Consider the following 56,238-nt stretch of genomic DNA (forward strand, 5'->3'; position numbering starts at 1 on the left):
GCGTCGGCAGTTTTGAGGAGATCACCATGTTGAGGAAACTTTCGCTCGCCGCTGTTGCCGCGGTTGCGCTTGGTGCCGCGCTGGCACCGACCTCCGCCTCTGCGCACTGGCATGGTGGCGGCTGGGGCTGGCACGGCGGCGGCGGCGGCTGGCATCACGGTTACGGCTGGGGTGGCCCGCGCTTCTATGCCCCCGTCTCCTACGGCTATGGCGGCTGCTATGTGCGCCGGCTGGTCCCGACCCCCTGGGGACCCCGCTGGCGGATGATCAACCGCTGCTACTGAGCCCGACAGCACCTTTCCAAAGGTACCTGAGCCCCCCAAGGTACCTTCCAAGCGAAGCCCCGGCGTCCCCCAGCGCCGGGGCTTTGTATTCGGAGGGGGACATTGCGCGGCTTCACACAATTTTTGCTAGAATGCCGCGCAATCGCCGCGAGTGGCGAAACCATTTGGGGGCCAAGGACTTGGTACCGTGTTGCTTCTTTGAGAACACGGAACCCTGCGATGGCTGGCCCTTTTGCCAATGACAGCGAGCAAATCGACCGGCGCACCAGCCGCTCGATCTCCGATGCCGTGGCCGAACGGCTCCAGCAGAGCCTGCGGCCCGAAGCCAGGCTTCCGACGCACCTCGAGCAACTCCTCAATGAGCTGAAGCAGCGCGAGCGCGATTCGCACTGAGTTGACACGCACCGGCTTGCAGACACGGAAAAACGGGTTGCGTTTGATCGCGGGTGCGGTGACAAGGCCGCATGCTCTCCATCACCGACCTCTCCATCCGCCTCGCCGGACGCCTTCTGATTGACCAGAGTTCCGTGCAGATCACGCCCGGATCGCGCGTCGGCATGGTCGGTCGCAACGGCACCGGCAAATCGACCCTGTTCAAGGTGATCCGCGGCGAGCTCGCCGCCGAGCACGGCACGGTGACCCTGCCGCCTCGCTGGCGCGTCGGCAGCCTCGCGCAGGAAGCGCCGAACGGCCCCGAGAGCCTGATCTCAGTCGTGCTCAAGGCCGACCTCGAACGCGACGCGCTGCTCACCGAGGCCGAGAGCGCGGCCGATCCGCACCGGATCGCCGAGATCCAGACCCGGCTGGTCGACATCGACGCGCATTCGGCACCGAGCCGTGCCGCCGCCATCCTGTCCGGCCTCGGCTTCTCCGCCAACGACCAGCTCCGCCCCTGCGCCGAATTCTCCGGCGGCTGGCGCATGCGCGTTGCGCTCGCCGCAACGCTGTTCGCGGCGCCCGACCTGTTGCTGCTCGACGAGCCCACCAACTATCTCGACCTCGAGGGGACGCTGTGGCTCGAGGATCACCTCGCCCATTATCCGCGCACGGTGATCGTGATCAGCCACGACCGTGATCTCCTTGAAAGCTCGGTCGACCAGATCCTGCATCTGGAGCGCGGCAAGCTCACGCTTTACAAAGGCACCTACTCCTCGTTCGAAGAGCAACGCGCCATGCGCGAGATGCTCGATGCCAAAGCGGTCAAGCGCCAGGAAGCCGAACGCGCGCGCCTGCAAGCCTTTGTCGACCGCTTCAAGGCCAAAGCCTCGAAAGCCCGCCAGGCGCAGTCCCGTGTGAAAATGCTGGAACGGCTGAAGCCGATCACGGCGCTGGTCACCCAGGACGTGCGCGAGATCAGCTTTCCCGCGCCCGAGAAGATCCTGTCGCCGCCGATCATCGCCGCCGACAACGTCGTGGTCGGCTACGATCCGAACACGCCCGTGCTGAACCGCGTCACCTTGCGCGTCGACAATGACGACCGCATCGCGCTGCTCGGCTCCAATGGCAATGGCAAGTCGACGTTGGTCAAACTGCTTGCGGGCCGCCTCGCGCCGTTCTCGGGCAAGGTGACCCGCGCCGACAAGCTCTCGATTGCCTATTTCGCCCAGCACCAGCTCGACGAATTGAACGAGGATGCCTCGACCTACGACCACGTCCGCAAGCTGATGGGCGAGGCGCCCGAAGCGAAAGTACGCGCCCGCGCCGGCGCCATCGGATTCTCCGGCAAGGCGGCCGACACCAAGGTCGGAAAATTGTCGGGCGGCGAGAAGGCGCGGCTCCTGCTGGGACTTGCGACCTTCTTCGGCCCCAACATGATCATCCTGGACGAGCCGACCAACCATCTCGACATCGACAGCCGCGCAGCGCTTGCGGAAGCGATCAACGAATTCCCCGGCGCGGTCATCATGGTCTCGCACGACCGCTATCTGATCGAGTCCTGCGCCGATCAACTCTGGATCGTCGCCGACCGCACCGTGACCAATTACGACGGCGACCTCGACGAATATCGCCGCCTGGTGCTGTCCGCGCGCAATGGCGAGCCCGCGCCGCGCGAACGCAGCGCCGCGAGCGAGAAGCCGCAGCGTCCGAGATCGGACAATCGCGGCTCGCTGAAGAAACGCATCGCGGAAGCCGAAACCGAGATCGCCCGCGTCAGCGAGATCATCAGCAAGATCGACACCGCGCTCGCCCTGCCCGACATCTTCAGCCGCGACCCCAAGCAGGCCGCCCAACTGTCGAAAGCACGCGCCAATGCGGCCGACGCGCTGGCACGTGCCGAGGAGCAGTGGCTCGAGGCGAGCACGCAGTTCGACGAGGCGGCGGGCTGACGCCTCCGCGACCGGGCCGACATCAAAATCGCAAAAACAACCCCATGCACAGTACCGGTATTTTGCTACCTGGTGATTAGCCGTTCAATAACCTGTTCTTTGCCGCACCGACTGAGCCGGCGCGTCTCGCGAAGCTTCGTCAGCATCATGTGGGAACTAGCGCTCCCGCATGATCTCGTGCCGGTAACGCTGCAGCGGCGATAGCAGGTAGCTCAGGATGGTGCGCGAACCGGTCCTGATTTCGACGGTCACCGCCATTCCCGGGGACAGGTTGACGAGGCGGTCGTCCACCTGCATCTGGGTGCGATCGAGCGAGATACGGGCGCTGTAACTCAACTCCTGCCCGCTGGGCTCGCTGCTGTCGCGTTGCGTCGCGAGCGCACGGTCGCTCCCGCGCTCCTGCGGCCGGTCGCGGATGATGGCGTCCTGCGAGACGCTCACGACCCGGCCTGCGAGAAGCCCGTAGCGGGTGAAATTGAAAGTGTCGATCTTGATGGCGGCGCCCTGCCCGGCCTCGACAAATCCGATATCGCGGTTGGAGATCATCGCCTCGATCTCGAGCCGCGTATCGGTCGGCACGATCACCAGCAGCGACTGCGCGGGCGTGACCACGCCGCCCACAGTGTGGACCGCGAGCTGCTGCACGACGCCGTCGACTGGCGACGTCAGTTGCTGAAGCCTCGTCCTCTGCTGCGCCTTGATCAGATCGCGTGCGACGCCATTGGCCTTCTGTTCGCTCTTGGCAAGCTCGTCGGAGAGACTTTTCCTGTACTCGGCCAAGGCCTGGATGCGAGTCTCCCGGATCGCGGCGACGGCCGCCTCGGCCTCCTTCAAGCGGCTGCTCTGGACGCGAAGCTCCTCCTGCTGCTCGATCTGGAGCTGGAGGGTCTCATAGTAGGTCAGCTTCGAGCCGATCTCCTTCTCCATCAGCGTCTTGCGAATCTCGACACGCTGCTGGGTGACCGGCAGCAACGCATCAAGCTTGTGAATCGTCGCCGCAATCGTCTGATGTTCGGCCTCCTTCTGCGCTTCCTGACGCGCCAGCGCCGCGAGCTTGGCCCTGTTCTCGCTGACCTGATTGGCGAGGAGCTGTCGCTGCGTCGCGACCAGCATGGGATCGGCGTCCTCTGGTACGACGAGATCGGCGGACACCTCTTCGCCGCCTGCCAATGCGGCGCGGAGGCGCGCGACGTTGAGCCGCTCGGCCATGAGATCGTCGTGCAGACGATCGCGCTCCGCGGCGTTCACGGTCGGATCGAGCTCGATCAGCAGGTCGCCCGATTTGACCGATTGGCCGTCCTGCACGTGAATGGCGCGCACCACGCCGGTCTCGAACGGCTGGACCACCTTGCTTCGCCCGCTCGACACGACCTTGCCGGTTGCGGAGGCCACGATGTCGATCGTGCCCCAGGCCGACCAGGCCATCGCCGCGCAGACAAGCAGCATCAGGACCATGGCGATGGCGCGGCCGATCGGCGATGGCGGTGTTTCCGTGATTTCCAGCGCCGCCGGCAGGAAGGCGACTTCCTCGGCGCCCCGCCCCTTTCCATTCCGGAACGGGATCACGGTCTGCTCCGGCCGAGCGGCCGGCACAGCGCTAGCCGACCTCATAAATGCCTCCCTGGAGACGATGCAGGGCGGCATAGCGCCCGCCGGTCTTGATCAGCGCATCATGCGTGCCGTCCTCGACCAGACGGCCGCGTTCCAGGGTGAAGATGCGATCGGCGCCGCGGACGGTGGACAGACGGTGCGCGATGATCAGGACCGTGCGGCCTTTCGCGATCTCCTTCATGTTGTCATGGATGATCCGCTCGCTTTCATAGTCGAGCGCGCTGGTGGCTTCGTCGAAGATCAGGATCCGGGGATTGCCCACCAGCGCGCGGGCGATCGCGATGCGCTGGCGCTGCCCGCCCGAGAGCGTTGAGCCGCGCTCGCCGACCACCGTATCGTAGCCCTCGGGGAGCTCCAGAATGAAATCATGCGCGCCCGCCAGCTTCGCCGCGTCGATAATGCGGTCCATCGGCAGGCTCGGATCGGCCAGCGCGATGTTGTCGCGCACCGACCGGTTGAACAGCATGTTGTCCTGGAGCACGATTCCGATCTGCCGACGGAGCCCGGCCGGGTCGGTCGTCATCAGATCCATTCCGTCGACCAGCACGCGGCCGCCTTGCGGAACGTAGAGCCGCTGCACCAGCTTGGCGAAGGTGCTTTTGCCCGAGCCGGACGATCCGACGATGCCGACGGTTTGTCCGGCTGGAATCTCGAATGAGACATCGTGCAGGATCTCCGGCCCATCGAGGCGGTAGCGGAAGGAGACGTGCTCGAAGCGGATGTTGCCCCGGATCGGCGGCAGCCCCGCGCGGGCGGCGGAGTAAGCCGGCTCCGCCGCGCTGTTGAGGATGTCGCCGAGCCGCGCGATCGACAGCCGCGCCTGATGAAAATCCTGCCAGACTTGCGCGAGCCGCAGCACCGGGGCCGACACCCGCCCCGCGAAGATGTTGAAGGCCACGAGCTCGCCGACGGTCAGTGCGTCACCGATCACCAGCCTGGCGCCGACATAGAGAATGCCGGCAGTGACGACCTTGCTGACGAGCTGCACGAGCTGGCTTGCCGTGTTGCCGAGACTGGTGACACCGAAGCTCGCCGAGACGTAGCCGGCGAGCTGCTCTTCCCAGCGGCGCTGCATCTGCGGCTCGACCGCCATCGCCTTCAGCGTTTCGATGCCGCTAACGCTCTCGACCAGGAAGGCCTGGTTCTCGGCGCCGCGGCGGAATTTCTCGTCCAGCCTGCGGCGAAACAGCGGCGTCGCCACGGCCGAGATCGCGATGTAGAACGGGAACGACGCCAGCACGATGAAGCTCATCTGCGCCGAATAGGCGAACATCACCGCGAGGAACACCGAGGTGAAGACCATGTCGATGAGAAGCGTCAACGACGAGCTGGTGATGAAATTGCGGATGTTCTCGAGCTCACGGACCCGCGCCACGGAATCGCCGACGCGCCTGGCCTGAAACCAGGCCATCGGCAGCGCCAGCAGATGGTGAAACAGACGTGCCCCGAGCTCCACGTCGATGCGGTTGGTCGTGTGCGCAAACAGGTAATTGCGCAGGATCCCGAGCACGGTGTCGAACAGGGAGACGACGACGAGGCCGATGACGAGAACGTCGAGCGTAGACAGCGAGCGGTGTACCAGCACCTTGTCAATCACGACCTGGAAGAACAGCGGCGAGACCAGCGCAAAAAGCTGGAGGAAGAACGAAGCCGCCAGCACCTCGCCCAGCAGCCGCCGGTATTTGCCGATCGCGCCGATGAACCAGGTGATATCGAAATGCCGTCCGAGGTCTGACAGCCCGGCGCGCCGGACCATCAGGATCAAGCCGCCGTCCCAGATCGCGCACAGCTCGTCGCGATCCATCAGCACCGGGCGCTGCGCCTCCGGAGACTGCACCAGCACCTTGTCGGCGGAGGCCTTTGCGATGACCATGAAGCCGCCGTCCCGCAGCATTGCGATCGCAGGCAGCGGAGTGTCCGACAGACGGCTCCACTGTGTGCGATAGGTTCTGGCTTTAAGTCCGAGAGACCTGGCGCAGCGGACGATATCCGCTGCGCCGAAGCTTGCCGCGCCCAGCCGGTGCCTGAGCTGCGCGCGATCGGCCGCAACACCTTGCAGATGCAGCAGCGTCAGCAACGCATCGAGCCCCGTATCGGAGGAGACCGCGTTGGTCATCATGAGCGTTCTCCGGGCCGATGCCGCCGGCTTCAGGCGTGCTGGGGCGGTGCGAGCACCTGGCTCTGCGTCGCGTGCGGATCGGGCAGCGGCATCTCGCCGTTCCCCTCACCTGCCGGGACGAAGCTGGCCGCCATGGCCTGGTTGAGCAGCATCGCGGCCGCAAACGCTCCGCCCTGGATGACGACGTTGTTGCCGGTGCCGCCGTCCAGGATGTCGAGGCCGCCGCCGCCGATCAGCACGTCATCACCGGCACCACCCGCCAGCGAGTCGTTGCCCGGGCTGCCGATCAGCACATCGTCGCCGTTGCCGCCATTGGCAACGAGCTGGATGCCGCTGTGCAAGCCGGAAGCCGTGATGACGTCGTCGCCATCGAGACCGTTGATAACGATCCTGTCGCCCGCGCCGGCATCGGTGATGTTGATGTCCTGGCCAAGCCCCGACACCGTGATGATGCCGTCGTGCTCGGTCACCGTGATGACGTCGTTGCCACCGGTTGCGTTGATGGTCACGGTATCCGCGGCGCCGTCATTGGCGCCGAGATCGAGGTCGACCTGGCTGACGCCGGTGCCGGAGAGGTCACCGACGGTAATGTTGTCGGCACCGCCGAGAGCATTGAAGTCGACATGTTCGACCCCGTTCAGGTCCATCGCAATGGCGGCGACATCTCGCGTGAACAGCACCCGACCGCCATTGGCCGAGATATTGATGTTCTCGCTGATATTGGCGCCGTTGAATGCCAGCGTGTCGGTGCCCTTCCCGCCTTCGACGGTGTCGCTGCCGTCGCCGGGATTCCACACGAAGGTGTCGTCGCCCGCACCCAGATTGGCGAAATCGTTGCCGCGTCCCCCGTTCACCACGTCATTGCCGGCACTGCCGATGATGGTGTCGTTGCCGTCGCCGCCATTGATGTTGAGGCTGAACGACTGTCCCGCCTTGATGGAAGACGCATCGATGACGTCATTGCCTTGTCCGCCGTTGATGCCGAGCACATCACCGGCGTCCGCGTGTGCAATCGTCACCTGCGCAGCGAGGCCGTTGACCACGATCGATCCGCCGGCGGTCACGACCGATATGTTGTCGTCACCGTTCGTGCCGTTCACGGTCACGCGGTCCGCCGCGCCGTCGCCGCTCTGGCTGCCGGGGCCGGCGCTGAGGTCGATGGCAACCTGCGCGATTCCAGTCCCGGTCAGATCGTTGACCGTGATGTTGTCGGCGCCGCCTGCTGCCGCGATCTGCACGTGCTCGACGCCAGCGAGGTCCATGACGATAGCACCGACGTCACGGGTGAGAAGCGCACGGGTTCCGTTCGCCGAGACCGACATGTTCTCGGCCACGTTGGCGCCGTTAAACACCAGCGTATCGGTTCCCGCGCCGCCTTCGACGACGTCGCTGCCGTCACCGGGATTCCACGTGAAGATGTCGTCGCCTGCGCCAAGAAGCGCGACGTCATTGCCGCGGCCGCCGATGACCTTGTCGTTGCCGTCGCCGCCCATCAGGGTGTCGGCGCCCTGGCTGCCGGTGATGGTGTCGTTGCCCGCGCCGCCGTCGATGGTCAGCCCGATCGCCGCGCCGAGCGTGGATGCATCGATGACGTCGTTGCCGCCGAGCGCCTGAACGACCAGCCGATCGTTGCCGGCCTCTGCATTTGCGATCGTCACGAGCTCCGGCAGCCCCGTGACCGTGACCGTTGTGCCCGTGGCTGTGACCTCGATGTGCTGATTGCCGTTGCTGCCGTTGACGGTCACCGTGTCAGCTGCGCCGTCGCCTTGCGTCCCTCCCGGAACGGCTCCGAGATCAACCAGCACCTGCTTGACGCCGGTCCCGGTGAGGTCGCCGACGGTGATGTTGTCGGCCCCGCCCCGCGCATCGAATTCGATCTGCTCGACGCTGTTGAGATCCATCGTGATGTTGGCGACATCGCGGGTGAAGCGCACCCGGCCGCCATTGGCCGAGATGTCGATGGTCTCGTTGATGTTGGCGCCATTGAAAAGCAGCTTGTCGCTGCCCGATCCGCCTTCGACCGTGTCGCTGCCGTCACCGGGATTCCAGATGAAAGTGTCGTCGCCACTCCCGAGCTGGGCGACGTCGTTGCCGCGTCCGCCATTGACGATGTCGTCCCCGCTGCCGCCGATGATGAGGTCGTTGCCATCGCCGCCGGTAATCCTGTCGTTGCCGGCGCCGCCATCGAGCGTCAGCGAGATCAGGCTGCCGAGCCCGTTGCCCGCGGTGATGACATCGTCGCCGCCCCCACCGTGCAGGACGAGATTTTCCGTCGTGCCGATGTCGAGCGAGAACGGCACCGCGCCCGTCCCGTCGAGCCGCACGCGGGTGCCGTTCGCCGTGATCGTGAACGTCTCGGCGGCGTTGCTTCCGTTGACCTGAGCCGTATCGTTGCCCTCACCACCCTCGAACAGGTTGGTGCCGCCGCCCGGATTCCAGACCATGACATCGTCGCCGGCCTCGCCGAACAGCTGATTGTCGCCGCTGCCGCCGTCCAGGACGTCGTTACCCGCTCCGCCGAACAGCAGATCGTTGCCGCCGCCGCCCTTGATCAAATCGTTGCCGGCCTGACCAAACAGGAGATCGGCTCCCGAGCCGCCCGTGATCCTGTCATTGCCGTCGCCGCCGAAGATGTGCACCGCCGGCATCGGGCCGTGGCATTCGTCGACGGTGATCGTGTCGTCACCGCCTTGACCGAAGATGTCGATCGCAGTGGTGTTGTCGACGGTGGGTTCGCCACCAACCGTTTTCACGTGCCCGTTATTGACCAGGATGCGGCCGGACTTGTCGCGACTTATCACAAGGCCGTTATTCGCGCTGTCGCCGAAAATGGTGAGCTGCCCCGTAACCGGGGAAAACACAGAGGTAATGGACATCCAAATGATCCTTCCGACCTAGCCCCTCCCTTCGATGCGTAGCAGCCGCGCACATGACATTCTTGAACCGTTGCTTGAGACGCGCGTGATTATTCTGGAGATTTCCTCCAGTTTTGCTTCGGGGCAGTTTTCGAAAGCGAATGCGAAGGCTCTCTCATCACGAATCGCGTGATCACGGATCACGCGTAACGCCCCCGTGACTTTCAACGCGCGCGGAAAAACGCGGCTCGAGGCAATGAAGACGCTTTGGGCGAAGGTCGGCATCCGCGATGTCGAAACTCGCGAACAAGATCGCCGGCGAGCGAGAACGGAGAGGTCACGATTCACGCCCGCCCATCGCAATCAATGGATGCAAAATCGCTTGACGATAGGGGCAAGCATGCGCGGCCGATCGCAGCGACAGCTGCAACCAGCATCAGGGCAAAAGGCCAAACCCGTTACGCCGCCGACTTCTTCTTCGGCTTCGGCTTGGTCGCCTTCGGCATGACCGGCGCCTCCGGCGTGCCCTCGATCGAGGACAGGCGGCCGGCCGTGAAGGTGTAGATGCCGGCGCGCGGACCGGTCGTCCAGGTCACGACCGCAACGCGCCTGCCGGCGGCATCACCGGAGAGGTTGACGCTCGAGGGCGCGCCGATGCCGCGCACCACATCGCATTCGGTGTGGCCGAGCGCGACGGTGCCGCCCATGGGAGCCGGCGCGGTCGTCGACGCATTCGCATCAGCCGGCCCGGGCGGCGGCGCCATGCCGGCACAAGCCCCGTCGGCGCTGACCAGATCCTCGGCCCCAACCGGCTTGTCGGGGGTTAGCGGCGGCGACTCGATCGAGATGCTTTTGATGAACAGGCGGCTGGGCGTGTTGAACCACTGGGCATCCCTGGACAACAGATCGGTCCCGCCCGAACAGCCCGCGACCAGCGGGGCTATGGCCGCCAACGCAACTATGAGCGAGCTGGGAAGCTTTTGATGTCGCACGATAAACTAATTTCCCCGAGTGAAGGATCGGCCCTAAGCAATTGTACCAACACCACTTTGCGGCACGAAGGTGACAAAAGCCATCATCCCCCGAAAAGTGCAAATTATCATTAATTGCGAGCGACCGCTAATTCCGCTTCTGCCATCGGCCCCGCTCGTCGGCCTGCCAATAGGTGACATCAAATCCCCGCGCCTTGCAATCCGTCCAGGCGCTGCGGGCGAACGCAAGTGCGTCCGGATCGTCCCCGTCGAACAGCAGCACCATGCGCTCATAGCCCTGCGCGTCCTGCGGCAGCGCGGCGTTGTCGACGAGGAAGCGGACATTGGCACCGTTCGGATTGTCATCCTCGACCGCCAGCACGATCGGCTGTTCGGCGGCGTCGCTCACCCGCCAGGTCGCGTGCGGCAGGAAGGAATCGTCGCGATAGGTCCACAAATGGGCGTCGAGCGCATCGGCGCGCTCCGGCGAAGTCGACTGCACCACGACGCGCCAGCCGCGCTCGAGCGATTTCTCGAGAAGGGGCGGCAACACGTTCTCCACCGTCATGTTTTGCAGATGGTAGAAAAGGACTTCAGTCATCTCGGGTCATTTGCGCTCGTAATGGTCGGCGACCAGACGGTCGAGCAAGCGAACGCCATAGCCACTTCCCCAGCTGTGGTTGATGTCGGTCTTCGGCGCGCCCATGGCGGTCCCGGCGATATCGAGATGCGCCCAAGGCGTGCCGTCCACGAAGCGCTGGAGGAACTGCGCCGCGGTGATCGAGCCGCCATGGCGTCCGCCGGTGTTCTTCATGTCGGCGAACTGGGAGTCGATCAGCTTGTCGTATTCGGGGCCAAGCGGCAGGCGCCAGACCTTCTCGCCGCTCTCGATGCCGGCCGCCAGCAGCCGCTCGGCAAGCTCGTCATTGTTGGAGAACATGCCGGCATGCTCGGTGCCGAGCGCGACCACGATGGCGCCGGTCAACGTCGCCAGATCCACCATGAATTTCGGCTTGGTTTTCTTGGCGACGTACCAGAGCACATCGGCAAGCACCAGGCGGCCTTCCGCGTCGGTGTTGATGATCTCGATGGTCTGTCCCGACATCGAGGTGACGATGTCGCCCGGGCGCTGCGCGTTGCCGTCCGGCATGTTCTCGACGAGGCCGATGGCGCCGACGACGTTGACCTTGGCCTTGCGTGCGGCGAGCGCATGCATCAGGCCGACGACGCAGGCAGCGCCTCCCATGTCGCCCTTCATGTCCTCCATGCTGCCGGCCGGCTTGATCGAGATGCCGCCGGTGTCGAAGCAGACGCCCTTGCCGACGAAGGCAACCGGCGCCTCACCTTTCTTGCCGCCGTCCCAACGCATGATCACGGTGCGGCTCGGCCGCGCCGAGCCCTGGCCGACGCCGAGCAGCGCGCCCATGCCGAGCTTGTCCATCGCCTTGACGTCGAGCACCTCGATCTTGACGCCGAGCTTGCGGAGCAGGCCTGCGCGGCGCGCGAACTCCTCGGGAAAAAGCACGTTCGGCGGCTCGTTGACGAGGTCGCGCGCAATGATCACGCCGTCCACGATCGCAGCCGCCGATGCAAACGCCTTCTTCGCGACGACCACGTCGCCGACCGCAAACGAGACGTCGGCGCGCGTGCCGCCCTCCTCGCCGTCCTTCTTCTTGGTCTTGTAGCGGTCGAATTTGTAGGTGCGCAGCCGCAGGCCCGAGGCGATCGCGACCGCCTGCTCGCTCGTCATGGCGCCATTGGGCAGTTCCGCCATGATGGTCATGGCCGCCACCCCGGCCGGAAGCTTGCTCGCCGCCACGCCGCCGAATTTGAGAAAGTCGTTCGCCTTCAGGCCGGCCGCCTTGCCGGCGCCGATCACGATCAGGCGGGTGGCCTTCACGCCCTCCGGCGCAAGGATGTCGAGCGCAGCGCCGCTTTTGCCCTTGAAGGCGGCGGCGGTGGCCGCCCGCTTCACGAGTTCGGTGGCCCCGCCGAGGGCCTTGGCGGTCGCCGGGCCGAGCTTCAAGCTGTCGTCGCAGAACACGACCATGATGCCACGGACGGCGGCAGATAATGGAACGAAGCCGACCTTGATGGCATCGGACATGAGTAACTCCTCAAAAACGTTGCGCTTTTACCGATCGGCAGTCCCGGCCACGGGCCGGAGCTGAACGGCGATTCACTGGGCGTAACGCACTATGGGCCACTGGCCCGGTCGATGCCAAGCACCCCCCGTGGCCGAGGGGCCACAACGAGGGAAATATTAACCATATATTGAGGGTGCCACGGGGCAGCCATTTTGTTGACGGATCAAAGGGATGGTACTGAGAGAGTAAGCCGGCGGATGAGATGGTTGACCGACCTTGGGGATCCCCTTGCGGGGATTGGTTGGACAGCCGGAATTCCGGCCGGCATTGGGGACTTGGTGGGATTCGTGCGGTAGCGCATGGGGTCAATCGATAGGTATATCTTCCGCACGACGCTCGCGTCGTTTGCGCTGGTCCTGGTCAGCCTCACGGGCGTGATCTGGATTACGCAAGCGTTGCGCGGCATCGACTTGATGACGAGCCAGGGTCAGACCATCCTGACCTTCCTCGGCATCACCAGCCTCGTCGTGCCCGCGCTGGTCCTGATCATTTCGCCGATCGCGCTGATGATCGCGATCTCGCATACGCTGAACAAGCTTGCGACCGATTCCGAGATCATCGTGATGAATGCCGCCGGCTTCTCGCCGTTCCGGCTGTTCTATCCGTTCTTCTACGCCACCTGCGTGGTGGCGCTGCTGGTCGCCTTCATCGCGGCCTATCTCGCTCCCGATGGCATGCGGCGGATCAAGCAGTGGGACGCCGAGATCACCGCCGACGTGCTTACCAACATCCTGCAGCCCGGCCGCTTCGCCCAGCTCGACAAGAACCTGACGATCAGGATTCGCGAACGCCAGCCCGGCGGCATCCTCGCCGGCATCTTCATCGACGACCGCCGCGATCCGAACGAGCGGGTCTCGATCGTCGCCGAGCACGGCGAAGTCATGAAGAACGAGAACGGATCGTTCCTGGTGCTGGAGACCGGCAATCTCCAGCGCTTCGAGGCCGGCAAGCGCGATCCCGCGCTGGTGGCGTTCGGCCGCTACGGCTTCGACATGTCCAAGTTCTCGGGCCAGGGCCGCGACGTCACCCTCGGCATCCGCGAGCGTTATCTCTGGGAGCTGCTCTCGCCGTCCGAGGACGATCCCGTCTACAAGCAGATTCCCGGCCAGTTCCGCTCGGCATTGCATGACAGCCTGCTGGCGCCGATCTATCCCTTCGCCTTTGCCGTGCTGACCTTCGCGTTTCTGGGTGCGCCTCGCACCACCCGCCAGAGCCGCAATTTCTCGATGGGCTCATCGATCTTCGCCGTGTTCGGCCTGCGCATGGCCGGCTTTGCCTGCTCGGTGATGGCGGTGAAATCGCCCGGCGCGGTGCTGGTCCAATATGCGATGGTCATTGGTGCCATCGGCATCGGGATGGCGATCATCATCGGCGGCCTTGTGGTCGAACCGCCGCCGCGCCTCATGGAGGCCATCAACAGGTCGAACGCGCGCATCGCGCGGCTGTTCCGACGGCCGGCCGTCGCATGAGCATGCTCACCAACACACTCGGGCGCTATTTCGCCGGCCGTTTCGTGGTCGCGGCGCTCGGCGTGTTCGCCAGCATTTTTCTGTTGCTGGTGCTGGTCGATTACATCGAGATGGTGCGCAAGACTTCGGGCCTCGCATCCGCCTCCGCGGTCATGGTGGCCGAGACCTCGCTGTTCCGCGTGCCGCAGCTGCTGGAGAAGCTGACGCCGTTCTGCATGCTGATCGGCGCCATGACCTGCTATCTCGCCCTCTCCCGCCGGCTCGAGCTCGTGGTCGCGCGCGCTGCCGGCGTCTCCGCATGGCAATTCATCTCGCCGGCGCTCGGCAGCGCGCTCCTGATCGGAGTGATCGCCACCGTCGCCTACAATCCGATGTCGGCCAATCTGCGCGAGCTCTCCAAGCGCATGGAAGCCGAGCTGTTCGGCTCGGCGCCCGGCGGCGGTATTCAGGACGCCTCCGGCTTCTGGCTCAATCAGGTCACCAATGACGGCCAGACCATCATCAACGCGGCGCGCAGCGAGCAGCAGGGTATCCGGCTCACGGGACTCACGCTGTTCCGGTTTGACACAGAGCAGCACTTCAAGGAGCGCATCGAGGCGCGAGAGGCGACACTCGAGGCCGGCCGTTGGCTGTTCAAGGGCGTCCGCCGCTTCTCGCTGGATTCGCCGCCGGTCGATCAGGCCAGCCTGGAGATTCCGACGACGCTGACCGAGGCGCAGGTCCGCAACAGCTTTTCCACACCCGAGACTGTGTCCTTTTGGCAACTACCGAGCTACATCCGCTCTTCCGAAAGCTCGGGCTTCGCGACAGCCGGATACCGACTCCAGTATCAGAAGCTTCTGGCACAGCCGTTTTTGCTTGCGGCCATGGTGATGCTCGCGGCTTCCGTGTCGTTGCGCTTCTTCCGGATGGGCGGCGTGCAGAAGATGGTTTTGAGTGGCGTGGGCGCAGGCTTTCTGCTCTACGTTCTGTCGAAAGTGACTGAAGATTTGAGCAAGGCTGAGTTGATGCATCCGATCGCTGCGGCGTGGTTGCCCGTGGTGGTGGGCGGCCTCACCGGCTTTTTGGCCTTGCTGTATCAGGAGGACGGATAGTGACGGCCGTCCACCGAGGATCCGTGTCTCGTTTGACGCGGCGCACATTGGTGCGCGCGAACGGGTGTGGCTTGTCCATTCGCAGGTTCCTGCTTGCTGTCGCCGCCATGGCATCGCTCGGTGGCCTGATGGACGTTGCCGCCGTGGCGCCGGCCTCCGCCCAGAGCTTCACCTACAATCCGCTGCCGCCGCGTGCGAAGCCGCCGAAGGCCGTCAACGACAACCAGATGCTGGTTCAGGCGACCGAGGTCGACTACGACTACAACAATTCGCGCGTCTCCGCGGTCGGTAACGTCCAGCTGTTCTACAACGGCACCAGCGTCGAGGCCGACAAGGTCATCTACGACCAGAAGACCAAGCGGCTCCATGCCGAAGGCAACATCCGGATGACGGATGCCGACGGCAAGATCACCTATGCCGAGATCCTGGACCTTTCCGACGACTACCGTGACGGCTTCGTCGATTCGCTGCGCGTTGACACGGCCGACCAGACCCGCATGGCGGCGAGCCGCTCCGATCGCTCCAGCGGCAACTACACGGTGTTCGAGAACGGCGTCTACACGGCCTGCGCGCCGTGCAAGGACGACCCGAAGAAGCCGCCGCTATGGCAGGTCAAGGGTGCGCGCATCATCCACGACCAGCAGGAGAAGATGCTGTATTTCGAGACGGCGCAGCTCGAATTCTTCGGCGTGCCGATCGCCTATATGCCCTATTTCTCGACGCCCGACCCGACCGTGAAGCGCAAGACCGGCTTCCTGATGCCGGGCTTCACGTCGAATACGCCGTTCGGCTACGGCGTCGAGGTTCCGTTCTACTGGGCGATCGCACCCGACATGGACGCGACCTTCAGCCCGCGCATCACGTCCAAGCAGGGCGTGCTGTTCCAGGCCGAATTCCGCCAGCGCCTGATGGACGGCGCCTATCAGATCCGCGTCTACGGCATCGACCAGCTCGACCGCAGCGCGCTCGCCGGCCAGCCCGGCGACAAGCAGTTCCGCGGCGCCGTCGACACCAAGGGTCAGTTCGCGCTGAACGACAAATGGGTCTGGGGTTGGGACGGTGTCCTGATGTCCGACTACTATTTCTTCTCGGACTATCGGTTGTCGCAATATCGCGATCCGCTGGGCTCGTTCCTGTATCTGCCGACGGATGCACTCTCGCAGCTTTACCTGACCGGTGTCGGCAATCGTAGCTTCTTCGACGCGCGCACGATGTACTGGCTGAGTTACTCGGGCAATCAGAGCCAGGTGCCGGTCGTCTACCCCGTGATCGACTACTCGAACGTGCTGAACTATCCGGTCTTCGGCGGCGAGTTCAGCTACAAGACCAATTTCGTGAACCTGTCGCGTGACACCGCGGTGTTCGATCCGATTACGACGCTCGCCAACACCAATGGCCTGTGCACGACGGTGTCGGCCGATCCGCTCGCGCGCACGCCGTCGCAGTGCCTGCTGCGCGGCTTCCCCGGCACCTACACCCGCCTGACGGCCGAAGCGCAGTGGCGCAAGTCCTTCACCGATCCATTCGGTGAAATCTGGACCCCGTTCGCCATTCTCCGCGCCGACGCGATCAACTCCTCGGTCTCCAACCAGCCGGGCGTGTCGAACTATCTTCCTGTCGGCGACACCCAGGCGTTCCGCCTGATGCCGACCGTGGGCCTCGAATACCGCTACCCCTTCATCAACGTTCAGCCTTGGGGCTCGACCACCATCGAGCCGATCGCGCAGATCATCATCCGGCCGAACGAGACCTATGCCGGCAAGCTCCCCAACGAGGACGCGCAGAGCATGGTGTTCGACGCCTCGAATCTGTTCAGCGTCGACAAGTTCTCCGGTTACGACCGTGTCGAGGGCGGCGGCCGCGCCAATGTCGGCGTGCAGTCCACCACGCAATTCGACAGGGGCGGCGCCATCAAGACGCTGTTCGGCCAGTCCTACCAGCTGTTCGGCATGAACTCCTTTGCGGTCCAGGACTCCATCAATACTGGCGTGGATTCCGGTCTGCAGAGGCCGCGCTCCGACTATGTGGCGAGCGCCGCCTATTCGCCCAACAGCACCTATACGTTCAGCGTTCGCTCGCGCATGGACGAGCAGACCTGGAACATCCAGCGCTTCGAGGCGGAAGGCCGCGCCAACTTCAACCGCTGGTCCGTCAGCATGCTGTACGGCAATTACGCGGCCCAGCCGGAACTCGGCTATCTGACCCGCCGCGAGGGCATCCTGACGTCGGGCTCGATCAAGGTCGCGGCCAACTGGGTGGTCACGGGCTCGGCGCGCTGGGACCTGGAGGCCAACAAGATCAATCAGTATGTGCTCGGCGCCGGCTACGTCGACGATTGCTTTGTGCTCGGCTTGAACTATGTAACTGCGTATAGCTATTCCGCAGGCGCGGCGCCGCCCGTGCTGAACCACGCGATCATGTTCCAGATCGGCCTGCGCACGCTGGCGAACACAGCGACGACCAGCAGTTCCGGCGGCGGTCTCCAGTGAACGGTTTGAAGGTGCCGGCCGCGTGTTCCCGATCGCAGGTTCACCGCGGCTGACATGCGAGCGACAAATATGACGATCTCATTGCCTGTCTTCCGCCTCTTCCTCGTCCTCGCCGCCCTGCTCCTGGCCGGCGCGCCGTCGCGCGCGCAGAACATCGTCGTGATGGTCAACGGCGATCCCATCACCGACTTCGACGTCGAGCAGCGCTCCAAGCTCGACCAGCTGACGACGCAGAAGACACCGGCCCGTCAGGAGGTCATCAACGAGCTGATCGACGACCGGGTGAAGATGAAGGAAGGCAAGAAATACGGGGTCGACCCCGGTGTCTCCGACATCAACCAGTCCTACGAGGGCATGGCGCAGCGCATGCGCATCTCGCCGGACCAGCTCACCAAGTCGCTCGAGGTCAAGGGCGTCCGCCCCGAAACCCTGAAGAACCGCATGAAGGCCGAGATGGTCTGGACCAGCCTCGTGCGCGGCCGCTTCAAGGAGAAGTTGTTGGTCGGCGAGAAGGACGTCGCGCAGGCCGTGCAGGCCCAGACCGGCGACAAGCTGCAGATCGAGGGGACCGAATACAAGATGCAGCCGATCGTGCTGCTCGTGCCGCGCGGCTCGTCGCCGGCGTTCCTGGAGACGCGGCATAAGGAAGCCGAGCAATATCGCTCGCGCGTCGGAAGCTGCGAAGAAGCCAATTCGTTGTTCCGCTCCACGCCGAACGCCACGATCCGCGACACCGTCACCAAGACCACGGCGGAATTGCCCGAGGCGCTGCGCAAGGTGCTCGACGACACGCCGATCGGCCACCTGACCGCTCCCGAGACGACCAAGGCGGGCATCGAGATGGTGGTGCTGTGCTCGCGCAAGCCGACCATGATCGACACGCCGAAGAAGCGCGAGGTCCGCGAGAAGATGTATCAGGAGAAGTACGAGAAGACCCAGAAGGCCTATCTCGAGGAGCTCCGCAAAGCGGCGATGATCGAGTATCGCAACCGCTGATGGCCCAGCAGCCCGCCAAGCCCCTCGCCCTGACGCTGGGAGAGCCTGCCGGCATCGGCCCCGACATCACCATCGCAGCCTGGCTCAAGCGCAGCGAACTGGACCTGCCTGCCTTTTATCTGCTCGGCGACGAGGCGCTGATCGCCCGCCGCGCCAAGGCGCTCGGCGCCAATATCAGGATTGCTTCGGTAAGCGCGGGCGAGGCCAAGGCCGCCTTCCCCGAGGCGCTGCCCGTGGTTGCGACCGGCGAGCCCGCGAGCGCCGAGCCCGGCAAGCCGGACGCATCGAGCGCGCCCGCCGCCCTCGCCTCGATCCGCCAGGCGGTCACGGATGTCCGCGAGGGCCGCGCCGGTGCCGTCGTCACCAATCCGATCGCCAAGAGCGTGCTCTATCGCGCCGGCTTCCGCCATCCCGGCCATACCGAATTCCTCGCCGAGCTCGCCGCGGAAGACGGCCGCGTGCCGCAGCCGGTGATGATGCTGTGGTCGCCGCGGCTCGCCGTGGTGCCCGTGACCATCCACGTCTCCTTGCGCGATGCACTGGCCCAGCTCACCAGCGAGCTGATCGTCTCGACCGTGCGCATCGTCGCGACCGAACTCAAATCCCGCTTCGGCATCGCGAATCCGCGCATCGCGATTTCCGGCCTCAATCCGCACGCGGGCGAGGACGGCTCGCTCGGCCACGAGGAGCAGACCGTGATCGCGCCGGCGATCAAGACGTTGCGCAGCGACGGGATCGAGGCGAAGGGACCGCTCCCCGCCGACACCATGTTCCACGAAGCCGCGCGAAACAGCTATGACTGCGCCGTCTGCATGTACCACGACCAGGCGCTGATCCCGATCAAGACGGTGGCCTTCGACGACGCGGTCAACGTCACGCTCGGCCTGCCCTTCATCCGCACCTCGCCCGATCACGGCACCGCCTTCGACATCGCCGGCACCGGCAAGGCCAATCCGGCAAGCCTGATCGCTGCGTTGAGGCTCGCGAGCCGGATGGCGGCTGCGAAAACCCGATGAGCGCGATCGACGACCTCCCGCCGCTTCGCGAGGTCATTCGCCAGCACGCCTTGTCGGCGCGCAAATCGCTCGGCCAGAACTTCCTCCTCGACCTCAATCTCACCGCGCGCATCGCGCGTGCGGCGGCTCCGCTCGAGGATTCCACCATCATCGAGATCGGCCCCGGCCCGGGCGGGTTGACGCGCGCCTTGCTCGCGCTCGGCGCCAGACGCGTCATCGCCATCGAGCACGACGAGCGGGCGATCCCTGCCTTGCAGGAAATTTCAGCGCGCTATCCCGGCCGTCTCGATATCGTGCATGGCGACGCCATGAGCTTCGACCCGCGCCCGCTGCTATCCGGCGAAAGAGCAAAAATCGTCGCGAACCTGCCCTACAACATCGCGACCCACCTCCTCGTCGGCTGGCTCACCACCGAGCCCTGGCCGCCCTGGTACGACATGATGGTCCTGATGTTCCAGCGCGAGGTCGGCGAGCGTATCGTGGCGCGCGAGGACGAGGAGGCCTTCGGCCGGCTCGGCGTGCTCGCCAACTGGCGCTGCGAGACCAAGATCCTGTTCGACATCGCGCCGTCCGCCTTCGTGCCGCCGCCGAAGGTCACGTCTTCCGTCGTGCGACTGATCCCGCGCGAAAACCCTCTCGCCTGCGATCGCAAGCTGCTCGAACAGGTCGCCGCCGCCGCGTTCGGCCAGCGCCGCAAGATGCTGCGACAAAGTCTGAAGTCGCTCGGCGCCGATCCCGCGCGGCTCGCCGCAGCTGCCGGCGTCGATGCGACGCGGCGCGCCGAGACCGTTCCGATTTCCGGCTTTGTTGCCATGGCCCGTGAATTGGCCAATATACGCAGCGAAACAGAGAGATAATTTCGGAGGAAGAAATATGGCGTTGATGCGTCGGCAGTCCCTCGTCAAGTTCGATGCGCCGCTCTGCGAGACCATCGTCGACACGCCGAAGCCGCAAGGACGCGAGGTGCTGGTGCGCATCGAGCGCTGCGGCCTCTGCCACTCCGATCTGCACATCCAGGACGGCTACGCCGATCTCGGCGGCGGCAAGAAGCTCGACACCACGCGCGGCATGACGCTGCCCTTCACGCTCGGCCACGAGATCGCAGGCGTGGTCGACGAAGTCGGCCCCGAAGTGTTCGCCGGTCTCGTCGGTAGCAAGAAGGCGGTGTTTCCGTGGATCGGTTGCGGCCAGTGTCGCGACTGCGCCAATGGCGACGAGAACCTCTGCGCCAGGCAGCGCTTTCTTGGCGTCTCCATCGACGGCGGCTTCGCCACCCACGTGCTGGTGCCTGACGCGAAATATCTGCTCGACTACGATCCCCTGCGCGTCAACCAGGCCGCGACGCTGATGTGCTCCGGCGTCACCGCCTATGGCGCGCTCAAGCGCCTGGTCGACCGACCGCGCCAGCGCAATCTCCTGCTGATCGGCCTCGGCGGTGTCGGCATGATGGGCCTTTCCTTCGCGGCGGCCATGTTCAAGCAGCCGATCACGGTCGCCGACCTCAGCGGTGCCGCGCGGGAAACCGCGCTGAAGAACGGCGCGGCGGCGGCCTACAATCCGGCCGAGCCCGACGTGATCAAGCGCATCCTCAAGGAAACCGATGGCGGCTTCGACGAGATCGTCGATTTCGCGGGCAACGAGAAGTCCATGGCTTTCGCGGTCGCCGTCGCCGCGCGCGGCGGCAAGATCGTGGTCTCCGGCCTGATGGGCGGCCAGTTCACGTTGCCGATGGTGCAATGGGTCTACAAGCGCATGACCATCGAGGGCTTCATGGTCGGCACGCTCACCGAGGCTCACGAGCTGATGGCGCTCGCCCGCGCCGGCAAGATCAAGCCGACGCCGATGCGCGAGGAGCCGATGGGCGACGTGCAGACCTGGATCGACGAGCTTCGCGCCGGCAAGGTCGTCGGCCGCATCGTGCTCAAGAATTAGCATGCGCGAGAAGCGCGAGGCGGCGGGGTCATCTCGCCGCCGGCTTCAATCATCGCGATTCACTCGAAATTGACGCAAGCCGGTGTTCCAAATTGGGGAACCTGATCTCTGCGGATTATGGTCCTCGCCAGCTCTCTTTTGGAATTCTGGCAAGACCATGCAGACCATCCGCCGCTTCCTTGCCGACGAGTCCGGCGCCACCGCGATCGACTGCGGCCTGATCGCCGCAGGCATCGCACTGGCGATCATCGCCGTCGTCAACAATCTCGGCGCAGAAGTTCACCTCGATCAGCAGCTCACTGAAGTAACGCGGGCACGCGCGCTAATTCACGGCATTCGTCTGTCCCGCGGAACGGCAATGGCCGCGCCGCGTTGGCAGCCATGTCCATTCGCTGCACCGTCGAGAACGCATTCTTCATCGCCTGGAGCTTCCTGGAGCAGAGCGGACAGCTCGGCTCTCCGGACGAGACGGCGAACGTCCTGCTCGACGCCATTGAGGCCCAGCTCAGGACCGGTGAACGCCGGCAACTGATGCTCGCCAACAGGGCGATCGATGCCTATCGCGCCCACGCGGAAAAAAGCCGGCCCGCGCACGATTGCGAAGCACGCTTCGGGTGACGAACGTCGGGTGATGAACATCCTGGCCGCCCTCGGGCCCGCCGGCCCGGCGGCGTTTGAGATATAGGCCGGCGGTCCGTCGGGCAGAGCGCACGGGCTGCGGCGCTCCGCGACGAGCACGCTACGCTGATCCGCGCTCCTGCTGTGTGCACTCCTGCACAGAGCTCGTAAAGTTGAAGGCAGCTGGGTTCGGCTGCGCCATTTGCCTCGCGTGCCATGCGCCGCGCCAGAATTTTCCGGAATTCCGTAAGCCGGAGGCCATCTTTTCAACGCTTGAAAAACGCCTTGTGTGCACTTTGGAACCGTCGGCTCCGTCACGGAAACGTAGGGTTCTGGCCGGCGCCGATTCCCGGCCAGAGCAAGACATGTGACCGGTCGGCCCCAGAACGATCTTCTCCAGCGGCTCAGCCGCACGGATTTCGAACTGTTCGCACCGCACCTCCAGCCGGTCGAACTCGAGGCGAACCACATCCTGTATCACGCCGGCGACGAGGTCGCGGCGGTCCATTTTCCCTGCCGCTCCACGCTCGTGTCGTTCGCCGTGCCAGTCGAGGACGATCGCGAGGTTGAAAGCCTGCTGGTCGGGCGCGAGGGCGCGGTGGGCATTGCCGCCGGCCGCAGCGCCTCGCTGGCCTATTCGCGCATCGTCGTGAAGCTGGGCGGGACCCTGATGCGGTTGCCGCACCGCGCGCTCGAGCAGGCCCAGCAGAGGTCGGCCACGCTCCACCAGGTCTTCTCGCGCTATGGCGACTGCCAGTTCGCACAGCTGCTCCAGATCGCGGCCTGCAATGCCGCGCATTCGATCGAGCAGCGCGCCGCCAAGTGGATCATCTCCGCGCAGGAGCACGTCGGCGGCCCCGAGATCCCCCTCACCCATGAGCAGCTTGCCGGCATGCTCGGCGTCTCCCGCAGCTATGCCAGCCGCGTCATCCAGATGTTCAAGGCGAGGCAGATCCTCGCGACACGCCGTGGCGCCATCCTGATCCTGGATGCGCCGGCGCTCGAAGCCAGAGCCTGCTCCTGCAACGACTGGGTGAAGAAGCACTTTGACGAGGTGATGGGACGCACGGCCGCGGACGGTTCGCTTTAGGTCTCACGCATGCGGCGGCGATTGGCGCTTCAAGTGCAGATAGGTCGGACTGAAGCCTCCGAGCCGCTGCAGTTCGCGCCATTTCAGGACGATCAGCTCGCCGTCGCGCATGTCCATGGTCCCGCTCCGCCTGAGCTCGGCGAGCGTCCGGTTCACCGTCGCGATCGCCATGCCCAGCGTCTCGCCGAGCTGCGCCAGGCTGATCGGCAGACGGCAGCGATTGCCGCGGACGAGCTGCGCGGCGCGGGCGCGGTAGAACAGCTCGCAGAACAGGTGCGCCATGCGCGCGTGCATCGGCCGGGCGCTATTGTTGGTGATGGCCTCGCGAAAGATAGCGGCATCGAGCAGCGTCTCGCGCCAGACCGACAGTGCGAAGGTCGGTCGTCGCCGAAAGGCAATGAACAATTCGCGATGCGGGATGAACGCCACCGAGGCAGGCCCGAGCGCACACAGCCCATGGTCCATCTGGTCGATGAACAGTCCCTGGGAGTCCGGCAGGTCTCCAGACAAATGGAACGCGAGATATTGCCGCCTGCCGCTGTCGAGCAGATGGTAGCGGGCGATCATGCCGGAGACGACCAGCGCCGAATGCTCGGGTTCGTCGCCCTGACGGATGAAATCCTCATTCGGCGCGAACTCGCGCTGCACAAAAGTCAGCCCGCGAATTTCGGCGACATCCTCCTGTGCAAGCGCGGTGTGCTCGCCGAGGTTCCGGATCAGCACGTCATGGGCTTTTTCCATGTGTCCCGTTCCATGCGTCCCGCCAAAAATCCTGCCGGTTCGATCAAATGATACATCTAGCCCGAATCCAGCGGACTAGAACGCGAGACGGAAGCACAGGTTGCTACCGGTTTGCGACGGTACAGGGTCGCAGCCCCACCATCCCTCGATCGCTGACTGCCCCCGCCCTTCGCATGAGCCCTACGACGATCCTGAAACGCATTCGCCACCTGTTCGCTACGGATTCGGGCGAGCACCTGGACAGTATCAGCGCTGCCTTCCTGCAAGGCAGGTTGAAGCAGCCGGCGCGGCCGATGTCGGATCAGGAGCTTGCGCACGCCATCCGCGAGTTCCAGGCGGTTCCCGTGTCCGATTGGACCATCGCAAAACTCTCCCAACGCCTGCTCGAACCGGCCGTGCCGCGTGACGACTGAAACCCCTCCTCCTCACCATGCCGCACCCGAAGTTCATCGCGCATCTCCAGGCGATTGAAGGCCTCTCAGAAGACGAACGCCGCCAGATCGCGGGTCTGCCGTCCACGCTGCGCCAGGTCTCCGACGGCGAGATCGTGCTGCGCCAGGGTGAAGATGCCTCCCGCTGCGTTTTCATCGTCAGCGGCTTCCTCTACCAGGCTCGCATCGTCGGCGATCGCAGCCAGATCCTCGCCTTCCACGTTCCCGGCGACATGCCGTGCCTGCACACGCTGCTGGTGTCGCCGATGGATGCGGACCTCGTCGGACTTGGACCCTCGATCGTCGGCTACGTCGCACACAGCCAACTCAAGCAGCTGCTCGACAGCTCCATTCACCTGACCCGCGCGTTCTGGCGCGAGACGCTGATCGATGCGGCGATCTCGCGGCAATGGATCGCGCGCCTCGGCGCACAGGCGGCGTTGCCGAAGGTGGCGCATCTGATCTGCGAACTCGCCGCAAGGCTGGAGGTCGTGGGCCTCGTCAAGAACGGCCGCTTCCAAATGCCGATGACGCAGCGGCATGTCGCCGATGCCTGCGGACTGTCGATCGTCCACGTCAATCGCACCATCCAGGAGCTGAGAGGGCGCCGATTGATTGCCTGGGAGGGAAGCGAGATCGAGCTGTTGCAACCCGACGAACTCCGCGCGCTCGCGGATTTCACGCCGGATTATCTGACCTGACCGAGACGGCCGGCGTTCCAACGAACGACACCTCGAACCGGCACAGCGAAAGCGATCCCCCGCGTCACGATCGCGATGGCTTTATCCGCCATGATTTGAGCAACGGGCCGCCGGCACCCAGCACGGGATCGGTCTTCGGCTTACGGACCTTGGCGATGCGTTTGCTGGCGTCAGGACGCTCTCGCGTGTCGGTGCACTCGTCATACGTCCCCTCCTGCGGATACGCTCCGACGACCAGGAAGTCCCGGCTGGACTCGATCAGCCGGTGTCCGGTCCCTGCGGGAAGAACCAGAACGTCTCCGGCCTTCACGCTCAGGATTCGCCCCTTGATCCCGCCGCACTCGATCCTAGCCGTGCCGCGTGCCACGCCCATCACTTCGTGGATCTGCGAATGGTAGTGGACAAAGTCATACACCGTATCGCGCCAGGAGCGGCCCCAGCCATGACTATCGAACAGCGTGTCGACGATGACCTCTGGAGCAAAACGCCGGGTCTTCAGGTTCACCGCGCCGCGATAGAGCAACACTGGAAAATGCGGGTTATTCGGCACGATGCCATCGTCCTGGAAGCGGATGGCTGTCGGCTTCCGAGCCCGCACGAGCGCCCGCAGCGTTGCCGCGTCGGGGTGATCCTCGACGAGCTTCTTGGCGAGATTTTTGATCTGGTCCTTGATCGGCATGGCGTCTCCTCAGCCGCAATTAAACGGCGGCCGAGGTGATAAGTTTCCCGAGGTGATCCGGTTGGACCGCGCTATCTCCTCGGCGTCACTTCCGGCGAAGACAAGCATTCCAGAAATCGTTCCGCGGCAGCTCTCTGGAATGCTCGCTGCGCTCGCACGGCCACCGCCTTACCCCGGTAGCCGACGTTGGCCGCGCAGGAGCGGAACGACGCGATGTGGCAGAAGCAGAAGAACGATCAGTTTCAATTTCGCCGATTGGGCGAGGCGTTTCGCTTACCCGCGAGCGGCTTCGCGACCTCTCGGGCGCACTCGACGAGCAGCCGCTGAGCAGGGTTTGGCGTTCTGCCCTTCAGCGCAATGATCCCGATCGGCCACATCTGAATAGGCATTTCGACGGGTAAGACCTTCATCGACAGCCGCTTCGCGCTGAAGTGCAACATCGATGCCGGAAGGAAACTCAGGAATCGTTCCGACGAAAGCAACGCCGACTGCATAAGGACCGAATACACGGTTACGCTGGCACGTGGCACCTCCAGCCCGGAGGCGTGAAATGCGTTGGCAATCCAGCCGCCCGGAAAGCTTTCGCGCGGCGGCAGGCACCAACGCTCGTTGACCAGCTCGTCGAGGCGGATCTTGCGCCGCCGCACCCACGGACTGTGCAAGCCTGCAACAACGACACCGCTTTCGTGCAACAGCACTTCAACATCGGTATCGGCAGCCGGCGTCGAGCTCGGCAGGCGCCCTATCATGAGGTCGATGTCGTGATTGCGCAGATGGCGATCCTGAAGCTCAGGCGGTTCGCCCTCGATGATGTGAAGCGCGAGCCTCGGATATTGCCGTGATAGCCGGTCGATGATGGCGGGCAGTAATCCGGCCATCACGGGCTCGGTGCTGCCAATGCGCAATTCACCCACCGCGGGATCAGCGAGCGATTGCAACTCGTCCACGCCGCTCCGTAAATCGTTGCACAAAGCAATGCCGCGCTTGAGCAAGGCCTTGCCATAAAGCGTGGGCTCAACGCCGAGCCGGCTGCGCTCCAGAAGCGGAAGGCCGATCGTTTGCTCCAGGTTCGCGAGCATCTTGGATATGACAGGCTGAGAAATGGCGAGGTGCTCGGCCGCCTTCGCCATGCTCCCGTATTCCACGACGGCGATAAACACGCTCAGCTGCCGCAGCTTGATCCGACGGCTGATTTGGGATGCATCGAGCATGCGACCCTTTCCGAAATGGAATAGAACTATTGAGAAATAGAACTTTTCTTATATAGGTCCGCGGGACAAGCTGCAATTCGCGTTACCCTCCACCGCCAAGGTTTGGAGCAGCCATGTCGACCATTTATCTTCCCCGTCGCACTTTCCTGCTGGGAAGCCTCGCCGGATTGTTGCTGCCCGGCAAGGTCGTCGCGCAACCTTATCCGTCCAATCTCATACGGATTGTCGTCCCTACCGGTGCGGGCACACCGCCCGACATTATCAGCCGCATGGTCGCGGACGGGCTCGCGGCCAATGAAGGCTGGCGGCTCGTGGTGGAAGATCGCCCGGGTGCGCTGCAGACCATTGCCATGAACGACGTGGCCGGCCGTCCGGCGGACGGCTATACACTGCTGACCATGAGCCTTCCGATGACGGTCACTCCGTCTCTGCTTCCGAAAGCGGAGGTACGGCCGGACGTGGATTTCGATCCGGTGATCAAGATATCGAAGTCCTACACTGTGCTCGTTACAACGCCTTCCTTGCCGGTCGGCTCGCTGTCCGATCTGGTGGCGCTGCTCAAGAGCAAGCCGGGGAAGCTCAACTTCTCTTCCGCCGGCTTCGGCACTCCCTCGCATCTGATCGGCGAAATGTTTGCATTGCAGGCCGGAGTGCACGCCACCCACGTGCCCTACCAGCAATTCTCCCAAGCAATCACCGATCTGATCAGCGGCAACGTCCAATACATGTTCGTCACCACGCTTCCGGTTATTGATCTCATCGCGACCGGCAAGTTGCGAGCGCTTGCCGTCACCGCCCCCACCAGGATTGCTGCCCTGGGGGACGTTCCCACTGTGATCGAGGCAGGCCTCCCCGATCTGGTGACAGCCGATTGGATCGGCTTTGCGGCCAAGCGTGGAACGGCTGCAGAAATAAAGTCGCAGCTTAACAAGGCAATTAACAAGGTACTTGTCGAACCGAAGATCCACGCTTCGCTCGATAAGATAGGAGCGGTAGCCGTGGGTGGCACCGCTGCAGAATTTGGTGAGGGAATCCAGACTGACATCGCCCACTGGGCCAAGGTCGTCAAGGATGCGGATATCAAGCTACCTTGATGAGCCAGACCACATCCAAAGCCCAGACGAGTGGCCGCGATGCAGCAGCATTGGCGATTACGCCCCCACAAATTGTCGGCCCGTTCTACCCGGTCTCGGAGCACCCCGATCTGGCAACCGATCTGGCGCGTCCAAGCGGCAGCACCGTTGAGGCGCTGGGTCAGCTCATCCATATCAGCGGACGCGTGCTCACGCGTTCGGGAGCGCCGGTGCCGCATGCACGCATTGACATCTGGCAAGCCAACGCGGCGGGGAAATATCGTCATCCAAGCGACAACAACCCGGCGCCGCTCGACCCCAATTTCAAAGGCTTCGCGCGTCTCACAACGGATGCGGCTGGGCGCTACAGCTTTCGTACGGTCAAACCCGGCCGCTATCCGACAGCAGAAGGCGACGTCAGGCCGCCGCACATTCACCTCGCCGTCGAGGGGCGGTTCGATCGCCTGGTAACCCAGCTGTATTTCGCTGGCGAAGGAGAAAATGTGACCGACCGCTGGCTCAATGCGGCTCCGCATCCGGAAAGGTTGATCATTGTTCTGCAAGATTCGCCATCACGCCTTGAGAGGCATGCGTTGGTCGCGAATTTTGACATTGTTCTTGCCAGCGGATGACAAGCTGTTTGAGGTGGCACCAAACCCGATTTGGGTCATTCGCCACTGGGCAGACGCGTCGGGCAAAACACCCCGTCAAGCCATCGGCGCAAAAACATTTCGCTTTTCCGAATTTCGGATTTGTGGCATACAGCCCGCATCCTGGCCCTGCCAAAGGGGCGTTCGCGACCGTCACGACATGCGGGCCGGGTGGCGGTGGACGCGGCAGCGACGGCGCGGGCGGCGTGATGACCGGGCGGGCAACCGTGAGTCCTCACGCGACGCGTACGACACGGCGCTGGAGAGCGGGCTTGTCGGTCATCGGGGGTGAGCACACGCAAGCCCTCGACGATTTCGGCGGGACCGTCCGCGGACGGAGAAGTCGTGTGGTCCTGACGCCCGGGGTCTGTGCGTCAAGCCTCGCGGTGATGTGGCGGCCCAACCGGGCGCGCGCATCAGCGATCGGCGGGGCGACGGGGGCAATAGTGCATCGCTCCCCGGGGAGAGCACGAAGGACACCGTTAAAACCATCCGCGCAGGGAAGGCCGGGCGATCGGCCACCCAATCGGTCCACCCCGTGTGCATTCCTGTAGCGCACGGACCAACGGGTGCCGCCGGCGCCCGGCCTTCCCTGCGCCCTTTGGCTTCCATTGGGCGATCAACGGCAGCAAGGCTCGGGCAGAACCTGCCGCGGGAACGCGCGGCCATGGCCCCTCGCCTGCGAAATACGCAACGCGGCCTATCCGCGTCATGGCCGGGCTTGTCCCGGCCATCCACGCCTTGCCACGCGGCACGAAGAACGTGGATGGCCGGGACGAGCCCGGGCATGACGGACAGTACGCATGTGGCGCCGCTTTTCGCCGGCGCGCCGGACTGTTAGACTGGCGTCATTATTTTTGGGGAATTTTGATGCGCGCGAGGATTTTCAATCGCGTCCCGGGGCTGGCGACGCTGGTCGCAGCCCTGCTCGTCGTCGCCACGCAACCTGCATCGGCCGAGAAGCGCATCGCGCTCGTGGTCGGCAACTCCGCCTACAAGAACATCACGCCGCTCGACAATCCATCCAAGGACGCGAGCCTGATGGCGGACACGCTTGGCTTGCTCGGCTTCACGCTGGTCGGAGGCCGCGCCCAGCTCGATCTCGACAAGGGCGCTATGGATCTGGCGGTGCAGAGCTTTGGCCGGCAGGTGCAGGGCGCCGACGTCGCGCTGTTCTATTATGCCGGCCATGGCGTGCAGGTCTCGGGCGCCAACTATCTCGTGCCAGTCGGCGCGAACCCGACGCGCGAAGCCGACATCGACTTCCAGATGACCGATGTCAACCTCGTGCTGCGCCAGATGCAGGGATCGGGCACCCGCCTCAACCTCGTGATCCTGGACGCCTGCCGCAACAACCCGTTCGGCTCGCGCGGCCTGCGCGCCTCCGATGGCGGTCTCGCGCAGATGCGCGCGCCCGAGGGCACGCTGATCTCCTACGCAACGCAACCCGGCAATGTCGCCCAGGACGGCAGCGACGGCCACAGCCCCTACACCAAGGCGTTGGCCGCGACGGTCCGGACCGCGGGCCTCGACGTGTTCCAGACCTTCAACCAGGTCGGCCTCGCGGTGAAGCGCGCCACCTCCGGCGCGCAGCAGCCCTGGGTGTCGTCCTCGCCGATCGACGGCACCTTCTATTTTGTAGCCCCGACGCAAACCGCCCCGCCGCAGGTCGCAGCGATGCAGCCTGATCCGTTGCCGGCGGATCGGCTGCGCGCCGATCCAGACCGCGTCCCCTTGCGCGATGCCGCCCTGCTGAGCGAGCTCAGCGAGCGGCTCTACGAGCTCAATTTCGATCCTGACAGCCCTGACGGAATGACCCGCGCGATCACAAAGCTCCAGCAGCGGATTTCCATGGCGCCGACGGGCGAAGCGACCGAAGGCCTGCTGCTGCGGATGCGCAAGATGGAGGACCTGAAACCATGGGGCTCGATCGTCTACGGGCCCGACGGCAGCAAATGGGGCATCTCCTGGAACCACGCCTCGCGGCGCGCGGCGGTGGCGGATGCGCGCGGCAATTGCGCCGGCGCCAAATGTCCGATCGAGCTGTCCTTCTATGGCAACCGCTGCGGCGCGTTCGCGATCTCCGACAAATCCTGGTCGCTGGTCCAGCGCGACAGCGTGCAGCGCGCGAAAGACGCCGCGCTTGACGAATGCGGCAAGGCTGGCAAAGCTTGCCGCATTATCGGTTCCGTCTGTGCCGACGGCTCCGGCCGTTGATACGATTTTTCATTTTGGATTTTTGCTCATGCGCAATGCCGTCATCCCTGCGATTGCCCTGGCCCTCTTCCTGTCCGTCACCGTCGCTCCACCGTCCGCCGTCGCGCAGTCCGGCAGCGCCGGCGGCTCGATCGGCAATGACGAGAAGTCGCTGTCCGGCTCGCGATCGGATCGTTCCGCCGAGCCGGCGCCCTCGGCGCGCCGCAGCAAGCCGGCCGAGGAGCCGCGCAGTTCCTCGCGACGCGGTGGTGGAGGTGGCGGGAGTTTCGACGGCGCCTGGATGGTCGTCAGCGTCGGCTGCGGCGGCACCACGTCCGGCGCGGTCGTGGTCTCCTCGGGCAAGGTCATAGGCCAAGGCGTCACGGGTACCGTCAGCGCGAGCGGCGCGGTCAGCACGTTCGGTCAAGGCGATGGCGTGACCTTCACCGGCTCCGGCCGCCTCGCTGCCCGCAGCGGTTCCGGATCCTTCCGTCGCTCCGACGGCTGCGGCGGAACCTGGACTTCGACCAAGCAGTAGCGCGAAAAAGTCTGATTTCGCGGGGGAACCAACGCCGCGCAGGCCCGATTCAGGTCACATCCTCTCCGGATTTGCGGCTCATTGCCACCCAAGTCTTTGACGAGAAAGGGAAGGTAACGAGTTGCGTCATGCGTAATCGGGAGACCAGGATGGGCAACCGCACCGCGAAATTCTTATCGGCCCTCGTAGGCAGCATCATTGCCGGTGCGCCATTGGCCGCCGTGTCGCAGAATGCATCGACGCCACCGAGCACGGCAAATGCCGCGAACGACTGCCTTGGCTCGCCAAAGGGCGCCGCCCCGCAGGGCCAGCATTGGCATTATCGCCTTGAGCGCGCGACCAAGCGGCAGTGCTGGTATCTGCGCGCCGAAGGCGGCAAGGCCACTCAAACCGCACAGGCTGCGCCCGATACGACTACAGCGGATTCAGCCCTGCCGCAGCAGCACTCCGTCCAGGACGCGCGCGCCGAATATCTGACGCCGCAGAGCATTGCCGCTGTTAAGACGCCTGCACAGGTGGGACCCGGACCAACGCAACAGGCTGCGAGCCCCTCCGCTGACGCCAACGCACAGCAGCCCGCCGTCGCCGGGCGCTGGCCCGACGCCTCCACGGCGTCCGCCGCGCCCACAGAGCAGCCGTCGCCTGCACCTGTCGCGGTCGCCGCGCAGCCGACCGCGAAGCCGGCGAAGTCCCCTGCTCCGATGGCTCTGGCTGCGGCAGACAGCACCACCGACAAGCAGACCGGCTCGCTCCAGATGCTGCTGCTGGTGATCGGAGGCGCGCTGGCGCTTGCCGGCATCCTCGCCAGCGTCATCTACCGCTTCGCCGGTGGACGTATCCGCGTCCAGGCCGGCGACCAGCGCCGCGTCAACTGGGACAATTTTGAGCCGCACGATCACGACGATGGCCGTGCACCCTGGCTCAACGCAGCGCCCGCCGACGCGCCGCACACTCGGCAGCCGCGCCCGGTGGATTTCGATGCCCTGCGTCCGCAGACAGTCCAGCTCAAGACCGCGCAGCTCGCCGCGATCGATCGCGAGATTGATGTGATCGACAAGCGCGTCCCGCAAGCGCACCAAGATGCCGCAGAGCTCGACGATGCCGATGTCTTCAACGGAGAATTCCAGATCGAGGCCGCACCGCAGCTCGCGGCCAACGACGTCGATGACGAAGAGCCGGCCGATCGCGATGACGATGCGGGAGTCGAGGACGGCATCGACATCGACGTGATCACGACGATGCTGGAACGGCTCGCGAAGGACGGGCCGAGGCTGACGCAGCCTAGCCTTGAAGCTGGTCTTGCAGACCTCGCACGAAGCCCACGAGGCCGGTCTGCCGCTCGCGCTTGAGGCGTTCGGCCTTCAGGATCGACTGGACCTCGGCGAAGGCGTCGTCGACGTCATGGTTGATGACGATGTAGTCGTACTCGGCCCAGTGGCTCATCTCGTGGCTGGCGCGGCTCATGCGCTTGCGGATCACCTCGTCGGAATCCTGCGCGCGCGAATGCAGCCGCTTCTCGAGATCGGCAGCCGAGGGCGGCAGGATGAACACGCTGACGACGTCGGCGCGTGCTTTTTCTCGGAGCTGCTGCGTGCCCTGCCAGTCGATGTCGAACAGCACGTCCTGCCCAGCTGACAGCGCCGCCTCAACCGGCGCACGCGGCGTGCCGTAGCTGTTGTCGAACACGGTCGCCCATTCCAGCAGCTGGTCGGCCTTCACCATCGCGTGGAAGGTGGCCTTGTCGACGAACGAATAATCCCTGCCGTCGACCTCGCCCGGCCGCATCGCCCGCGTGGTTGCCGACACCGACATTCGAAGGCCGGGCATGCGGTCGATCAACATACGCGATAGCGTCGTCTTGCCCGCGCCCGACGGCGAGGACAGCACGAACATCAATCCGCGCCGCTCGACACCATCAGTTACGTGACCGCCAATCGTCATCGATCACTCCAGATTCTGGACCTGCTCGCGGAACTGCTCGACCACGTTCTTCATGGCGAGCCCCGTATTGGTGAGCTCGATGTCGTTCGACTTCGAGCAACAGGTGTTGACCTCGCGGTGAAACTCCTGCGCCAGGAAGTCGAGCTTGCGCCCGACCGGGCCGCCCTTGCCGATCAGCTCGCGCGCCTGCGCGATGTGCGAGGCGATGCGGTCGAGCTCCTCGCGGATGTCGGCCCTGGTCGCGATCAGGATCGCTTCCTGCATCAGGCGGTCAGAATCGAAACGGTCGGAGGTGTCGAGCAGGGTTGCGATCTGCTCGGCGAGCCTGGCCTTGATCGCCTCGGGCTTGCGACCGGGCGCAGCCTCGGCCTTCTTCGCCAGCTGCTCGACCTCGTCCACGCGCTGGATCAGGATCTGCCCGAGCGAGGTGCCCTCACGCTTGCGCATCTCGACGAGTTCGGCGAGCGCCTTGTCGAAGGCATCCGCGGCGGCGGCGCGCGCGGCCTTGTCCTCTTCCTCGTCGCCCTCGGGCTCGGCGACCTCAATGACACCCTTGATGGCCAAAAGCCCGTCGACGCTCGGCGCGACCGCATCGACCTTGCCGGCGATCACGGCGGCGGCCTTGAGGACGGCGTTGAGCACGTCCTCGTTGACGCGGACGCTGGCGGCCGCATTGGCGCGCTTCACGGTCAGATTGGCGTAGACGGTGCCTCGCGAGAGCAGCTCGGCGGCGCGCTTCTTGGCATGAGCCTCGAGCTCGTCGAACCCCTGCGGCAGCCGTACCCTGAGATCAAAGCCCTTGGCGTTGACCGACTTTAATTCCCATTCGAACGTATACGGCCCACTCGCGCCGTGGCTTCGGGCAAAGCCGGTCATGGACGACAACGCCATCAGGTCAATTTCTCCAGAAGCACGGGATTCGCGCGGCCATCAAGCCACGCGAATCTTAAGACTATTTTGCAGGAAAATGTAATCCGCAAAGTCCCGCGGGGCAGGTCTGCGCGCAGCCTAGCGCTGGACCACCGGGGGCGAGGGCTGCACCGCGCCTTGGCGGGCCGGCGGCGGACCCGCGGGGCGAGCGGCCGGCGGCTTTTTCTGCTGGTTGGGCCGCGCCGGCGTGGTCGCCGTCGGCGTATCGGCGGCACCGGGCGCGGCGGCGGCCGGCGGCTGCGCGTCCTCGGCCGGCTCGACCGTGTCGTTCTGGATCTGCTTTTCCATCGCGCGCAGCTTGGCTACATTCTTCTGGTGCGCGTCGTAGGTCTCGGTGAAGGAATGCCCGCCGGTGCCGTCTGCGACGAAATAGAGGTCGCGGGTGCGGGCCGGGTTGGCGGCAGCCTCGAGCGAAGCGCGGCCGGGGTTCGAGATCGGGCCCGGCGGCAGGCCCTCGATCACATAGGTGTTGTAGGGCGAAGGCTGCGTGATCTCGCTGCGCTTGATCGGACGGCCGAGCGTGCCCTTGCCGCCGACGAGGCCATAGATGATCGTGGGATCGGACTGCAGCTTGATCCTCTGCTTCAGGCGATTGACGAACACCGCGGCGACGCGGCTGCGCTCGTCCGGCTTGCCGGTCTCTTTCTCGACGATCGAGGCCAGCGTCACCAATTGCTCCGGACTCTTGACCGGAATGTCCTGACTGCGGCGCTCCCAGATCTCGGTCAGTACGCGCTTGTGCGCCTGCTGCATGCGCTGGATCACCTGATCGCGCGGGGTGCCACGCGGGAACTTGTAGGTCTCGGGCAGCAGCGTGCCCTCGCGCGGCAGCTCACGCACGCTGCCGGTGAAGATATCGTTGTCGGACAGGCGCGCCACGATCTGCTCGGAGGTCAGGCCCTCCGGGATTGTCACGGCATGCTGTACCACCTTGCCCTCGACCATGGTGGCAATGACGTCGCGCAAGGATGCGTTCTTCTGGAACGAGTATTCACCGGGCTTGAGGTCCGAGCTCGCCTTTAGCGCAGCGACGCTGGCAATGAACGCCCACGGATTGACGTCGGTCACGCCTTCCCGGTTCAGCGTCTCGGCGATGTCGCGCTTGCCGGCGCGCTGCGGGATGTTGACGATCTTGTCTTCCTTCAGCGGTCCCGGCGCCTCGAGCACCTGCCGGCCGTAATAGTACACGCCGCCCGCGCCGATCATCGCAATCAGCAGCAGGGTGATGATGGCGTTGCCGACGATCACGAACGGATTGCGCGCGCGGTCCGATCGCCTCGGCGGCGGCGGGACCTGCTCGGGCTCGAGCGCTGCCCGCGGACTCCGGGGCGAAATGGGCGGCCTTTCACTCATCGAAGCAACCTGAATCCTGCCGGTTCAATCGCGACCTGACAATCGCTTGCCGAGCCAATGCACGCGCCCGCTTCCATGACTATCGCCGAATACGGCAAAACGGTGGATTCGTCGCAACGACAAACTAATGGACCAGACGCCGGAAGATGACCGATGCGTTGGTACCGCCAAAACCAAAAGAATTCGACAACGCGACGTTGACCTCGCGCTTCTTCGCCTGATGCGGCACGAGATCAATCGCAGTTTCGACCGACGGATTGTCCAGGTTGATGGTCGGCGGCACGACATTATCGCGAATCGCGAGAATGGCGAAGATCGCCTCGATCGCGCCGGCCGCGCCCAAGAGGTGACCGGTCGACGACTTGGTCGAAGACATCGCGACCTTCGAAGCGGCATTGCCGAGCAGGCGTTCAACCGCACCGAGCTCGATCTCGTCACCGAGCGGTGTCGAGGTGCCGTGCGCGTTGATGTAGTCGAGATCGGACGCGGTGAGGCCGGCGCGCTTGAGCGCCGCCGCCATGCTGCGGAAGCCGCCGTCGCCGTCGGGTGACGGCGAGGTGATGTGGTAGGCATCGCCCGAGAGACCGTAGCCGATCACCTCGGCATAGATCTTCGCGCCGCGGCGCTTGGCATGTTCGAGCTCTTCAAGGACGAGGACGCCGGCGCCCTCGCCCATCACGAAGCCGTCCCGGTCCTTGTCGTAGGGACGCGAGGCCTTCTCAGGCGTTTCGTTGAAGGCTGTCGAGAGCGCACGCGCGGCGTTGAAGCCGGCAATGCCGATGCGGCCGATCGGCGATTCCGCGCCGCCGGCAACCATGACGTCGGCATCGCCGAGCGCGATCAGGCGGGCGGCATCGCCGACCGCGTGAGCACCCGTCGAGCAGGCCGTGACCACCGAATGGTTCGGCCCCTTCAGTCCGTGCTTGATCGAGACATAGCCGGAGGCGAGATTGATTAGGCGCCCCGGAATGAAGAACGGCGAGACCCGGCGTGGCCCGCGCTCCTTCAGCAGGACCGCGGTCTCGGCGATGCCGTTGAGGCCGCCGATGCCGGATCCGATCATGGTGCCGGTCGCGCATTTGTCCTCTTCGGTCTCGGGGTGCCAGTTGGCATCGTCGAGTGCCTGGCCGGCCGCGGCCATGCCGAAGATGATGAAGTCGTCGACCTTGCGCTGGTCCTTCGGCTCCATCCAGATGTCGGGATTGAAAGTGTCGTTGGTGCCGTCGCCGCGCACGACCGTGCAGCCGATCTTGGTCTGAAGATCGGAGACATCGAAGCTCTCGATCCTGCGTGCGCCGCTTTGGCCGTCGAGGATGCGTTTCCAGGTCGGCTCGACACCGCAGCCGAGTGGCGAAACCATGCCAAGACCCGTGACGACAACCCGTCTCATATCCGAAAACTCCGCATCGAAATATTCACGGCCAATAACAAGAAACCGGCTGACCGCTGTTGGGCGGTCCGTCCGGTTTCAATGTTGTCCCCGCGAAAATGAAGAGCCTTAGCTCTTCGCGTTCTTCTCGAGAAACTTGGTGGCATCGCCGACGGTAAGAATCGTTTCCGCGGCATCGTCCGGAATCTCGCAACCGAATTCCTCTTCGAACGCCATCACCAGCTCGACGGTGTCCAGACTGTCGGCGCCGAGGTCGTCGATGAAGCTCGCAGCATCGACAACCTTCTCGGGTTCAACACCAAGGTGTTCGACCACGATCTTCTTAACCCGCTCGCCAATCTCACTCATTGCATAACCTCGTGTTGTTCCCTGTAGACCCGACCCCCCGGGACGATACGAGCCGTCGTGGTCGTTGACTGCCTTCGCTTACGAACTTTGATTTGGCCCCATCCTAACCGATGCAGGCCCGGCGAATGACGGCCAAGGCTCCGCATCGCCAATATACAGGGTTTCAAAAACCTGCAATGGCGTTCTTTGCCCATCCGTTGAAGGTCCGGTTATCATACTTCAATTGCGTTGACTACAAGCCTCATTTCGCTCCGGAAACGGCCGTTTGCCGCATTCGGCTGCCCAAGGGGGCGGTGCGGCATGAGGCGTCAGATCATGGCCATGCCGCCGTTGACGTGGATGGTTTGGCCGGTGACATAGGCCGCTTCGTTCGAACTCAGGTAGACGGCGGCCGCCGCGATGTCCTCTGGCGTCCCCAGGCGATTGGCCGGAACCTTGGTCAGAATCGTTTCGCGCTGCTTGTCGTTGAGCGCATCGGTCATCGGTGTCTTGATGAAGCCGGGCGCGATGCAGTTTGCGGTGACGCCGCGCTTGGCGTATTCGGCACCCAGCGTCTTGATCATGCCGATCAGGCCCGCCTTCGATGCGGTATAATTGCCCTGCCCCGGGTTACCGGTGACGCCGACCACCGAGGTGATGGCGATGATGCGGCCGAAGCGCTTGCGCATCATCAATTTGGTGGCGGCGCGGGCAAGCCGGAAGGTCGAGGTCAAATTGATGTTGATGACCTCCTCCCAGTCCTCGTCACGGAGCTGCACGAAGAGATTGTCGCGCGTGATGCCGGCATTGGCGACGAGGATGTCGACCTGTCCCATCGCCGCTTCCGCAGCGGGCACCAGCGCCTCGACCTCGTCGGCCTTGGAGAGATTGCAGGGCAGCACATGGGTGCGCTCGCCGAGCTTGCCGGCAAGCTCATCCAGCACTTCCTTGCGCGTCCCCGATATCGCGACGGTGGCGCCCTGCGCGTGAAGCGCTTGTGCGATCGCGCCGCCGATGCCGCCGGTTGCGCCGGTGACAAGCGCCTTTTTGCCAGTCAGATCGAACATCGATAACTCCTCCAAGGCACGATCCGGAAACGTGCGCAGCGATTTTCCGAAAGGATCGTGCGTCAACTAAAGAACTCAAGCGCGACGACGAATCATCGCGCCTCAGGCCTGCTTCGCAGCGGCCAATGCATCCTTTGCGGCGGCAATGTCGTTGGGACCACCGACCGCAACGCCGAGGGCACCGTCCGCAATACGCTTGACGAGGCCGGTCAGCACCTTGCCGGCACCGATCTCGAAGAAACGGGTAACGCCCTGCCCCGCCATATAGGCAACCGACTCGCGCCAGCGCACGGTGCCGGTGACCTGCTCGACCAGGCGGCGGCGGATCTCGTCGGGATCGACGATCGCGCTCGCCAGCACGTTCGACACCAGCGGGGCCGCCGGGGGCTTGATCGTGACCTTGGCCAGCGCCTCCGCCATCGCGTCGGCAGCCGGCTGCATCAGCTTGCAATGGAACGGGGCGGACACCGGCAGCAACATCGCGCGCTTGGCGCCCTTGGTTTTGGCGATCTCGACGGCGCGGTCGACCGCGGCCTTGTCGCCGGAGACGACCACTTGCCCGCCGCCATTGTCGTTGGCGGCCTGGCAGACCTGCCCCTGAGCGGCCTCGTCCGCCACCGCCACGGCGGCCTCGTAGTCGAGGCCGAGCAGAGCGGCCATCGCACCGACGCCCACCGGCACGGCTTTTTGCATTGCGAGACCGCGGATGCGAAGCAGCCGCGCGGTGTCGGAAATCGTCAGGCTGCCGGCCGCGGCCAACGCCGAATATTCCCCGAGCGAGTGGCCGGCGACGAAGGCCGCATCCCGCCCTACGGAAAACCCGGCTTCGACCTCCAGCACGCGCAGGGTGGCGACGGACACCGCCATGAGGGCCGGCTGGGCGTTTTGGGTGAGCTGGAGGGTTTCGGCCGGACCATCCCAGATGGTCGCCGTCAGCTTCTCCCCCAGCGCGGCATCGACCTCGTCGAACACGGCGCGCGCCGCCGGAAAGGCATCCGCTAGGGCCTTGCCCATGCCGACCGCCTGGGAACCCTGCCCCGGAAATGTGAATGCTGCCGTCATCGGCGCTCCCTGCTTGTCGGACGTGATCCCTGCGAGAACCGGCAGCCGATGACGCACGGCCTTAGGCCATGGTTCCGGATCATGCTCCAAAGGGGGCCGTAGACACTGTCCGGGGCCGGAATGTCAAGCCAAGATAGGAACTTCGATCAGCACTCACCTAGCAGCCTTCGACTGGAGAGACGGGTCCCTAGAATCCGCCGGCCGTCTGGTTGGCGTCGACCTCGGACCCCGCCTGCGCGCGGCGCGCGCTGTTGACCAATTGCCCCGGCCGGTCATCGCGGTTCGGCTTCGCGGTCGCAAGCCGCAGCACGGCTGCGTAACTCGGTTGCACCTCCATGCGGCCCGCATGCCGGCTCTCGCTCAGCAGGCGGTGCACCTTGGGCAGATTGTAGCAGGGCACGTAGAACAGGAGATGATGTTCGAGGTGGTAGTTCACGTAATACGGCGCGATGAACAGACGTTCGAAGAAATTGGCGTACGTGGTGCGGGTATTGCGCAAGGGATCGCTGCTGTCGGGCACGACCGCGTGCTCGGCAATGTTGCGGATGCGGGTGATGACCATCATCCAGGTCAGGAGCGGCACCAGCCATAGCAGCGGATAGGCCCACCACACGCCGGCGGCCGTGAGCGCGGCGAACATCGCGCCATTGACCAGACATTGCGGGCCGAGCTTCTCCCAAAAATGCGCCGCGCGCTGTCGCAACGGCCAGTCCTTCGGCCCCAGCGCATTGAGCAACTGCGCCTTGCGCTGCTGGTAGCCGGTCTGCCCGGTGAGATCGCGAATGAACTTGCGGCGATAGCTGAGCTTCGTGATCGGAAACGGCGCCGACAGCACGAGATCGGGATCATTCTCCTGCTGCGTGCGCGCATGATGCTGAAGGTGATAGCGCCGGTAGCTGCGCGTCTCCGCAAACAGAGGATAGGCACAGAACCACTGGCTCAAGGTCAGATTGGTTTTCTCGTCGGCGGACAGGCAGCCATGCGCGCCGTCATGCATGAGGATCGCGAGCCCGAGCTGGCGCGAGCCGATGATGGCGACCGCGACAATATAGGTGATCGGATTGGGCCACCACGCGACCAAGGCGATTGCGGCGAGGATGAGCGCCCAGGCGTGCGCGATCAGCGCGACGCCTTTCCAGGTCACGCGCCGGCGCACGTCGGCAAGTTGATCGTCGGTCAGGAAATCGCGGGCACGCATGCGAAGCGCAGTCATGGCCTAACTCTCCTCATTCGAATTGCTCGATGCGTCGCGCGCGTCGACGAGGCGCAAGCGCGCAGCGTCATGATTGGATTTCGCTTGCTCGCCCAGCACTCGCAGCATCTCGGCGCACAGCGCCTCGGGCGAACGGCCCATGGCGTAGCCTTTGAGGATGATTCCGATGGCGACGACCCAGAACCGCCGCGAGCTCTCATCGGACGCGCGCAGGGAGCGCCAGCCGTGCCGCGCGACCTGGCTCGCATAGGCCCGCGCACCTTCACTGTGCAGGCGCTCGATGGTGCGCTCGACCAGCGGCGCGAGATCCTGGCGCCGCCGCGTCAGCGTCAGCGCCTCGGCGAAGAAGGCGACCGAATCGCTAGCTGTGACGGTCTCGGCCAGCGCGTGCGTATAGTCCTGCGGCGTGCGCGCCTTCAGCGCCGCCTGCTCGGTCGCCCGCGCCAGGTACAGCAGTTCGCGGCAGGCGCATTCGACGAACAGCGCCTCTTTGGTGCGGAAATAATAGGTGATCTGGCTCGGGAATGCGTTCGCAGCGGCTGCGATGTCGGTGATCGCCGTACCCGACAGCCCCCGCTCCCGAAACAGCGGGCTCGCGGCATCCAGCAGCAGCGAGCGCATTTTGCGGCCGGCCGACCGCGTGGCGCGGGCGGCGTGCTTGGGGTCGCCTGCCGCCTCGAGCGGCTCATGGGCCGGCTTTTCTGCCATTGGGGTTCGCTCCCGTTAGACTTATTTGTATGACATACAAACAAATAAATCAAGCCGGTATGGTGGTCCGCGGTGGTTCCAGCCGCCCGCATCGGGACCATCCGCGCCGAAACCGCCGCCTGCAACCTTGCCAAGCCAGCCGAAATCCGTATAACGCGCCCATCCGCAGACCCCGGCCGGGAGCTGAACGGACGGTCTCAGCAAATCATTCGTGATTTTGGTGTGGCAGGGCCAGTCGGCCCGTCGTCCCGTGTTTCCGCCTTCTGAGCTTAATCCCAGAGTCCTTTCCGAAGGCCTCTTAAGGGCTTGACGCCGGGCGATGCGCCAACATGAGGAAAGGACTTCCATGGCTCTCTATGAGCATGTTTTTCTCGCGCGCCAAGACGCGAGCACGCAGCAGGTCGAAGAGCTGACTGCGCAGATGACCGGCATCGTCGAAGGTCTCGGCGGCAAGGTCACCAAGACTGAGAATTGGGGCGTACGCTCCCTCACCTACCGCATGAACAAGAACCGCAAGGCGCATTTCGTGCTGCTCAACATCGACGCGCCGTCCGCGGCGATCGCCGAGATCGAGCGCCAGGAGCGCATCAGCGAAGACGTGATCCGCTATCTCAGCGTTCGCGTCGAGGAGCTCGAGGAAGGCCCGTCCGCGATGATGCGCAAGGCCGATCGTGACCGCGAGCGTGACGACCGTGGCGGCGGCTTCCGTGGCGATCGCGAAGGCGGTGGCTTCCGTGGCGACCGCGAGGGTGGTTTCCGTGGTGGCGATCGTGAAGGTGGCGGCTTCCGCGGTGACCGCGGTCCGCGCCGTCCGCGCGAAGACGTTGAAACCACCACCACCACCACGACGGATGGGGAGTAAGAACAATGGCTGAAGCTGGTGCACGCCGCCCGTTTTTCCGTCGCCGCAAGAGCTGCCCGTTCACGGGCGCGAATGCTCCGAAGATCGACTACAAGGACTCCAAGCTGCTGATGCGCTACGTCTCCGAGCGCGGCAAGATCGTGCCGAGCCGCATCACCGCGGTGTCCGCGAAGAAGCAGCGTGAGCTTGCCCGCGCCATCAAGCGCGCGCGGTTCCTGGGCCTGCTGCCCTACGTCATTCGCTAAGACGAATACGGCCGGCGACGACATCGCCGCCGGCCGTACGACCTAGTTTCTCATAAGGCTTCCGGATCGTCCGGTCGCCGATGGTTGGGGCGAGATGCCTCTAACCGCTCGAAGGGAGCGGGACAGCTGATGATGGCCTTTGGACTGATAGCCCTGATCGCCGGCGCTGCGTCGGCCCTGATGTTCGCCTCGATCGCTTCGGGCGCGCTGATCTCGCTCGTCCTGTTCTATCTCGCACCGCTGCCGCTGATGGTCGCTTCGATCGGCTGGGGACCGCTTTGCGCGAGCCTCGGCGGCATCGCCGCCGCGGTTGGCCTCGGCGCCCTGTTCGGCCTGCCCTACTGCATCGCCTTTGCCCTCACCGTCGCATTGCCGGCCTGGTGGCTCGGCCATCTCGTCCTGCTCAGCCGGCAGGTCGGACCCGCCGCGCCGGAGGCCGCCACTGAGCCAGCGCTCGAGTGGTATCCGGTCGGCCGCATCCTGCTGTGGATCGCAGGCTTCGCCACACTGACCACGATCGCCGCCCTGCTCACGATCGGCACAGACGCCGAGACCATCACGGGCACGCTGCGCCGTGGCCTGATGCGCCTCCTCCGAGCCGCCGACCCGCAGAGCTCCGGCGAGACCGACCAATTCGTCGGCGCACTGGTGCGGATCTTGCCGGCCGGCGCCACCATCGTCGCGATGATGACGCTGACCCTCAACCTCTGGCTCAGCACCAAGGTGACGGCGACGTCCGGCCGGCTGCGGCGCCCCTGGCCGGACCTGATGACGGCGGAGCTGCCGCCGATGACGCTCGTGGCGCTCTGCATCGCGCTCGCCTTCTGCTTCACCGGCGGACTGCTTGCGATCGTGGCGCAGATCGCGACGGCGGCGCTAATGATGGGATACGCACTGACCGGCTTTGCCGTGTTGCATACGCTGACGCTGGCGCTGAAGAGCCGCACCTTCTGGCTCGGCTCGACCTACGCCGTCGTGGTCGTGTTCGGATGGCCAGTCATCGCGATGGTGATCCTCGGCCTCGCCGATGCCGTGTTCGGCCTCCGCGAACGCTTCCTTCGTACGCGCCAGCCGCCGCCGCTGCCGACCTCTTGAGTTCAAGCCCGAAAGTTCAAGTTCGAAATTCCAACTCACTCAACACATCAAAGGAGAACGAATATGGAAGTCATTTTGCTGGAACGCGTCAACAAGCTCGGTCACATGGGCGAAGTCGTGAAGGTTCGCGACGGCTATGCCCGCAATTTCCTGCTCAAGCGCGGCAAGGCGCTGCGCGCCACCGCCGACAACCGTGCCAAGTACGACGGCATGAAGGCCGAGCTCGAGGCTCGCAACCTTGAGTCCAAGGGCGAGGCGTCCAAGGTCGCCGAGAAGATCCAGGGCAAGAACATCATCGTGATCCGTCAGGCTTCGGAAGCCGGCCAACTGTTCGGCTCGGTCAACGTGCGCGACATCGTCGTGGCGTTCGAAGCCGACGGCGTTTCACTGTCCCGCCCGCAGGTTCAGCTCGACGCGCCGATCAAGACCATCGGCAAGCACACCATCACGGTCGCCATCCACCCCGAGGTCGAGATCGAGATCAGTGTCACCGTGGCGCGCAGCCAGGACGAGGCCGAGCGCATCAACCGCGGCGAGGACATCTCGAGCCGTAACGAAGACCGGGATGCTGCGGCCGAAGCGATCGCAGCCGCCGGCGAGTTCTTCGACCCCGAAGCCCAGCAGGACGACGCCGAGCCGGCACCGGCTGCTGAAGAGACCGAGAAGTAAGCCTCGCGCTCGTTCGCGCAGGCTTTCGAAGCCCGGTCGCCTCAGGCGGCCGGGCTTTTCGTTGTGGCAGCAACGTCCTCGCTCAGCATCGCGATCGACGTGAGCGCCATTGCCGTGTGCTTCTCGACGCCGTCGCTGACGTAGAAAACGCCGGCGGCGACCACGGAGACCTGACGCCCCGGCTTGATCACCCTCGCCCGGCAGATCAGTTTCTTGCGGACCGCGGGCGACAACAGATTGAGCTTGTATTCGGCCGTCAGCGCCGGCTGGCCGCGCGAGATCGCTGCTGCGATCAATCGTGTTGCGGTCAAGACGACGAAGGCCGCCCGAGCGCGCGGCCTTCACATGGCTAAAAATGTGGTCGCCTATCGCGAAATCGGCGGCGTCGGCGGACCGGACGATTCGGCTGGCGCCGGTGGCGCCGCAGCGGTCGCGGGCGCCGGCTCCTGCGACTTCGCTGGCGGTTCGGACCTCGCGGCGGGCTTGGGAGCAGCCTCTTCTGCCGCCTTGGGCGCAGCTGGCTCGGCGGGCTTCTCGGCGGACGGTGCTGCCGGCGTCACCTGCGGCACCGGGTCGGGCCGCAACGCCGGAGCTTCGCTGCCGCGCGGCTCCACCTTGGCGCTTTCCGGCTTGGCCTCGGCGGGCTTCTCGGACGGCTTGCTGCCTTCGGGTTTGCTGCCTTCGGATTTAGCCTCGCCGGAATCCACCTTCGCAGTCTCGGGCTTTGTCTCGGGCTTGGACTCGACGTTCGGCTCGCTCTTCTTGTCGTCTGCTGTCGGCGCCGCGGCATCGACCTTCGGCGCCTCATCACTTCCCGGCTTGCCGCGCTTGCCGAGACGCTTCGCCTTGCGCCCTTCGGGTGCAGCCTGGCCCTCGGGCTTCGCGCCGTCCTTCGTTCCGTCTTCGGCCGGCCGCGCAGCGCGCTTCTGACGCGCGCCCTCGGCCGCGGGAGCGGCACCCTCGCCTTCCGGCTTGGCGGATTCCTGGGAACGCTGCCGGCGGCCCTGATGTTCAGGGGACTGCGCGGGATTGGTAGCGGCTTCCTTGTCCTTGGCGCCGTCCTTCTTGTCCTTGCCGTCCTTGGCCTGGTAGCGGGTGTCGGTGGCTCCGTTGGAGACCAGGTAAGAGGCAAGCACGCCGGCCATGTCGGGGCTGGTCGTGTAATGCTGACGCAGGAAGCCCGGCAAGGAGCCCGGCGCCACCGTCTTCAACAGGCCGCGCGGGCTCTTGTGACATGCATTGCAGGTCTGCGCGAAAAGCTGGGATGGGGCCTTGCCGGCCTCGAGGTTCGTCGCCTGCGCGAGAACGGTGTCGGTCGCGCCGAAGCCGATCAGAAGCAAGACCATCGCGAGGCTGAGCGCTCGGCTCGACATTCCCATCATCTCCATTGAATTCCGAGAGGTGCAGCCGGCAGGCGGCGCCGCAGCGGGTCACCTTTTATCCGATTGAGCCGCGAATGGAAGCAGGCTCCGCGCGCAAGGATGTGATTAAGCGGTTTTGGAATATCCGCTTTGAGCACAGCGCAATAGCGGGCCCGGGACACCTCCCTAGATCTAGATGCAAACGCATAGGAACCGCTGAGATGCCCGGGCGTAGGGTGTAAAGGCCGGGTTAGTCGCATCTCTTCGGGTTCGCTCGAGAGGATGGGTGCCGATGGATCGATTGTTGCGTCAATTCCTGTCTCAATTCATCCGCCGCGGGTCGATGACGGTGACCACGGCGAAGGGCTCGAAGTTCACCGTCGGCGATGGCTCGGGCAAACCGGTCGCAGTCCGCTTCGTCACCGCGGACGCAGAGCGGAAGATCCTCGTCAATCCCGAGCTCGGGCTTGGCGAGGCCTACATGGACGGCGAGTTCGTCGTCGAGCACGGCACCATAGCTGATGCCCTCGCGATCCTGCTCGATCAACCCGACCTATTGCCGCACTGGGCAAAACCCTGGTGGCACCTGCGCTATCTGGTGCGGCACCTGAAGCAGTTCAATCCGCGCCCGCGCTCCCGCAGCAACGTCGCACACCATTACGATCTCGATGCGAGGCTCTATTCGCTCTTCCTCGACGCCGACAAGCAATATAGCTGCGCCTATTTCGAGACGCCGGAGAGCACGCTCGACGATGCGCAGCTCGCCAAGAAACGGCACATCGCCGCAAAGCTGCTCGTCAGGGACGGCCAGCGCGTCCTCGACATCGGCTCGGGCTGGGGCGGACTTGGGCTCTATCTCGCCGAGATCGCAGGTGCTGACGTCACCGGCGTCACGTTGTCGACCGAGCAGTTGCAGATCGCCAATGCGCGCGCAGCCGAAAAGGGCCTGACCAGATCGGCCAAATTCCTGCTTCAGGACTATCGCGACATCGCCGGCCCGTTCGACCGCATCGTCTCGGTCGGCATGTTGGAGCATGTCGGCGCCCGCTTCTACGACACCTACTTCCGGCGCTGCGCGGAGCTGTTGGACAAGGACGGCGTCATGCTGCTGCACTCGATCGGCCGTTCGCAGGGCCCGGATTCCACCAATCCCTGGATCGCCAAATACATCTTTCCCGGCGGCTACATCCCCGCCCTCTCGGAGGTGCTGCCGGCGATCGAGCGGGCAGGCCTGCTGGTCTGCGACATCGAGATTCTGCGTCTGCATTACGCCGAAACGCTGAAGGCATGGCGCGAGCGCTTCATGGCGCGGCGCGAAGAAGCCGTGCAGCTGTATGACGAGCGCTTCGCGCTGATGTGGGAATTTTATCTGGCAGCCAGCGAGATGACCTTCCGCAAGCAGGATATGATGAACTTCCAGATCCAACTCACACGGCGTCAAGGCGTCGTGCCGACGACACGCAACTACATCGCGCGTGAAGAAGCCCGGCTGCGGGCCGTCGAAGCCGGTGCCACGCCGAGGCTGAAGCTAGCTGGTGAATAAGTCCTAGTGGCGCAGGGTCGAAATCGGAGCGGACCGGTAAGAGGCCGTTAAGGCCAATTGCATCCGCAGTGCCTTCAGGATTTCGGGGGCGACCGGTTCCCGACGGACTTCCGGCCGCTCAGCGTGCTCCATGGCCGCGATCAGCCCCGACAGCCAAAGTCGGCTGCCTGCTTCGCTTCGCCAATTCCGGGGCTGCCGTTCTGGCCGCATCGCTTGCCTCGTTCCCTGGTGGCAGATCGGGAGACAACCCCCCGCCCGCTAACCTGTTCCGGCTGTACCCCCGAAAGAATCCGGGGAGATGTGATCTGCTTCACATAAGTCTCGTCGGCCCTGGCTTAGACCGACGCCATGAGCGACGAGACCAAAACCTCATTCGACGTGCAGGACGACCTCCGCACCGATTACGCCCTGATTGCTACCGGCGTCGGGGCGGCTCTGGTTGCGCTGGTCTACCTCCTGCTGGTCTGAACCGAGCCGAAAGCGCCCAGCGTGCGTCATCCGCGCGCGTCTCGATATGTCGGCCCGCCCACCCATCAGGTTCACTTCATCCGGCGTTTTCCGCGGCACGGTAGCGGCCGCTTTAGGCGGCGACCTGGTTCCACGAAAATCCGTCAAGCGCGGCGCGTGGTGCGGCGGGCAATCATCCACCATTTTAATGATCGGTTGATAGCGGCCAGCTTTCGCTTCCGCTTTGGTCTGAGGCGGCGCTTTATCCCGGCCCCGCATCCGCCCCAGAAAATTGCTATCGCTCGACCATGGCCCTGACTGATTCGAACGTTCTCAAACTCGCGCCCGAAGCCGGAACCCCCGCCTATCGAAGCGCGCCGCATAATATTGAAGCGGAACAGAGCCTTCTGGGCGCGATCCTGGTCAACAACGACGCGTTTTACCGCGTCTCCGATTTCCTGGAGCCGAAGCATTATTTCGAGCCGCTGCACCAGACCATCTTCGAGACTGCCTCGAGCCTGATCCGGATGGGCAAGATCGCGACGCCCGTCACACTGAAGACCTTCCTGCCCGCCGACACCGATATCGGCGGCATGACCATCGGGCAATATCTGGCGCGTCTCGCCGCCGAAGCGACCACCATCATCAATGCGCAGGATTATGGGCGCACCATCTACGATCTGGCATTGCGGCGCGACCTGATCGGCATCGGCGAGGACATGGTCAATGTCGCCTATGACGCCCCGGTCGACTTCGCGCCGCGGGCGCAGATCGAGGACGCCGAGCGCCGCCTCTACGAACTCGCCGAATCCGGCCGCTATGACGGAGGCTTCCAGAAATTTTCGCAGGCGCTGACGCTTGCGGTCGATCTGGCCGCAAAAGCGTTCCAGCGCGACGGAAAGCTGTCGGGCATCTCGACCGGCCTGCGCGACCTCGACACCAAGATGGGCGGATTGCAGCACTCCGACCTCATCATCGTCGCCGGCCGTCCCGGCATGGGCAAGACGTCGCTTGCAACCAATATCGCCTACAACGTCGCCCGGGCCTATGTCGGTGAACTCCAGGCCGACGGCACCATGAAGGCCGCCCATGGCGGCGTCATCGGCTTCTTCTCCTGCGAAATGTCGGCCGACCAGCTCGCCACGCGTATCGTGGCCGAGCGCACCGGCATCCCTTCCTCCTCGATCCGCCGCGGCGGCATCTCGGAGGCCGATTTCGAGAAGATCCGCGAGGTCTCGATCGAGCTGCAGTCACTGCCCTTCTATGTCGACGAGACCGGCGGTCTCTCTATTGCCCAGCTGATGGCGCGCGCCCGCCGGCTGAAGCGGCAGAAGGGCCTCGACCTCATCGTCATCGACTACATTCAGCTGTTGTCGGGTTCGGGCAAGCGCAGCGAAAACCGCGTGCAGGAAATCACCGAGATCACGACCAGCCTGAAAGCGCTCGCCAAGGAACTGAGCGTGCCCGTGATTGCGCTCTCGCAGCTCTCGCGCCAGGTCGAGTCGCGCGACGACAAGCGGCCGCAGCTCTCGGACTTGCGCGAATCGGGGTCGATCGAGCAGGACGCCGACGTCGTGCTGTTCGTCTACCGCGAGGAATATTACCTCGGAAACAAAGAGCCGCGCCCGGGCACGCCCGAGCACGAAAAATGGCGCCTGGACATGGATCTTGCGCACGGGAAGGCCGAAGTCATCATCGGCAAGCAGCGCCACGGCCCGACCGGCACCGTCGATGTGGCCTTCGAAGCGTCGATCACACGGTTCGGCGATCTTGCGCCGGACAGCCAGGTGCCGGACCGCAGCGGCAACGACTACTGAGTTCCCTGGGTTGAACCCGACCGGCCTCTTGCGTAAAACGGCGCCATGACAATGGCGTCCGACCCGAAAATCATCCCGCAATCCGGCCTTCTCTCCGCGGAGGCCAATCAGGCTGCCGCGCTCGCTGCCTTCGGCGGCGTGCTCACGGTCGATCTCGACGCCATCATCGCCAACTGGCGCAAGCTCGAGAAGACGGCGGTGCCGGCCGAATGCTCGGCGGTGATCAAGGCCGATGCCTATGGCTGCGGTGCCGAGCAGGTCGCGCGGGCCCTGAACAAGGCCGGCTGCAAGACCTTCTTCGTCGCCACTATCGAGGAAGCGCGCAAGGTGCGCGCGGCGGTGCCGGAGCCTGCGATCTACGTGCTCGGCGGCTATTTCCAGAACACCGGCGAGCACTACGCCCAGATCAACTGCCGCCCCGTGATCGGCGATCTCAACGAGCTCGCCGAATGGGACGTGTTCTGCCGCCGCACCGGCTGGACCGGTGGCGCCGCCATCCACATCGACACCGGCATGAACCGGCTCGGCCTGACGCTTGCGGAAGCGCAGGCCATCATCCCCCGCATCAACGCCGGCGATCACGGCATCACGCTGGTAATGAGCCATCTGGTTGCGGCCGAGCAACTCAACAGCCCGGTGAATGCCAAGCAACTCGCGGCCTTCCGCGGCATCGCCAGCGAATTCTCCGGCGTGCCGGCGGCGCTCGCCAATTCGTCCGGCGTCTTCCTCGGCGCGCCCTTCCAGTTCGACATGGTGCGGCCGGGCGCCGCGCTCTACGGCGTCAACCCGACGCCGGAAGCCGACAATCCGATGCAGCCGGTGGTCGATCTCAAGGCCCGCATCGTGCAGATCCGCAATGTCGAGCGTGGCGAGAGCGTCGGCTATGGCGGCACCTGGACCGCACGGCGGCCGACGAAACTCGCGATCATCGCGGTCGGTTATGCCGACGGCTATTTCCGCGCCGCAAGCTCCAATGACGGCACCCGCGGCGCCGAGGTCATCGTCGCCGGCAAGCGCTGTCCGGTCGCCGGCCGCGTCTCGATGGACCTGATCGCGATCGACATCACCGATCTGCCGCCGAATGCGGCGCGGCGCGGCCACATGGTGACGCTGCTCGGCGAGGGCATCACCGTCGACGAGCTCGCGCATCATTTCGGAACGATCGGCTACGAGGTGCTGACCAGCCTCGGTCGCCGCTACGCCCGCATCTACAAAGGCGGGAATGTGGTGGAGCCGCTGGCCAAGCCGGCTCCCGCGCAGGGGGTCGAGCAGCAGACGCCCGCTCCGCCGCCGATCGAGCAGCCCGCAAGCCCGCCGCCGCTGCCGGGCTGAGCGGCGCGCCGCTTACTTCTTCTTCCTGCTGTCCAGCGCCGTCTTGCAAGTTGCGCTGAGCTGATCGCGCTTGCCGTTGAGGCAGGCGACGATGCCACCGCCCGGCGCAAGGCCGGCGCAGAACTTGTCATAGTCCGCCTTGCACGCGCCGCGCGGATCGGATGATTGTGCCGAGGCGACCCCGGAGAACGCAACGGCGACGGCGATAACGGCAAAGCTCAACTTGGACATTGTTTCTCCGGAAGCGGAAGGCAGGAGCCGGTAGCTCTACATGAAGATCGCGACGTTCAACATCAACAACATCAATCGCCGCCTGCCCAATCTGTTGGCATGGATGCGAACGGCGAAGCCCGATGTCGTCGCACTTCAGGAGTTGAAGGCAAGTGATGGCGAATTTCCGGCGGCCGCGATCGAAAAGTCAGGTTACGGCGCTGTGTGGTGTGGACAGAAGACCTGGAACGGCGTCGCCATTCTGGCCCGCAATGCCGAGCCCGTTCTCACCCGCGATCGCTTGCCGGGAAAGCCTGCCGATCACGAAGCGCGATACATCGAGGCCGCGGTACGCGGTGTCATCGTCACCAGCATCTACCTGCCGAACGGCAATCCGCAGCCGGGACCGAAATTCGACTACAAGCTCGACTGGTTCGCGCGACTCAAGCGCCACGCCAGAACGTTGATCAAGCAGGACCTGCCCGTGGTGCTCGCCGGCGACTACAACGTTGCGCCTGATGAGATCGACATCTATCCGACGCGCTCGTGGGACAAGGATGCCTTGATCCAGCCGAAGAGCCGTGCGGCTTTTGCCTCGCTGGTGGCACAAGGCTGGTGTGATGCGATCCGCGAACTGCACCCGGAGAAGCGCATCTACACCTTCTGGGATTACAAGCGAAACCGCTGGCCGCGCGATGCGGGCCTGCGGCTCGATCATCTCCTGCTCAGCCCTGCCCTCGTCTCACGCCTGGCAAAAGCCGGCGTGGACAAGAAGGTTCGCGGCGAGGAAGGCGCGAGCGATCACGCACCGGCCTGGGTGGTGCTGCGCTAGGTCAACGCCCGTAATATTCCTGCACCGTGTCCCACGCTGCTTTCTGCAGCAGCTCCACCGTCGGTGCGTCCAGTCCCATCGTGTAGGAATTGCCAACCGGCGAGCGGCCCGTCAGCGCGGCGAACGTCACGCAGGTCGCCAGATACGTGCCTACGGGGCTCGGGTGCCGCTTGTCCGGCGCATACAGATTGAGCTCGGGCTGCAGCTTGCGCACGCGCGCGAAGGCAAGACCTGCGGGGATCACCAGCGCATCATTGGCATTGCCTGCGATCGTGTAGGCTTCGGCCAACGCTTCCGTCATCTCAGGCTTGTCGGCGTAAGCCCAGGACATGAACAGGACCGGCCGCATGCCATGCGTGCGGACGATCTCGCCGTCCTTCTTCACGAAGGTCGCGAACGCGTCCTTCAACTGCGGATGGATCGGGCACTGGCTGCAATCCATCATCACGACGGCGTCGTACTGCCTGCCCGGCTTGTTGAAGACGACGTTGTTCTGCTCGTCGAACGAATAGGCGCCGAGGCCGCCCGGCCGCAGCAGATTGTCCATGTCGTGCCAATCGAGGCCGGAGCCGCCGATCGTTGCCATGGTGTTGCGATAGGCCGCCTTGTTTTCGGGATACGCAGCCCGCTCCATGAAGGAGAGATGCCCGGGCATGCCGTTGTTGTAGTAGAAGAAGCTGTTGCCGACGAACAGCGCGGCCTTGGGGAAATCCGGTCCTGATGTCGTGACCTTGGGCCTGGTCTGCGCCTGGGCATGGAAGCCGACTACAACGGCCAGACACATCGCGAGCATCACTCGCGCGAAAAGACGCATCATCGGCTTCCTCCCCTTTTCTGTCGGGCGGAAACAGATCAGCTTTTCAAGAGTGCCTCAAGAGCACTGACGAGCAGCAGACATGCGCGAGAGCGCATGCTCACCATAAATTCTTGCCGTCAATCATGGTCACCGGCACGGCCTCCAGATCGAATTCGTCGAACAGGCGCGCGTTGACGGCGACCCTCGGATTGTCGAAATCGGGCTTGCCGGTCGACCAGTCCGGCGACTCCGAATAGGTACCGCAGCCGCAGCTTGCGCAGAAATGGTGTTTGACCGTGCGGCTGCCCCAGAGATAGGTCGCGACGTTCTCCGCGGGCGACAGCAGCCGAAACTGCGCCGGCGTGTAATAGGCCCACAACGCGCCGCGCTTGGCGCAGAGCGAGCAGGTGCAACGGGTCACGCTCGCGGGCGCCTCCGTCACCTCGAACACCGTCTCACCGCAATGACAGCTTCCCTCGACCCGCATGACCCGCTCTCCGTTTTGTCAGGAGATGGTCGTAGCCGGACCCTGCTGCCAACATGCTGTCAGCAGCGCGCAGCCGGCCTTGCTCCACGTGCTGCGAGCACCGACTTGCCGCGCCAACTCAACAAAAACATGAAAAACAACCCCATGCACAGTAGCCGACCGCTGGCAAATCAAAGGGTTACGCATAATCCGAAACCGGGCAAAACACCGGCGGGATGTCTCCGGAGGCAGTCGTCGCCCACCGGACAGGAGAGGTCGCCCGCAAACGACCTCTCCTTCGCATTCAGCGCAGTGACTGCGATCAGCCCTTTTGAACGGCGGCCGCCGCCTTGCGTATGACGTCGATCACCACATCAGGCTGGGACAGCATTGGCACATGGCTGCTCGCGACCTCGGTAACAGTCGCTCCCATTCGCTTTGAGACCCAACGTTGCAGATCGGGATGCACCGTGTGGTCTTTCGTGGCCAGGACGTACCAGCTTGGCTTCGATCTCCACGCGACCTTGTCCGCGCTGAGCTTTTGCTGCTGGAACAGATCATAGACGGGCGCATAATGGGTCGCCCAAACCAGCTTCTGGTCTGCGTCGGAGAGATCGCCTGCGAAGAACTCGGTGCCACTCGGAAGCATCCAGGCACGCCCATCCGCCACATCGACGCGAGAGAAAATGTCCGAGGGATATTTGTCGAGCTGATCCTGTACGGTTTCGCCGGCATCCGGAGCGACCGCTGCAATGTACACCAGCCCGACCACGCGCTCATCCGTGCCTGCGCCTGTAATGGTGGCCCCGCCGTAAGAATGACCGACCAGGAGGACAGGACTACCGACACGATTGAGCGTGCGCTTAACCGTCGCCAGATCCTCCTCGTAAGAGTCCAAACCATATTGAACGGCAATCACCTCATGCCCATCGGCCTGCAATGCAGGGATGACCTTACTGAAGCACGAGCCGTCGGCCCAAATGCCGTGGCAGAAAACGATTGTTGGTTTGGCGTTCATGGGAACTTGCCTTCCTGATCACAATTTAAGAGCGGGAGGATAATAAGGAGGCAAGGTGCGTCTTCTGAAATGGCACGGAAGGTTTGGTCCTTCCAAAATAGCTATAGACTGATGTCCGAAACGTCTCCTTCGCGTCAACAGGGCTTCGCTGATATGAAAGGGCAGCTCGTCGACGCGCCTCTTGGGAAGTCGAAGCCATGAAATTGCGATGGCAAATTGCAATCCTTGGTGCGGCTCTAACCGGCGCGGCTTTGAGCTACGCTTATACTCATACCGCAATCAGGGTGACTGAGCCGTGCCGGAGAAGTCCTCTGGGAGAGGTGGTCTGTCCTCCGCCCTACAAGCCGTAATGCTTATGCCTACCGGATGACCTCGTAGGCGACTTGCAGTGCCTCCTTGTTCTCCGTTGCAGGATGAGGACCGAGGATGAATTACTGAGCCTCGGCGATCCTCGGTCCAGATGACGGCATCTGCGCGTGAGTTGCCGATGGCCGGTTCGACGGCGATGCCGGGTCCGGTAATCGGAAAGCGGCGTCGGCCGGTGCTCCCTGGGGTGGTCGGCGGGCAACGGTTGTCGGAAGCACGATCACTTTCGCGCCGACTTTCACGCGATCATAGAGGTCAACGACGTCCTCATTGGTCAGTCGGATGCAGCCGGACGAGACCCGCTTCCCGATCGTATCGGGCTTGTTGGTGCCGTGAATTCGATATTCGGTGTCGCCCAGATACATCGCCCGAGCGCCGAGCGGGTTGCCGGGGCCACCTGCCATGAACCGCGGCAGATAAGGCTGACGCGAGACCATCTCCGCAGGCGGATGCCAATCGGGCCATTCTGCCTTGCGAGCCACGGTCTGCTCACCGGACCATGTGAAACCTTCGCGGCCAACACCGATGCCGTAGCGCAGTGCTTGTGCGTCGTTCAGAACGAAATAGAGGAAGGTGTTCTTGGTATCGATGATCACGGTGCCCGGCGTCTGGCGGCTGGCGTAGTCAACCACCTGCCGAACAAATGCTCCGGGAACGTCGGCAGCTTTGGGCGGTTCGACCAGAGGCGCCGGGGCCGGAGGTGGAGCCGATGCCGGAGTGGGAGGTGACGATGATGCATGAACCGGCGTTGCGACGTAAACCGGAGTTGACGACGCTTGGGCTTCGTGCGCGGACGGCTTTCGCGCCGGTTGCACGTTCGCCGGTCGGGACAGCAAACCATACCCCAACGCGGCGACGGCCACGGCGCCGATTGCAACTCTCGCGGCCATCGGGATTGCGAACGTCTGCGCCTTTCCGCGTTTGGCCCGCTTACCCATACACTTCCCCCAGGTCACTATGCCCACGAGAGGTACCCAGTAAGATTTAAGAAACTTCGAAGCGATTTCGCTCAGACTGGAACCGTCGGCGATGGTTAACGCCGGGCTCGTTCGGCAAGATAGGGTTCCCTCGCCTCGCGGATCGCCCGCGCTGCTGGCCGCGGCTAAACTCTCCCGATTCGTGGAGATTGTTTTGGCTTTCCTCTTCGTCCTCATCGTCGGCCTCATCGCAGGCACCATTTCGGGCATCGTCGGCACGGGCTCGTCGATCATGCTGATGCCGGTGCTGGTCTATGCCTACGGGCCAAAGGAGGCGGTGCCGATCATGGCGGTGGCCGCCGTCATGGCCAACTTCTCACGGATCCTGGCTTGGTGGCGCGAGGTCGACTGGCGGGCCTGCGCGGCTTATTCGGTGACAGGTATTCCGGCCGCCGTGCTCGGCGCGCGGACGCTGCTGGCCCTGCCCTCGCACGCCGTCGATCTCGCCATCGGCGTCTTCCTGATCGCGATGGTGCCGGTGCGACACTGGCTGGCGCGGCACGATCTCAAGGCCAATCTCTGGCATCTGGCGATCGGCGGGGCCGCCATCGGCTATCTCACCGGCATCGTCGTCTCCACCGGCCCGCTCAGCGTCCCGCTATTCCTGTTCTACGGCTTGTCCCGGGGCGCTTTCCTCGCCACCGAAGCGGCTTCTTCGCTCGGGCTCTATGCCGCGAAATCCGTGACCTTCGAACGGTTCGGCGCGCTGACCGCCGATGTGTTCGTCAAAGGCCTGATCGCGGGATCTTCGTTGATGGCGGGCGCCTTCATTGCCAAACGCTTCGTGCTGCGCCTGAAGCCGGAGATGTTCCGCGTGGTGATGGACGCGATCATGATCGCGGCGGGCCTCTCCATGCTGTGGAATGCAGCGCAGCCGTAACCGCGCTGTGCTCAGACGGCAAATTCGGGTGCGATCGACGGACTGTCCTCGATGACGCGGCTGTGGTGGACCGGCCGTCCTTCGAGCCATAGC

Annotated in this window: 53 protein-coding genes and 2 pseudogenes (1 of these 55 only partly in view); 29 read left to right on the forward strand and 26 right to left on the reverse strand. The window is 64.4% G+C overall.

Annotated features, from left to right (window positions below; genetic code table 11):
• Window positions 1–26: 26 nt before the first annotated feature.
• The 3 genes from AC0L30_RS11740 (at window position 27) to AC0L30_RS11750 (ending at window position 2,611) form a co-directional block, all read left to right on the forward strand.
• Entirely contained in the window at window positions 27–284 is a 258-nt protein-coding gene (locus AC0L30_RS11740) for a sulfur globule protein precursor (protein WP_219683178.1), read from the forward strand.
• Window positions 285–503: 219 nt separating this feature from the next.
• Window positions 504–677 (forward strand): hypothetical protein, encoded by a 174-nt coding sequence (locus AC0L30_RS11745; protein WP_007591955.1) that lies wholly within the window; start codon window positions 504–506, stop codon window positions 675–677.
• 71 nt (window positions 678–748) lie between these two features.
• Complete coding sequence (locus AC0L30_RS11750) at window positions 749–2,611, forward strand: ABC-F family ATP-binding cassette domain-containing protein (RefSeq protein ID WP_219683179.1); 1,863 nt, start codon at window positions 749–751, stop codon at window positions 2,609–2,611.
• Between the two features lie 156 nt (window positions 2,612–2,767).
• On the opposite strand, the gene AC0L30_RS11755 is transcribed toward AC0L30_RS11750, so the two are convergent.
• From AC0L30_RS11755 to AC0L30_RS11780, 6 genes are all read right to left on the reverse strand, one after another.
• Window positions 2,768–4,222, reverse strand: a complete 1,455-nt coding sequence (locus AC0L30_RS11755; RefSeq protein WP_219683180.1) for an HlyD family type I secretion periplasmic adaptor subunit — start codon at window positions 4,220–4,222, stop codon at window positions 2,768–2,770.
• Window positions 4,209–6,341 carry a type I secretion system permease/ATPase gene (locus AC0L30_RS11760; protein WP_283843457.1) on the reverse strand — a complete coding sequence of 711 codons (2,133 nt, stop codon included), beginning with the start codon at window positions 6,339–6,341 and terminating at the stop codon, window positions 4,209–4,211. Before AC0L30_RS11760 ends, AC0L30_RS11755 begins: the two co-directional genes overlap by 14 nt.
• Window positions 6,342–6,370: 29 nt before the next feature.
• The gene (locus AC0L30_RS11765) at window positions 6,371–9,217 is read right to left on the reverse strand and encodes a beta strand repeat-containing protein (RefSeq protein WP_473404331.1); all 2,847 of its coding nucleotides are present in this window, start codon (window positions 9,215–9,217) and stop codon (window positions 6,371–6,373) included.
• Between the two features lie 437 nt (window positions 9,218–9,654).
• Entirely contained in the window at window positions 9,655–10,149 is a 495-nt protein-coding gene (locus AC0L30_RS11770) for a hypothetical protein (RefSeq protein WP_198288228.1), read from the reverse strand.
• A 166-nt stretch (window positions 10,150–10,315) separates the two neighbouring features.
• Window positions 10,316–10,768 carry a DNA polymerase III subunit chi gene (locus AC0L30_RS11775; protein ID WP_007591963.1) on the reverse strand — a complete coding sequence of 151 codons (453 nt, stop codon included), beginning with the start codon at window positions 10,766–10,768 and terminating at the stop codon, window positions 10,316–10,318.
• A gap of 6 nt (window positions 10,769–10,774) precedes the next feature.
• Entirely contained in the window at window positions 10,775–12,274 is a 1,500-nt protein-coding gene (locus tag AC0L30_RS11780; protein WP_007591964.1) for a leucyl aminopeptidase, read from the reverse strand.
• A gap of 339 nt (window positions 12,275–12,613) precedes the next feature.
• Here AC0L30_RS11780 and lptF point away from each other — a divergent pair, with 339 nt between their 5' ends.
• From lptF to AC0L30_RS11830, 10 genes and pseudogenes are all read left to right on the forward strand, one after another.
• Window positions 12,614–13,783 (forward strand): LPS export ABC transporter permease LptF, encoded by a 1,170-nt coding sequence (gene lptF, locus AC0L30_RS11785; RefSeq protein WP_219683182.1) that lies wholly within the window; start codon window positions 12,614–12,616, stop codon window positions 13,781–13,783.
• A complete protein-coding gene (gene lptG, locus AC0L30_RS11790) occupies window positions 13,780–14,877 on the forward strand; it encodes an LPS export ABC transporter permease LptG (RefSeq protein WP_007591971.1) in 1,098 nt (365 codons plus the stop codon). Before lptF ends, lptG begins: the two co-directional genes overlap by 4 nt.
• Entirely contained in the window at window positions 14,877–17,366 is a 2,490-nt protein-coding gene (locus tag AC0L30_RS11795; protein ID WP_219683183.1) for an LPS-assembly protein LptD, read from the forward strand. Before lptG ends, AC0L30_RS11795 begins: the two co-directional genes overlap by 1 nt.
• Window positions 17,367–17,435: 69 nt before the next feature.
• On the forward strand, window positions 17,436–18,362 hold the full coding sequence (locus tag AC0L30_RS11800) for a peptidylprolyl isomerase family protein (protein WP_007591973.1): 927 nt from the start codon (window positions 17,436–17,438) through the stop codon (window positions 18,360–18,362).
• On the forward strand, window positions 18,362–19,378 hold the full coding sequence (gene pdxA / locus AC0L30_RS11805) for a 4-hydroxythreonine-4-phosphate dehydrogenase PdxA (RefSeq protein WP_219683184.1): 1,017 nt from the start codon (window positions 18,362–18,364) through the stop codon (window positions 19,376–19,378). Before AC0L30_RS11800 ends, pdxA begins: the two co-directional genes overlap by 1 nt.
• Window positions 19,375–20,235 (forward strand): 16S rRNA (adenine(1518)-N(6)/adenine(1519)-N(6))-dimethyltransferase RsmA, encoded by an 861-nt coding sequence (gene rsmA / locus AC0L30_RS11810; protein WP_219683185.1) that lies wholly within the window; start codon window positions 19,375–19,377, stop codon window positions 20,233–20,235. The genes pdxA and rsmA overlap by 4 nt, the downstream gene beginning before the upstream one ends.
• 16 nt (window positions 20,236–20,251) lie before the next feature.
• Window positions 20,252–21,310, forward strand: coding sequence for an alcohol dehydrogenase (locus AC0L30_RS11815; protein WP_473404332.1), 1,059 nt, complete (start codon window positions 20,252–20,254; stop codon window positions 21,308–21,310).
• 157 nt (window positions 21,311–21,467) lie between these two features.
• Window positions 21,468–21,618 (forward strand): annotated as a pseudogene (locus AC0L30_RS11820) (Flp family type IVb pilin).
• A gap of 73 nt (window positions 21,619–21,691) precedes the next feature.
• Entirely contained in the window at window positions 21,692–21,928 is a 237-nt protein-coding gene (locus AC0L30_RS11825; RefSeq protein ID WP_007591977.1) for a hypothetical protein, read from the forward strand.
• Window positions 21,929–22,295: 367 nt separating this feature from the next.
• A complete protein-coding gene (locus AC0L30_RS11830; RefSeq protein WP_007591979.1) occupies window positions 22,296–23,018 on the forward strand; it encodes a Crp/Fnr family transcriptional regulator in 723 nt (240 codons plus the stop codon).
• Window positions 23,019–23,021: 3 nt separating this feature from the next.
• Here the strand turns inward: AC0L30_RS11830 and AC0L30_RS11835 are convergent, their stop codons facing one another.
• On the reverse strand, window positions 23,022–23,759 hold the full coding sequence (locus AC0L30_RS11835; protein WP_007591982.1) for a Crp/Fnr family transcriptional regulator: 738 nt from the start codon (window positions 23,757–23,759) through the stop codon (window positions 23,022–23,024).
• A 173-nt stretch (window positions 23,760–23,932) separates the two neighbouring features.
• On the opposite strand from AC0L30_RS11835, the gene AC0L30_RS11840 reads away from it, so the two are divergent.
• Window positions 23,933–24,172 (forward strand): hypothetical protein, encoded by a 240-nt coding sequence (locus AC0L30_RS11840; RefSeq protein ID WP_007591988.1) that lies wholly within the window; start codon window positions 23,933–23,935, stop codon window positions 24,170–24,172.
• A 17-nt stretch (window positions 24,173–24,189) separates the two neighbouring features.
• Window positions 24,190–24,891 (forward strand): Crp/Fnr family transcriptional regulator, encoded by a 702-nt coding sequence (locus tag AC0L30_RS11845; RefSeq protein ID WP_007591990.1) that lies wholly within the window; start codon window positions 24,190–24,192, stop codon window positions 24,889–24,891.
• A gap of 64 nt (window positions 24,892–24,955) precedes the next feature.
• Here the strand turns inward: AC0L30_RS11845 and AC0L30_RS11850 are convergent, their stop codons facing one another.
• Together AC0L30_RS11850 and AC0L30_RS11855 are read right to left on the reverse strand one after the other, a co-directional pair.
• Window positions 24,956–25,570: a cupin gene (locus tag AC0L30_RS11850; RefSeq protein WP_219683186.1), complete on the reverse strand. Its 615-nt coding sequence runs from the start codon at window positions 25,568–25,570 to the stop codon at window positions 24,956–24,958.
• A 242-nt stretch (window positions 25,571–25,812) separates the two neighbouring features.
• Window positions 25,813–26,781, reverse strand: a complete 969-nt coding sequence (locus AC0L30_RS11855) for a LysR family transcriptional regulator (RefSeq protein WP_007591994.1) — start codon at window positions 26,779–26,781, stop codon at window positions 25,813–25,815.
• Between the two features lie 113 nt (window positions 26,782–26,894).
• Here AC0L30_RS11855 and AC0L30_RS11860 point away from each other — a divergent pair, with 113 nt between their 5' ends.
• The 5 genes from AC0L30_RS11860 to AC0L30_RS11880 all read left to right on the forward strand — a co-directional run bounded on the left by AC0L30_RS11860 (window position 26,895) and on the right by AC0L30_RS11880 (window position 32,587).
• Window positions 26,895–27,875, forward strand: a complete 981-nt coding sequence (locus AC0L30_RS11860; RefSeq protein WP_007591995.1) for a Bug family tripartite tricarboxylate transporter substrate binding protein — start codon at window positions 26,895–26,897, stop codon at window positions 27,873–27,875.
• The gene (locus AC0L30_RS11865) at window positions 27,875–28,486 is read left to right on the forward strand and encodes a dioxygenase family protein (RefSeq protein ID WP_007591996.1); all 612 of its coding nucleotides are present in this window, start codon (window positions 27,875–27,877) and stop codon (window positions 28,484–28,486) included. Before AC0L30_RS11860 ends, AC0L30_RS11865 begins: the two co-directional genes overlap by 1 nt.
• Before the next feature lie 888 nt (window positions 28,487–29,374).
• Window positions 29,375–30,721, forward strand: a complete 1,347-nt coding sequence (locus tag AC0L30_RS11870) for a caspase family protein (protein ID WP_473404334.1) — start codon at window positions 29,375–29,377, stop codon at window positions 30,719–30,721.
• Between the two features lie 28 nt (window positions 30,722–30,749).
• On the forward strand, window positions 30,750–31,238 hold the full coding sequence (locus tag AC0L30_RS11875) for a hypothetical protein (protein ID WP_007591999.1): 489 nt from the start codon (window positions 30,750–30,752) through the stop codon (window positions 31,236–31,238).
• A gap of 149 nt (window positions 31,239–31,387) precedes the next feature.
• Window positions 31,388–32,587 (forward strand): hypothetical protein, encoded by a 1,200-nt coding sequence (locus AC0L30_RS11880; protein ID WP_007592000.1) that lies wholly within the window; start codon window positions 31,388–31,390, stop codon window positions 32,585–32,587.
• Here the strand turns inward: AC0L30_RS11880 and gmk are convergent.
• The 9 genes from gmk to AC0L30_RS11925 all read right to left on the reverse strand — a co-directional run bounded on the left by gmk (window position 32,520) and on the right by AC0L30_RS11925 (window position 41,229).
• Window positions 32,520–33,179, reverse strand: coding sequence for a guanylate kinase (gene gmk / locus AC0L30_RS11885; RefSeq protein WP_007592001.1), 660 nt, complete (start codon window positions 33,177–33,179; stop codon window positions 32,520–32,522). The two genes, AC0L30_RS11880 and gmk, sit on opposite strands and share 68 nt — an antisense overlap.
• 3 nt (window positions 33,180–33,182) lie before the next feature.
• Complete coding sequence (locus AC0L30_RS11890) at window positions 33,183–34,070, reverse strand: YicC/YloC family endoribonuclease (protein ID WP_007592002.1); 888 nt, start codon at window positions 34,068–34,070, stop codon at window positions 33,183–33,185.
• 117 nt (window positions 34,071–34,187) lie between these two features.
• Window positions 34,188–35,462: an endolytic transglycosylase MltG gene (gene mltG, locus AC0L30_RS11895; RefSeq protein ID WP_007592003.1), complete on the reverse strand. Its 1,275-nt coding sequence runs from the start codon at window positions 35,460–35,462 to the stop codon at window positions 34,188–34,190.
• A 124-nt stretch (window positions 35,463–35,586) separates the two neighbouring features.
• On the reverse strand, window positions 35,587–36,852 hold the full coding sequence (gene fabF, locus AC0L30_RS11900; RefSeq protein WP_219683193.1) for a beta-ketoacyl-ACP synthase II: 1,266 nt from the start codon (window positions 36,850–36,852) through the stop codon (window positions 35,587–35,589).
• 108 nt (window positions 36,853–36,960) lie between these two features.
• Window positions 36,961–37,200 carry an acyl carrier protein gene (locus AC0L30_RS11905; RefSeq protein ID WP_006020277.1) on the reverse strand — a complete coding sequence of 80 codons (240 nt, stop codon included), beginning with the start codon at window positions 37,198–37,200 and terminating at the stop codon, window positions 36,961–36,963.
• A gap of 308 nt (window positions 37,201–37,508) precedes the next feature.
• Complete coding sequence (gene fabG / locus AC0L30_RS11910; RefSeq protein WP_007592006.1) at window positions 37,509–38,246, reverse strand: 3-oxoacyl-[acyl-carrier-protein] reductase; 738 nt, start codon at window positions 38,244–38,246, stop codon at window positions 37,509–37,511.
• A 102-nt stretch (window positions 38,247–38,348) separates the two neighbouring features.
• Window positions 38,349–39,308, reverse strand: a complete 960-nt coding sequence (fabD, locus tag AC0L30_RS11915; protein WP_473253491.1) for an ACP S-malonyltransferase — start codon at window positions 39,306–39,308, stop codon at window positions 38,349–38,351.
• 187 nt (window positions 39,309–39,495) lie between these two features.
• On the reverse strand, window positions 39,496–40,521 hold the full coding sequence (locus tag AC0L30_RS11920) for a fatty acid desaturase family protein (RefSeq protein WP_473253489.1): 1,026 nt from the start codon (window positions 40,519–40,521) through the stop codon (window positions 39,496–39,498).
• 3 nt (window positions 40,522–40,524) lie between these two features.
• Window positions 40,525–41,229, reverse strand: a complete 705-nt coding sequence (locus tag AC0L30_RS11925) for a TetR/AcrR family transcriptional regulator C-terminal domain-containing protein (protein ID WP_473404335.1) — start codon at window positions 41,227–41,229, stop codon at window positions 40,525–40,527.
• A 346-nt stretch (window positions 41,230–41,575) separates the two neighbouring features.
• Here AC0L30_RS11925 and rpsF point away from each other — a divergent pair, with 346 nt between their 5' ends.
• The 4 genes from rpsF (at window position 41,576) to rplI (ending at window position 44,100) form a co-directional block, all read left to right on the forward strand.
• On the forward strand, window positions 41,576–42,091 hold the full coding sequence (rpsF, locus tag AC0L30_RS11930) for a 30S ribosomal protein S6 (protein WP_007592015.1): 516 nt from the start codon (window positions 41,576–41,578) through the stop codon (window positions 42,089–42,091).
• Window positions 42,092–42,096: 5 nt separating this feature from the next.
• Window positions 42,097–42,336 carry a 30S ribosomal protein S18 gene (gene rpsR / locus AC0L30_RS11935; protein WP_007592020.1) on the forward strand — a complete coding sequence of 80 codons (240 nt, stop codon included), beginning with the start codon at window positions 42,097–42,099 and terminating at the stop codon, window positions 42,334–42,336.
• Window positions 42,337–42,465: 129 nt separating this feature from the next.
• The gene (locus tag AC0L30_RS11940) at window positions 42,466–43,431 is read left to right on the forward strand and encodes a DUF2232 domain-containing protein (RefSeq protein ID WP_007592022.1); all 966 of its coding nucleotides are present in this window, start codon (window positions 42,466–42,468) and stop codon (window positions 43,429–43,431) included.
• A gap of 63 nt (window positions 43,432–43,494) precedes the next feature.
• Window positions 43,495–44,100, forward strand: a complete 606-nt coding sequence (gene rplI / locus AC0L30_RS11945; RefSeq protein WP_007592024.1) for a 50S ribosomal protein L9 — start codon at window positions 43,495–43,497, stop codon at window positions 44,098–44,100.
• Window positions 44,101–44,141: 41 nt separating this feature from the next.
• Here the strand turns inward: rplI and AC0L30_RS11950 are convergent.
• Together AC0L30_RS11950 and AC0L30_RS11955 are read right to left on the reverse strand one after the other, a co-directional pair.
• Window positions 44,142–44,423, reverse strand: a pseudogene (locus AC0L30_RS11950) (hotdog domain-containing protein); the annotation flags it as partial.
• A 42-nt stretch (window positions 44,424–44,465) separates the two neighbouring features.
• A complete protein-coding gene (locus AC0L30_RS11955; protein ID WP_473404336.1) occupies window positions 44,466–45,473 on the reverse strand; it encodes a hypothetical protein in 1,008 nt (335 codons plus the stop codon).
• A gap of 280 nt (window positions 45,474–45,753) precedes the next feature.
• Between AC0L30_RS11955 and AC0L30_RS11960 the strand changes: the two genes are divergently transcribed.
• From AC0L30_RS11960 to alr, 3 genes are all read left to right on the forward strand, one after another.
• Window positions 45,754–47,004, forward strand: a complete 1,251-nt coding sequence (locus tag AC0L30_RS11960; protein ID WP_007592027.1) for an SAM-dependent methyltransferase — start codon at window positions 45,754–45,756, stop codon at window positions 47,002–47,004.
• Window positions 47,005–47,759: 755 nt separating this feature from the next.
• Window positions 47,760–49,268 (forward strand): replicative DNA helicase, encoded by a 1,509-nt coding sequence (locus AC0L30_RS11965; protein WP_007592031.1) that lies wholly within the window; start codon window positions 47,760–47,762, stop codon window positions 49,266–49,268.
• 51 nt (window positions 49,269–49,319) lie between these two features.
• The gene (alr, locus tag AC0L30_RS11970; RefSeq protein WP_035992828.1) at window positions 49,320–50,600 is read left to right on the forward strand and encodes an alanine racemase; all 1,281 of its coding nucleotides are present in this window, start codon (window positions 49,320–49,322) and stop codon (window positions 50,598–50,600) included.
• 12 nt (window positions 50,601–50,612) lie between these two features.
• On the opposite strand, the gene AC0L30_RS11975 is transcribed toward alr, so the two are convergent.
• Window positions 50,613–50,831: a hypothetical protein gene (locus AC0L30_RS11975; protein WP_007592035.1), complete on the reverse strand. Its 219-nt coding sequence runs from the start codon at window positions 50,829–50,831 to the stop codon at window positions 50,613–50,615.
• 40 nt (window positions 50,832–50,871) lie between these two features.
• Between AC0L30_RS11975 and AC0L30_RS11980 the strand changes: the two genes are divergently transcribed.
• The gene (locus AC0L30_RS11980) at window positions 50,872–51,642 is read left to right on the forward strand and encodes an exodeoxyribonuclease III (RefSeq protein ID WP_007592038.1); all 771 of its coding nucleotides are present in this window, start codon (window positions 50,872–50,874) and stop codon (window positions 51,640–51,642) included.
• Window position 51,643: 1 nt separating this feature from the next.
• Here the strand turns inward: AC0L30_RS11980 and AC0L30_RS11985 are convergent, their stop codons facing one another.
• The 4 genes from AC0L30_RS11985 to AC0L30_RS12000 form a co-directional block, all read right to left on the reverse strand.
• Window positions 51,644–52,459: a hypothetical protein gene (locus AC0L30_RS11985; RefSeq protein ID WP_473404337.1), complete on the reverse strand. Its 816-nt coding sequence runs from the start codon at window positions 52,457–52,459 to the stop codon at window positions 51,644–51,646.
• Window positions 52,460–52,556: 97 nt separating this feature from the next.
• Entirely contained in the window at window positions 52,557–52,925 is a 369-nt protein-coding gene (locus AC0L30_RS11990) for a GFA family protein (protein ID WP_007592041.1), read from the reverse strand.
• Between the two features lie 301 nt (window positions 52,926–53,226).
• Window positions 53,227–53,922 carry an alpha/beta fold hydrolase gene (locus tag AC0L30_RS11995; protein ID WP_473404338.1) on the reverse strand — a complete coding sequence of 232 codons (696 nt, stop codon included), beginning with the start codon at window positions 53,920–53,922 and terminating at the stop codon, window positions 53,227–53,229.
• A gap of 431 nt (window positions 53,923–54,353) precedes the next feature.
• On the reverse strand, window positions 54,354–55,226 hold the full coding sequence (locus AC0L30_RS12000; RefSeq protein ID WP_473404339.1) for a L,D-transpeptidase: 873 nt from the start codon (window positions 55,224–55,226) through the stop codon (window positions 54,354–54,356).
• A gap of 193 nt (window positions 55,227–55,419) precedes the next feature.
• Between AC0L30_RS12000 and AC0L30_RS12005 the strand changes: the two genes are divergently transcribed.
• A complete protein-coding gene (locus tag AC0L30_RS12005) occupies window positions 55,420–56,145 on the forward strand; it encodes a sulfite exporter TauE/SafE family protein (RefSeq protein ID WP_219683205.1) in 726 nt (241 codons plus the stop codon).
• Window positions 56,146–56,156: 11 nt separating this feature from the next.
• Here AC0L30_RS12005 and AC0L30_RS12010 read toward each other — a convergent pair whose 3' ends face one another.
• Window positions 56,157–56,238, reverse strand: partial view of a putative bifunctional diguanylate cyclase/phosphodiesterase gene (locus AC0L30_RS12010; protein WP_007592049.1) — the 3' portion only. The gene runs 1,988 nt beyond the window's last position; 82 of the gene's 2,070 nt are visible here — the last part of the coding sequence; the start codon falls outside the window, past its right edge — the gene reads right to left on this strand; the stop codon is at window positions 56,157–56,159.

Source organism: Bradyrhizobium sp. MI1.11 (assembly GCF_055811255.1).

Bases quoted from the DNA above. Each gene is read 5' to 3' on its own strand.
- AC0L30_RS11965 (WP_007592031.1), top strand. From the start codon at position 47,760: ATGGCCCTGACTGATTCGAACGTTCTCAAACTCGCGCCCGAAGCCGGA.
- AC0L30_RS11920 (WP_473253489.1), bottom strand. From the start codon at position 40,521: ATGACTGCGCTTCGCATGCGTGCCCGCGATTTCCTGACCGACGATCAA.
- AC0L30_RS11740 (WP_219683178.1), top strand. From the start codon at position 27: ATGTTGAGGAAACTTTCGCTCGCCGCTGTTGCCGCGGTTGCGCTTGGT.
- AC0L30_RS11940 (WP_007592022.1), top strand. From the start codon at position 42,466: ATGATGGCCTTTGGACTGATAGCCCTGATCGCCGGCGCTGCGTCGGCC.
- AC0L30_RS11780 (WP_007591964.1), bottom strand. From the start codon at position 12,274: ATGTCCGATGCCATCAAGGTCGGCTTCGTTCCATTATCTGCCGCCGTC.
- AC0L30_RS11760 (WP_283843457.1), bottom strand. From the start codon at position 6,341: ATGATGACCAACGCGGTCTCCTCCGATACGGGGCTCGATGCGTTGCTG.
- gmk (WP_007592001.1), bottom strand. From the start codon at position 33,179: ATGACGATTGGCGGTCACGTAACTGATGGTGTCGAGCGGCGCGGATTG.
- fabG (WP_007592006.1), bottom strand. From the start codon at position 38,246: ATGTTCGATCTGACTGGCAAAAAGGCGCTTGTCACCGGCGCAACCGGC.
- fabD (WP_473253491.1), bottom strand. From the start codon at position 39,308: ATGACGGCAGCATTCACATTTCCGGGGCAGGGTTCCCAGGCGGTCGGC.
- AC0L30_RS11850 (WP_219683186.1), bottom strand. From the start codon at position 25,570: ATGCCGATCAAGGACCAGATCAAAAATCTCGCCAAGAAGCTCGTCGAG.
- AC0L30_RS11855 (WP_007591994.1), bottom strand. From the start codon at position 26,781: ATGCTCGATGCATCCCAAATCAGCCGTCGGATCAAGCTGCGGCAGCTG.
- AC0L30_RS11845 (WP_007591990.1), top strand. From the start codon at position 24,190: ATGCCGCACCCGAAGTTCATCGCGCATCTCCAGGCGATTGAAGGCCTC.
- AC0L30_RS11980 (WP_007592038.1), top strand. From the start codon at position 50,872: ATGAAGATCGCGACGTTCAACATCAACAACATCAATCGCCGCCTGCCC.
- AC0L30_RS11840 (WP_007591988.1), top strand. From the start codon at position 23,933: ATGAGCCCTACGACGATCCTGAAACGCATTCGCCACCTGTTCGCTACG.
- lptG (WP_007591971.1), top strand. From the start codon at position 13,780: ATGAGCATGCTCACCAACACACTCGGGCGCTATTTCGCCGGCCGTTTC.
- AC0L30_RS11865 (WP_007591996.1), top strand. From the start codon at position 27,875: ATGAGCCAGACCACATCCAAAGCCCAGACGAGTGGCCGCGATGCAGCA.
- lptF (WP_219683182.1), top strand. From the start codon at position 12,614: ATGGGGTCAATCGATAGGTATATCTTCCGCACGACGCTCGCGTCGTTT.
- AC0L30_RS11995 (WP_473404338.1), bottom strand. From the start codon at position 53,922: ATGAACGCCAAACCAACAATCGTTTTCTGCCACGGCATTTGGGCCGAC.
- AC0L30_RS11775 (WP_007591963.1), bottom strand. From the start codon at position 10,768: ATGACTGAAGTCCTTTTCTACCATCTGCAAAACATGACGGTGGAGAAC.
- rpsR (WP_007592020.1), top strand. From the start codon at position 42,097: ATGGCTGAAGCTGGTGCACGCCGCCCGTTTTTCCGTCGCCGCAAGAGC.
- AC0L30_RS11860 (WP_007591995.1), top strand. From the start codon at position 26,895: ATGTCGACCATTTATCTTCCCCGTCGCACTTTCCTGCTGGGAAGCCTC.
- AC0L30_RS11890 (WP_007592002.1), bottom strand. From the start codon at position 34,070: ATGGCGTTGTCGTCCATGACCGGCTTTGCCCGAAGCCACGGCGCGAGT.
- rpsF (WP_007592015.1), top strand. From the start codon at position 41,576: ATGGCTCTCTATGAGCATGTTTTTCTCGCGCGCCAAGACGCGAGCACG.
- AC0L30_RS11800 (WP_007591973.1), top strand. From the start codon at position 17,436: ATGACGATCTCATTGCCTGTCTTCCGCCTCTTCCTCGTCCTCGCCGCC.
- AC0L30_RS11880 (WP_007592000.1), top strand. From the start codon at position 31,388: ATGGGCAACCGCACCGCGAAATTCTTATCGGCCCTCGTAGGCAGCATC.
- AC0L30_RS11745 (WP_007591955.1), top strand. From the start codon at position 504: ATGGCTGGCCCTTTTGCCAATGACAGCGAGCAAATCGACCGGCGCACC.
- rsmA (WP_219683185.1), top strand. From the start codon at position 19,375: ATGAGCGCGATCGACGACCTCCCGCCGCTTCGCGAGGTCATTCGCCAG.
- AC0L30_RS11765 (WP_473404331.1), bottom strand. From the start codon at position 9,217: ATGTCCATTACCTCTGTGTTTTCCCCGGTTACGGGGCAGCTCACCATT.
- AC0L30_RS11870 (WP_473404334.1), top strand. From the start codon at position 29,375: ATGCGCGCGAGGATTTTCAATCGCGTCCCGGGGCTGGCGACGCTGGTC.
- AC0L30_RS11905 (WP_006020277.1), bottom strand. From the start codon at position 37,200: ATGAGTGAGATTGGCGAGCGGGTTAAGAAGATCGTGGTCGAACACCTT.
- AC0L30_RS11975 (WP_007592035.1), bottom strand. From the start codon at position 50,831: ATGTCCAAGTTGAGCTTTGCCGTTATCGCCGTCGCCGTTGCGTTCTCC.
- AC0L30_RS12000 (WP_473404339.1), bottom strand. From the start codon at position 55,226: ATGGGTAAGCGGGCCAAACGCGGAAAGGCGCAGACGTTCGCAATCCCG.
- AC0L30_RS11985 (WP_473404337.1), bottom strand. From the start codon at position 52,459: ATGATGCGTCTTTTCGCGCGAGTGATGCTCGCGATGTGTCTGGCCGTT.
- AC0L30_RS11755 (WP_219683180.1), bottom strand. From the start codon at position 4,222: ATGAGGTCGGCTAGCGCTGTGCCGGCCGCTCGGCCGGAGCAGACCGTG.
- AC0L30_RS11955 (WP_473404336.1), bottom strand. From the start codon at position 45,473: ATGTCGAGCCGAGCGCTCAGCCTCGCGATGGTCTTGCTTCTGATCGGC.
- pdxA (WP_219683184.1), top strand. From the start codon at position 18,362: ATGGCCCAGCAGCCCGCCAAGCCCCTCGCCCTGACGCTGGGAGAGCCT.
- AC0L30_RS11815 (WP_473404332.1), top strand. From the start codon at position 20,252: ATGGCGTTGATGCGTCGGCAGTCCCTCGTCAAGTTCGATGCGCCGCTC.
- rplI (WP_007592024.1), top strand. From the start codon at position 43,495: ATGGAAGTCATTTTGCTGGAACGCGTCAACAAGCTCGGTCACATGGGC.
- AC0L30_RS11960 (WP_007592027.1), top strand. From the start codon at position 45,754: ATGGATCGATTGTTGCGTCAATTCCTGTCTCAATTCATCCGCCGCGGG.
- mltG (WP_007592003.1), bottom strand. From the start codon at position 35,462: ATGAGTGAAAGGCCGCCCATTTCGCCCCGGAGTCCGCGGGCAGCGCTC.
- AC0L30_RS11925 (WP_473404335.1), bottom strand. From the start codon at position 41,229: ATGGCAGAAAAGCCGGCCCATGAGCCGCTCGAGGCGGCAGGCGACCCC.
- AC0L30_RS11875 (WP_007591999.1), top strand. From the start codon at position 30,750: ATGCGCAATGCCGTCATCCCTGCGATTGCCCTGGCCCTCTTCCTGTCC.
- AC0L30_RS11835 (WP_007591982.1), bottom strand. From the start codon at position 23,759: ATGGAAAAAGCCCATGACGTGCTGATCCGGAACCTCGGCGAGCACACC.
- AC0L30_RS11750 (WP_219683179.1), top strand. From the start codon at position 749: ATGCTCTCCATCACCGACCTCTCCATCCGCCTCGCCGGACGCCTTCTG.
- alr (WP_035992828.1), top strand. From the start codon at position 49,320: ATGGCGTCCGACCCGAAAATCATCCCGCAATCCGGCCTTCTCTCCGCG.
- AC0L30_RS11825 (WP_007591977.1), top strand. From the start codon at position 21,692: ATGTCCATTCGCTGCACCGTCGAGAACGCATTCTTCATCGCCTGGAGC.
- AC0L30_RS11990 (WP_007592041.1), bottom strand. From the start codon at position 52,925: ATGCGGGTCGAGGGAAGCTGTCATTGCGGTGAGACGGTGTTCGAGGTG.
- fabF (WP_219683193.1), bottom strand. From the start codon at position 36,852: ATGAGACGGGTTGTCGTCACGGGTCTTGGCATGGTTTCGCCACTCGGC.